Annotated in this window: 49 protein-coding genes, 1 pseudogene and 1 riboswitch (1 of these 51 running past the window's edge); of the genes and pseudogenes, 42 read left to right on the plus strand and 8 right to left on the minus strand. The window is 58.6% G+C overall.

Features of this window, described 5'->3' with window-relative positions; genetic code table 11:
- The first annotated feature begins 129 nt into the window (after positions 1-129).
- The 20 genes from B0G52_RS31120 to B0G52_RS36020 all read left to right on the plus strand — a co-directional run bounded on the left by B0G52_RS31120 (position 130) and on the right by B0G52_RS36020 (position 23,576).
- Complete coding sequence (locus B0G52_RS31120; RefSeq protein ID WP_094050332.1) at positions 130-636, plus strand: helix-turn-helix transcriptional regulator; 507 nt, start codon at positions 130-132, stop codon at positions 634-636.
- A 132-nt stretch (positions 637-768) separates the two neighbouring features.
- Positions 769-2,496: an extracellular solute-binding protein gene (locus tag B0G52_RS31125; protein ID WP_094050333.1), complete on the plus strand. Its 1,728-nt coding sequence runs from the start codon at positions 769-771 to the stop codon at positions 2,494-2,496.
- A gap of 82 nt (positions 2,497-2,578) precedes the next feature.
- Positions 2,579-3,481 carry an ABC transporter permease gene (locus B0G52_RS31130; RefSeq protein WP_094050334.1) on the plus strand — a complete coding sequence of 301 codons (903 nt, stop codon included), beginning with the start codon at positions 2,579-2,581 and terminating at the stop codon, positions 3,479-3,481.
- A 13-nt stretch (positions 3,482-3,494) separates the two neighbouring features.
- Positions 3,495-4,379 (plus strand): carbohydrate ABC transporter permease, encoded by an 885-nt coding sequence (locus B0G52_RS31135; RefSeq protein ID WP_094050335.1) that lies wholly within the window; start codon positions 3,495-3,497, stop codon positions 4,377-4,379.
- Positions 4,380-4,654: 275 nt separating this feature from the next.
- A complete protein-coding gene (locus B0G52_RS31140; RefSeq protein WP_094050336.1) occupies positions 4,655-6,277 on the plus strand; it encodes a response regulator in 1,623 nt (540 codons plus the stop codon).
- The gene (locus tag B0G52_RS31145) at positions 6,274-8,040 is read left to right on the plus strand and encodes a cache domain-containing sensor histidine kinase (RefSeq protein ID WP_094050337.1); all 1,767 of its coding nucleotides are present in this window, start codon (positions 6,274-6,276) and stop codon (positions 8,038-8,040) included. Before B0G52_RS31140 ends, B0G52_RS31145 begins: the two co-directional genes overlap by 4 nt.
- Before the next feature lie 16 nt (positions 8,041-8,056).
- Complete coding sequence (locus B0G52_RS31150) at positions 8,057-9,043, plus strand: substrate-binding domain-containing protein (protein WP_094050338.1); 987 nt, start codon at positions 8,057-8,059, stop codon at positions 9,041-9,043.
- Positions 9,044-9,072: 29 nt separating this feature from the next.
- On the plus strand, positions 9,073-10,347 hold the full coding sequence (locus B0G52_RS31155; protein ID WP_094050339.1) for an extracellular solute-binding protein: 1,275 nt from the start codon (positions 9,073-9,075) through the stop codon (positions 10,345-10,347).
- 113 nt (positions 10,348-10,460) lie between these two features.
- Positions 10,461-11,852 (plus strand): ABC transporter substrate-binding protein, encoded by a 1,392-nt coding sequence (locus tag B0G52_RS31160; RefSeq protein WP_369827175.1) that lies wholly within the window; start codon positions 10,461-10,463, stop codon positions 11,850-11,852.
- 77 nt (positions 11,853-11,929) lie between these two features.
- Entirely contained in the window at positions 11,930-12,844 is a 915-nt protein-coding gene (locus B0G52_RS31165) for a carbohydrate ABC transporter permease (protein ID WP_094050341.1), read from the plus strand.
- A 13-nt stretch (positions 12,845-12,857) separates the two neighbouring features.
- Positions 12,858-13,706: a carbohydrate ABC transporter permease gene (locus B0G52_RS31170; protein ID WP_094050342.1), complete on the plus strand. Its 849-nt coding sequence runs from the start codon at positions 12,858-12,860 to the stop codon at positions 13,704-13,706.
- An 80-nt stretch (positions 13,707-13,786) separates the two neighbouring features.
- Positions 13,787-14,014 (plus strand): hypothetical protein, encoded by a 228-nt coding sequence (locus B0G52_RS31175; protein WP_094050343.1) that lies wholly within the window; start codon positions 13,787-13,789, stop codon positions 14,012-14,014.
- Between the two features lie 185 nt (positions 14,015-14,199).
- A complete protein-coding gene (locus B0G52_RS31180; RefSeq protein WP_094050344.1) occupies positions 14,200-15,318 on the plus strand; it encodes a GntR family transcriptional regulator in 1,119 nt (372 codons plus the stop codon).
- A gap of 440 nt (positions 15,319-15,758) precedes the next feature.
- Entirely contained in the window at positions 15,759-17,078 is a 1,320-nt protein-coding gene (locus tag B0G52_RS31185) for an ABC transporter substrate-binding protein (RefSeq protein WP_094050345.1), read from the plus strand.
- Positions 17,079-17,162: 84 nt separating this feature from the next.
- Positions 17,163-18,455 (plus strand): glycoside hydrolase family 125 protein, encoded by a 1,293-nt coding sequence (locus tag B0G52_RS31190; RefSeq protein WP_094050346.1) that lies wholly within the window; start codon positions 17,163-17,165, stop codon positions 18,453-18,455.
- Between the two features lie 25 nt (positions 18,456-18,480).
- Complete coding sequence (locus B0G52_RS31195; RefSeq protein WP_094050347.1) at positions 18,481-19,368, plus strand: carbohydrate ABC transporter permease; 888 nt, start codon at positions 18,481-18,483, stop codon at positions 19,366-19,368.
- Positions 19,369-19,383: 15 nt separating this feature from the next.
- Positions 19,384-20,286 (plus strand): carbohydrate ABC transporter permease, encoded by a 903-nt coding sequence (locus B0G52_RS31200; RefSeq protein ID WP_094050348.1) that lies wholly within the window; start codon positions 19,384-19,386, stop codon positions 20,284-20,286.
- A gap of 72 nt (positions 20,287-20,358) precedes the next feature.
- Positions 20,359-21,450, plus strand: a complete 1,092-nt coding sequence (locus B0G52_RS35425) for a glycoside hydrolase family 76 protein (RefSeq protein WP_369827176.1) — start codon at positions 20,359-20,361, stop codon at positions 21,448-21,450.
- A 24-nt stretch (positions 21,451-21,474) separates the two neighbouring features.
- On the plus strand, positions 21,475-22,554 hold the full coding sequence (locus B0G52_RS36015; protein WP_198960765.1) for a glycoside hydrolase family 76 protein: 1,080 nt from the start codon (positions 21,475-21,477) through the stop codon (positions 22,552-22,554).
- Positions 22,551-23,576 (plus strand): glycoside hydrolase family 76 protein, encoded by a 1,026-nt coding sequence (locus B0G52_RS36020; RefSeq protein ID WP_106359419.1) that lies wholly within the window; start codon positions 22,551-22,553, stop codon positions 23,574-23,576. The genes B0G52_RS36015 and B0G52_RS36020 overlap by 4 nt, the downstream gene beginning before the upstream one ends.
- Here the strand turns inward: B0G52_RS36020 and B0G52_RS31215 are convergent.
- The 4 genes and pseudogenes from B0G52_RS31215 to yxaF form a co-directional block, all read right to left on the minus strand.
- Positions 23,573-24,433: an SDR family oxidoreductase gene (locus B0G52_RS31215; protein WP_094050350.1), complete on the minus strand. Its 861-nt coding sequence runs from the start codon at positions 24,431-24,433 to the stop codon at positions 23,573-23,575. The two genes, B0G52_RS36020 and B0G52_RS31215, sit on opposite strands and share 4 nt — an antisense overlap.
- A gap of 26 nt (positions 24,434-24,459) precedes the next feature.
- On the minus strand, positions 24,460-24,849 hold the full coding sequence (locus B0G52_RS31220; RefSeq protein ID WP_094050351.1) for a DUF6069 family protein: 390 nt from the start codon (positions 24,847-24,849) through the stop codon (positions 24,460-24,462).
- A gap of 74 nt (positions 24,850-24,923) precedes the next feature.
- Positions 24,924-25,271, minus strand: a complete 348-nt coding sequence (locus tag B0G52_RS36860) for an LmrA/YxaF family transcription factor (RefSeq protein WP_483296169.1) — start codon at positions 25,269-25,271, stop codon at positions 24,924-24,926.
- A gap of 44 nt (positions 25,272-25,315) precedes the next feature.
- Positions 25,316-25,481: pseudogene (gene yxaF / locus B0G52_RS36800) on the minus strand (transcriptional regulator YxaF); the annotation flags it as partial.
- Between the two features lie 227 nt (positions 25,482-25,708).
- Between yxaF and B0G52_RS31230 the strand changes: the two are divergent.
- Together B0G52_RS31230 and B0G52_RS31235 are read left to right on the plus strand one after the other, a co-directional pair.
- Entirely contained in the window at positions 25,709-26,089 is a 381-nt protein-coding gene (locus B0G52_RS31230; protein WP_094050353.1) for a GntR family transcriptional regulator, read from the plus strand.
- A 42-nt stretch (positions 26,090-26,131) separates the two neighbouring features.
- A complete protein-coding gene (locus B0G52_RS31235; protein ID WP_233163239.1) occupies positions 26,132-27,526 on the plus strand; it encodes a DUF5808 domain-containing protein in 1,395 nt (464 codons plus the stop codon).
- Positions 27,527-27,622: 96 nt separating this feature from the next.
- On the opposite strand, the gene B0G52_RS31240 is transcribed toward B0G52_RS31235, so the two are convergent.
- Together B0G52_RS31240 and B0G52_RS31245 are read right to left on the minus strand one after the other, a co-directional pair.
- Positions 27,623-28,522 (minus strand): Rpn family recombination-promoting nuclease/putative transposase, encoded by a 900-nt coding sequence (locus tag B0G52_RS31240; RefSeq protein ID WP_094050354.1) that lies wholly within the window; start codon positions 28,520-28,522, stop codon positions 27,623-27,625.
- Between the two features lie 142 nt (positions 28,523-28,664).
- Positions 28,665-29,564 carry an ArsR/SmtB family transcription factor gene (locus B0G52_RS31245; RefSeq protein WP_094050355.1) on the minus strand — a complete coding sequence of 300 codons (900 nt, stop codon included), beginning with the start codon at positions 29,562-29,564 and terminating at the stop codon, positions 28,665-28,667.
- Positions 29,565-29,709: 145 nt separating this feature from the next.
- On the opposite strand from B0G52_RS31245, the gene B0G52_RS31250 reads away from it, so the two are divergent.
- The 4 genes from B0G52_RS31250 to B0G52_RS31265 all read left to right on the plus strand — a co-directional run bounded on the left by B0G52_RS31250 (position 29,710) and on the right by B0G52_RS31265 (position 35,337).
- Positions 29,710-31,485, plus strand: a complete 1,776-nt coding sequence (locus tag B0G52_RS31250; protein ID WP_094050356.1) for a glycoside hydrolase family 2 protein — start codon at positions 29,710-29,712, stop codon at positions 31,483-31,485.
- Positions 31,486-31,642: 157 nt separating this feature from the next.
- Entirely contained in the window at positions 31,643-33,085 is a 1,443-nt protein-coding gene (locus B0G52_RS31255; protein WP_094050357.1) for a spore germination protein, read from the plus strand.
- 24 nt (positions 33,086-33,109) lie between these two features.
- A complete protein-coding gene (locus B0G52_RS31260) occupies positions 33,110-34,207 on the plus strand; it encodes a GerAB/ArcD/ProY family transporter (RefSeq protein WP_094050358.1) in 1,098 nt (365 codons plus the stop codon).
- Positions 34,204-35,337, plus strand: a complete 1,134-nt coding sequence (locus tag B0G52_RS31265; protein ID WP_094050359.1) for a Ger(x)C family spore germination protein — start codon at positions 34,204-34,206, stop codon at positions 35,335-35,337. The genes B0G52_RS31260 and B0G52_RS31265 overlap by 4 nt, the downstream gene beginning before the upstream one ends.
- Before the next feature lie 46 nt (positions 35,338-35,383).
- On the opposite strand, the gene B0G52_RS31270 is transcribed toward B0G52_RS31265, so the two are convergent.
- Positions 35,384-36,235, minus strand: a complete 852-nt coding sequence (locus B0G52_RS31270; protein WP_233163252.1) for a metal-dependent hydrolase — start codon at positions 36,233-36,235, stop codon at positions 35,384-35,386.
- 181 nt (positions 36,236-36,416) lie between these two features.
- On the opposite strand from B0G52_RS31270, the gene B0G52_RS31275 reads away from it, so the two are divergent.
- Positions 36,417-37,118 (plus strand): TerC family protein, encoded by a 702-nt coding sequence (locus tag B0G52_RS31275; RefSeq protein WP_094050361.1) that lies wholly within the window; start codon positions 36,417-36,419, stop codon positions 37,116-37,118.
- A gap of 7 nt (positions 37,119-37,125) precedes the next feature.
- On the opposite strand, the gene B0G52_RS31280 is transcribed toward B0G52_RS31275, so the two are convergent.
- Positions 37,126-37,983 carry a metallophosphoesterase gene (locus B0G52_RS31280; protein WP_094050362.1) on the minus strand — a complete coding sequence of 286 codons (858 nt, stop codon included), beginning with the start codon at positions 37,981-37,983 and terminating at the stop codon, positions 37,126-37,128.
- 95 nt (positions 37,984-38,078) lie between these two features.
- Here B0G52_RS31280 and B0G52_RS31285 point away from each other — a divergent pair, with 95 nt between their 5' ends.
- The 15 genes from B0G52_RS31285 to cobD all read left to right on the plus strand — a co-directional run.
- Complete coding sequence (locus B0G52_RS31285; RefSeq protein ID WP_094050363.1) at positions 38,079-39,353, plus strand: methyl-accepting chemotaxis protein; 1,275 nt, start codon at positions 38,079-38,081, stop codon at positions 39,351-39,353.
- 487 nt (positions 39,354-39,840) lie between these two features.
- Positions 39,841-41,652 (plus strand): cache domain-containing sensor histidine kinase, encoded by a 1,812-nt coding sequence (locus B0G52_RS31290; RefSeq protein WP_094050364.1) that lies wholly within the window; start codon positions 39,841-39,843, stop codon positions 41,650-41,652.
- Positions 41,645-43,240 carry a response regulator gene (locus tag B0G52_RS31295; protein ID WP_094050365.1) on the plus strand — a complete coding sequence of 532 codons (1,596 nt, stop codon included), beginning with the start codon at positions 41,645-41,647 and terminating at the stop codon, positions 43,238-43,240. The genes B0G52_RS31290 and B0G52_RS31295 overlap by 8 nt, the downstream gene beginning before the upstream one ends.
- Before the next feature lie 125 nt (positions 43,241-43,365).
- Positions 43,366-44,673: an ABC transporter substrate-binding protein gene (locus B0G52_RS31300; RefSeq protein ID WP_198960766.1), complete on the plus strand. Its 1,308-nt coding sequence runs from the start codon at positions 43,366-43,368 to the stop codon at positions 44,671-44,673.
- Positions 44,674-44,769: 96 nt separating this feature from the next.
- Positions 44,770-45,651, plus strand: coding sequence for a carbohydrate ABC transporter permease (locus B0G52_RS31305; protein WP_094050366.1), 882 nt, complete (start codon positions 44,770-44,772; stop codon positions 45,649-45,651).
- A 29-nt stretch (positions 45,652-45,680) separates the two neighbouring features.
- The gene (locus B0G52_RS31310; RefSeq protein WP_094050367.1) at positions 45,681-46,517 is read left to right on the plus strand and encodes a carbohydrate ABC transporter permease; all 837 of its coding nucleotides are present in this window, start codon (positions 45,681-45,683) and stop codon (positions 46,515-46,517) included.
- 159 nt (positions 46,518-46,676) lie between these two features.
- Positions 46,677-47,222 (plus strand): cysteine hydrolase family protein, encoded by a 546-nt coding sequence (locus B0G52_RS31315; protein WP_094050368.1) that lies wholly within the window; start codon positions 46,677-46,679, stop codon positions 47,220-47,222.
- 27 nt (positions 47,223-47,249) lie between these two features.
- The gene (locus B0G52_RS31320; RefSeq protein WP_094050369.1) at positions 47,250-48,695 is read left to right on the plus strand and encodes a nicotinate phosphoribosyltransferase; all 1,446 of its coding nucleotides are present in this window, start codon (positions 47,250-47,252) and stop codon (positions 48,693-48,695) included.
- A gap of 145 nt (positions 48,696-48,840) precedes the next feature.
- Complete coding sequence (locus tag B0G52_RS31325; RefSeq protein WP_094050370.1) at positions 48,841-49,683, plus strand: DegV family protein; 843 nt, start codon at positions 48,841-48,843, stop codon at positions 49,681-49,683.
- A 1,146-nt stretch (positions 49,684-50,829) separates the two neighbouring features.
- Positions 50,830-51,022: riboswitch (cobalamin riboswitch) on the plus strand.
- A 175-nt stretch (positions 51,023-51,197) separates the two neighbouring features.
- Entirely contained in the window at positions 51,198-52,232 is a 1,035-nt protein-coding gene (locus B0G52_RS31335; protein ID WP_094050372.1) for an ABC transporter substrate-binding protein, read from the plus strand.
- 1 nt (position 52,233) lies between these two features.
- Positions 52,234-53,292 (plus strand): FecCD family ABC transporter permease, encoded by a 1,059-nt coding sequence (locus B0G52_RS31340; RefSeq protein ID WP_094050373.1) that lies wholly within the window; start codon positions 52,234-52,236, stop codon positions 53,290-53,292.
- Positions 53,289-54,062 (plus strand): heme ABC transporter ATP-binding protein, encoded by a 774-nt coding sequence (locus B0G52_RS31345; protein ID WP_094050374.1) that lies wholly within the window; start codon positions 53,289-53,291, stop codon positions 54,060-54,062. The genes B0G52_RS31340 and B0G52_RS31345 overlap by 4 nt, the downstream gene beginning before the upstream one ends.
- A gap of 4 nt (positions 54,063-54,066) precedes the next feature.
- Positions 54,067-55,131, plus strand: coding sequence for a nicotinate-nucleotide--dimethylbenzimidazole phosphoribosyltransferase (gene cobT / locus B0G52_RS31350; protein WP_094050375.1), 1,065 nt, complete (start codon positions 54,067-54,069; stop codon positions 55,129-55,131).
- Positions 55,128-56,741 carry a cobyric acid synthase gene (locus tag B0G52_RS31355; protein ID WP_094050376.1) on the plus strand — a complete coding sequence of 538 codons (1,614 nt, stop codon included), beginning with the start codon at positions 55,128-55,130 and terminating at the stop codon, positions 56,739-56,741. Before cobT ends, B0G52_RS31355 begins: the two co-directional genes overlap by 4 nt.
- On the plus strand, positions 56,738-57,671 hold the 5' portion of the coding sequence (cobD, locus tag B0G52_RS31360) for a threonine-phosphate decarboxylase CobD (RefSeq protein WP_094050377.1). It continues 188 nt past the right edge of the window; 934 of the gene's 1,122 nt are visible here — the first part of the coding sequence; the start codon lies at positions 56,738-56,740; its stop codon lies beyond the right edge, outside the window. The genes B0G52_RS31355 and cobD overlap by 4 nt, the downstream gene beginning before the upstream one ends.

The raw sequence follows: 57,671 nt of genomic DNA on the forward strand, positions 1-57,671 counted from the left end.
AGCTTGAGTGGCTAGAATGGAACTGTAAATATATGAAATCAAAGTAATAGGAATACAATCCAGTTCACTATGTGAGCATTTATGCAACGCTAGTGGGAATACGCGCATTATTTGGAGGCCTACTATACGGTGGCCAATCTGATGATCGGACTCGTCAATCGCTCCGGCTGGGACAGCTTGCTGGCGGAAGACAACCGGATGGAGCGGCTGATGGACGCGAAGAGCCATCCGACCCGGGAGCAGGCGGTCTCCTACTTGCAGGAGACGGCCGAGCGTCTGATCGCCTTCAAACGGGACGTCCAGGAGGAGCGCACCGTACGGATCGTCGACAGGGTGAACCTGCATATCCGCGAGAACATCGGGGGCGACTTGTCGCTAACCGCTCTGGCGGAGCTGGTCTACCTGAATCCCGCATACTTGTCCGTACTGTACAAGCAGACGACGGGGCAAAATCTGTCGGATTACATCGCGGGCGTACGTCTGGAAAAAGCGAAGGAGCTGCTGCAGCATTCGCCCCTCAAGATCCACGAGCTGGCGGCGGCCGTCGGCTTCGATAACGCCGGCTATTTTACCCGGTTCTTCCGCAAGCGGACCGGTCTTGGACCGCTCGAGTATCGCGAGCAGGCGGGGCGCTGAACGATCGGCGTCCCTTCCGCGGAAATCTCCAAACAAAAGAGAACGAATCTATAAGTTGTTCCATATCGTGGCCTGTCGCTCCGTCCTATACTGGATTCAAGCAATCAACAACCGTTAACGAGGAGGAGTAGTATGAAGCTGTGGAAAAGCAGATCGGGGGTCGCGGCATGGCTGGTTGCGTCATTGGTTTTTGTAAGCGCTTGCTCTGGGTCGGGCGGCGGAGGGAAGGCAAGCGGAGGAGCGGAATCGCCGCCGGCGTCCAGCGCAGGCAGCGCAAGCCAGGAGAAGCAAAGCCAGGAAGCGGCACCGGCCGATCCTCTGGGCAAATACGATCCGCCGATCGAGATCACGACGGTGCGAATCGTCAACGATACGTATAAATACGCCGAAGGGGACACGATCGACAACAACGTCTGGACCCGGTCGATCCAGGAGAAGCTGGGCATCACCGTGAAAAACAACTGGGTCGTCAGCGGCGACGCGCCGGGCGGCCAAGGCGAGCAAAAGATGAACGTCTCGATCGCGTCCGGGGACTTGCCCGACTTCATCCCGGTCAATTCGCGGCAGCTCAAGCAGCTCGTCGAAGCCGACTTGCTGATGGACCTGACGGACGTCTATGAGCAGTACGCCTCCCCGTTCACGAAGGAAATCATGAACCAGGACGGGCCCAACGCGCTCGCTTCGGCGACGTTCGACGGCAAGCTGATGGCGATTCCGAATACCGGCTCTTCGATGGACGGCACGTTCATGATCTGGGTGCGCAGCGACTGGCTGCAGAAGCTGAACCTGCCCGAGCCGAAAACGATGGACGACGTGTTCGCAATCTCCGAGGCGTTCACGACGCGGGATCCGGACGGCAACGGCAAGCCGGATACGATCGGCATTTCGCTGAACAAGGACCTGTACGGCGGGTACGCGGGGCTGGAAGGCTTCATGAACGGGTTCCATGCGTATCCTCGCCAATGGATCAAGGACGAGTCGGGCCAGCTCGTATTCGGCAGCATTCAGCCGGAGATGAAGCAGGCGCTGGCCAAGCTGCAGGAGATGTACAAGAAGGGCGAGATCGACCGCGAATTCGGCGTCAAGGATCAAGGCAAGGCCGCGGAATTCGCGGCAGCGGGACGCGTCGGAATGCACTTCGGACAGATGTGGAATCCTCTCTGGCCGCTCGTGGACAACAAGAAAAACGACGGCAGCGCCCAGTGGCAGTCGTATCCGCTCGTATCCGTGGACGACAAGACGGCGCAGCCGCGGGTCAACCTGGCGGTCGGCACCTATTACGCGGTGCTGAAGAAAGCGAACAATCCGGAAGCGCTGCTCAAAATCATCAATCTGTTCGTCGAAACCGGGTGGGGCGAATCGACGACCCCGGACAATTACGCGGAGCACTTCACGAAGGACGGCGTCGAGCGGCATAAGTACATTCCGTTCCAGGCTTGGCCGGCGCGCAAAAATCTCGACATCCACCTGCACTTGCTCGAAGCGGCCAATACCGGGGACAAGAGCAAGCTGAATCCGGAGGAGCAGGACAACGAGCGGCAGATCAGCGAGTATTTGTCCGGCAAGGAAGGCGCCGAGCTGGGCTGGGCGTACGAGCGCGTATTCGGCAAGGACGGCTCGTTCAAGGTCGTCGACAAGTACGTGTCGGACAATCTCATTCTGCCCAACGAGTTCTACGGCGCTCCCACGCCGACGATGGTCGAGAAGGATGCGACGCTGCAGAAAATGGAGCTTGAAGTGTTCTCGAAGATCATTATGGGAGACCCGATCGACAACTTCGACAAGTTCGTCAGCGACTGGAAAAAGCTTGGCGGCGACGCGATCACGGCGGAAGTGAACGAATGGCATGCGTCCAAGTAGCAAGCGGGTGCAGGAGAGGGAAGCGGGATGCCGCTTCCCTCTCCCGGACCGGACACGATAACGAAGGCAGGTGGAGGCAGCGATGCTGCGCAACTTAAAGTCGCCCTATTGGCCGCTGCATCTGATGCTGCTGCCGGGCTTGATTCTGGTGCTGATCTACAGCTACGGGCCGATGGTCGGAATCGTCATCGCGTTCCAGAAGTTCATGCCGGCCAAGGGGGGATTGTTCGCCTCCGATTGGACGGGGCTCGCTAATTTCCGTTATGTGCTCGACATGCCCGACTCGATGCGGGTGCTGAACAACACGATCATCATCGCGCTGTTCAAAATCGTCGTCGGCCTGATCATACCGATTACCGTCTCGCTGCTTCTGAACGAAGTGCGCAAGGAGCTGTTCAAGCGAGGCGTCCAGACGCTGATCTATTTGCCCCATTTCCTGTCGTGGATCATTCTCGGCGGCATTCTGATCGACATCCTGTCGCCTTCCAGCGGCATCGTTAATCAGTTTCTAGGCCTGTTCGGCGTAAAATCGATTTATTTCCTCGGCGACAATTCCTGGTTTCGGCCGGTTCTCGTCCTATCGGACGTATGGAAGGAGTTCGGCTTTAATACGATCGTCTACCTGGCCGCCTTGACGGGCATCAATCCTTCGCTGTACGAAGCGGCCATCGTGGACGGGGCGGGGCGCTGGAAGCAGACGCTGAACGTGACGCTGCCCGGCATGATGCCGATCATCGTGCTGACGATGACGCTGGCGCTCGGCAACGTCCTTAACGCGGGGTTCGACCAAGTGTTCAACCTGTACAGTCCGCAAGTGTACGAAACCGGAGACATCATCGACACGTTCGTCTACCGGATCGGACTCGTCGACGCGCAGTACGGCGTGGCGACGGCGGTCGGCCTGTTCAAGTCCGTCGTATCGTTCACGTTCATCTCCGTATCGTATTATTTGGCCTACCGCTTCGCGAATTACCGGATTTTCTGAGAGGAGGGGCAAGATGGTCGAACATTACACCCTGGGAAGAAAAATATTCGTCGGCGCGAACTATACGGTGTTGGCCGTGCTTTCCCTGCTCTGTCTGGTGCCGCTGGTTCACGTGCTGGCCGTCTCGTTCAGCTCCAGCCAAGCGGCTACCGCCGGTCTCGTGAAGCTGTGGCCCGTCGACTTTACGATCAGCTCGTACAAGTTCGTGCTCGCCAAGCCCGCCTTCCTGACCTCGATCGGCGTGACGCTGACGCGGGTCGCGATCGGACTGACGATCAATATGGCGCTGACCGTTCTCGTCGCATATCCGCTGTCCAAGGAAGTCGGCAAGTTTCCTTACCGGACGCTGTACGTATGGATTTTCGTCGTGACGATGCTGTTCTACGGCGGGCTCATCCCGCAATACATGATCGTCAAGTATACGGGCATCATGGATTCGATCTGGGCGCTCGTGCTGCCGGGCGCGGTTCCCGTGTTCAACGTCGTGCTGCTGCTGAACTTTTTCCGGGGCTTGCCCAAGGAACTGGAGGAGGCCGCATTCATCGACGGGGCCGGTCATTGGACGACGCTATGGCGCATTATGGTGCCGTTGTCCGCTCCGGCTCTCGCCACGCTGACGCTGTTCGCGACGGTCGGCCACTGGAACGCCTGGTTCGACGGCCTCATCTTCATGAACTCGCCGGACCATTATCCGCTCCAGAGCTACCTGCAGACGGTCGTCATCAACCGCGACCTCAGCCTCGTCTCGTCCGCAGACATGAAGTCGCTCGCCGAAGTGAGCGATCGAACGGCGAAGGCGGCGCAGATTTTCCTCGGCGCGCTGCCGATTCTGCTCGTCTATCCGTTCCTGCAGCGCTTCTTCATGAAGGGTATCGTGCTCGGCAGCGTGAAGGGGTGACTTGAGTTCGCAAGTCGGGTAAGGCCGGTTGAGGTTGGGCAAGGCCCGGCAACGACCGGCAATATCCATGATCTGGAACAGGAGAGAAGCTGTCCCGTCGGCGGGATGGCTTCTTTGGCGTTGATCCGTTCATCCATAGTACGATTTTCAACCCTTTTAAGAAATTTAGCACATTGTCCGCCCCGGAGACCGTCGTGTAGAGTTAACATCAAAGGCTTATTTTGCGGCATTGCGTTACGGCCGGGCCTGACCGTTAGCGAAGGGGGCGAGCAGCCATGTACAAAATCATGCTGGTGGACGACGAAGCCGAAGTCAGGGAAGCGATTCGCGAGAGCATCGACTGGCCGCGCCATGGCTACGAATTCGCCGGAAGCTGCGCGAACGGCGCGGAGGCGCTGGGCGCCATACTGGATATTCGACCCGATCTCGTCCTGTCGGATATTTGCATGCCGCTGATGGACGGCATCGAGATGACGAAGCACGTCTCGCGCGCGGCTCCCGATACGAAGGTCGTCATTCTGACCGGCCACGACGAATTCGATTACGCCCAGCAGGCGCTGCGGCTGAAGGTGCACGACTTCGTCGTTAAGCCGATTACGCCGCGAGAGCTGCGGGCTTTGCTCGATCGGATCAAGCTGGAGCTGGACCGGGAGGCGGAGGAGCGCGAGAGTATGGCGCGGCTGCGGGAGCAGCTTCAGGAAAGCTTGCCGCTGCTCAAGGAGCGCTTCCTCGAATGCCTCGTGCAAGGCTCGATCGGCGAAGAGGAGGCGGAGCGCAAATTCGCCTACTTCGGTCTGGCCAAGCCGGTTCCGCCGCTCGTCGCGATTTCCGTCGATATCGACCAACTGGACGACCATTCCCGTGAGCGTTGGGAGAACAATCCCGAGCTTCAGCGCTACGCGGCCTATAAGATAGCCCTTGAGGCGACCGAGCACCGCAGCGCGCTCGTGTTCCGGACGAAGGAGGAACGGGTCGTCGCGCTTCTGTCCGGCATCGCCGAGGACAGCGACGACGACATCGTCCAGCTCTCGGAGACGATCCGCCGCAGCGTGGAGAAATATATGAAGTTTACGGTGACGGTCGGAGTCGGCACGCGCTGCGCGTCGCTCGGCGAGCTGCCCTGCTCGTACGAAGCGTCGTTGTCCGCTCTGGATTACCGCTTCCTGCTCGGCAACAACCGGGTTATTCGCCTGCAGGATCTGGAACGGCCGGCGTCGTTCTCCTGTCCGCCCGATTACGAATGGAACCGCAAGTTCGCCAGCGCGCTGAAGACGGGAACGCATCGGGAGACGCACCAGCTGATCGAACAGTTTATCGGCCAGCTCAAGTCGTCGTCGCTGCCGCTCGAGGTGTGCTACGTGCGTACCCAGTCGATGATGATCGACACCGTCAATTCGATTCGCGAGCTGCTCGGAGACGGCGGAGATTGGCTGCGCCAGCTCGGGGCCGCGCTCCAGAACATCGACGGGTTCCATCGGCTGGAGGACGTCGAAGCGTGGCTGAAGAATATATCGGGCGAAGCGATTCGGCTGATCGCTGAGCGCCGCAGCGATCTGTCGCAGCTCCAGGTGCGCAGCGCGATCGAATATATCGAGCAGCGCTATCAGGAAGAGAGCTTGTCGCTGATGGACATCTGCAATCACGTGCATATGAGCAAGAGCTATTTCAGCACGCTGTTTAAGCAGCACACGGGACAGACGATGATGGAGTACGTCACGCGCATCCGCCTGGAGACGGCGAAGACGCTGCTGCAGGCCGATCCGCCGATCAAGACGTACGATATCGCGGCGAGCGTCGGATACGGCGACCCGCAATATTTCAGCGTGCTGTTCAAGAAGCATGTCGGCGTCACTCCGACCGAATTCCGCGACGCCGCGACGAAGGAGCCGAAGGCATGATCAAGGGCTGGACCGCCGACGCCTTCAAATTCAGAAGCATCCAGATCAGTCTCTCCGTCGCTTTCCTGTGCCTGATTTTATTTTCCATTCTGGTCACGAGCCTGATTTCCTACCGTCTGTCCGCGCAATCGGTCGAACGGAACTCGGAGCATTACATCTCCGAAATCGTCCAGCAAGTCAATCTCAATCTTCAATCTTACATTAATAATATGGAGAACATCGGCATTCTCGCGCTGACGAACAAAGACTTGAAATACTACATCGAGAGCACGAGCTTCCTGCTGGAGGAGGACGTCAGGCCGTACGAGAAAAAAATATCCGACCTGTTCCAGTCCATCCTCGTTACCCGCAAGGACATCGCGTCGATCATGGTATTCGGCTACAACGGCCGCATCGTCTCCGACCGGCGTATCACGAGCCTGAATCCCAACAGCCGGATTGAGGAGCAGCCGTGGTACAAGAACGCGAAGAAGGAAGGCGGCAGATCGGTCATCTCGTCTCCCCACGTGCAGAACATCATCCAGAACGAATACCGCTGGGTCGTCTCGCTCAGCCGCGAGCTGAAGAGCGCGGACGGCATTACGGGGGAGGGCATTTTTCTCGTCGACTTGAACCTGAGCGTGATCAAGGAAATTTGCAGTCAGATCAATCTGGGCAAAAGGGGGTACGTGTTCATCCTCGACTCCGAGGGCAGCATCGTCCACCATCCGCAGCAGAAGCTGATCGCCAGCAACCTGAAGAGCGAGCTCATCGACGAGGTGATGACGACCGGAACGGGCAGCTTCACGGCCGGAGCGGGCGGGGGTAAACGAATTTACACGATTCAGGAAACCCACTTCGGGTGGAAAATCGTCGGCGTCGCCTACGCGAACGAGCTGATCGTCAACCAGCAGCAGATCCGGATGTCGTATTTGCTGTGGACCGTGCTCGCCCTCGTTATCGCGCTTATTCTGTCCTTCTACTTGTCCCGTCGTCTGTCCAGTCCGATCAAGCGGCTGCAGCTTCAGATGAAGAAGGTGGAGAAAGGGGATTTCGACGTCCGCACGGAGGCGCTGCCGGAGAACGAGATCGGTCAGCTTGGCCGAACGTTTAACGTGATGGTCGGCCGAATCAAGGAACTGATGGAGCAGATCATCCAGAACGAGCACTTCAAGCGGAAAAGCGAACTAAAGGTGCTTCAGTCGCAGATCAATCCCCATTTTCTGTACAATACGCTCGACTCGATCATCTGGATGGCGGAACGCCGCAAGCATGAAGAAGTGGTGGAGATGACTTCTTCGCTGGCCAAGCTGTTCCGGGCCATCATCAACCGCAACGACGAGACGGTGCCGGTGCGCGTCGAGCTGGAGCATATTACGCACTACTTGTCGATCCAGAAGATGAGATACAAGGACAAGCTCGATTTTCGGATCGAGGCGGACCCGGCGATGATGGACTATAAGCTGCCGAAAATCATTTTGCAGCCGATCGTCGAGAACGCGATCTATCACGGCATCAAGAACAAGCCCGGACTTGGCATGATCCGCATCTCCGGCAGCGTTCACGAGCAGCATCTCGAATTCGTGATCGCGGACAACGGCATCGGCATGGAGCCGGAGCGTCTGGAGCATATTTTGAAGCCGTCAGAAGGGCCGACGGCGAGCATCGGCATCAGCAACGTCAACGAGCGAATCAGGCTGTTCGGCGGCGAATACGGCATCCGCATCAAGAGCGCGCCGGGGGACGGCACCGAGGTGACGGTCTTGCTGCCCAAGCTGACGTAGAGGGAGGGGAAGCGTCATGAGTTCGGGAAAAAGATCGTTAACGGCGCTGCTTCTGCTCGCGCTGACGGCTCTGCTCGTCGTCTACGGCGTGGACACGCTGCGGCTGGCGGGCGATCGGGACAAAAAAATCGCCGTCGTGCTGAAGACGACGGATATCCGCTCCGAATACTGGCGCACGGTGCGCGAGGGGATGGAGCTGGCCGCGAAGGAGCTCGACGTCGATATCGAGATTACGGGGCCGCTGTCCGATACGGACGCGGACGGTCAAATCCGGATGATCGGGGAAGCGTTGGCGAAGAAGCCCGACGCCTTCGTGCTCGGCGCGACCGATCCGCTCAGGCTCGAAGACGCGGTGCGCGACGTGAAGCGTTCGGGAGCGAAGCTGATTCTGATCGACGCGGACGTGCCGGGCGGCCAGCCGGCGAGCCTGGTCGCGACCGATCATGCGGAAGCGGGCCGCATCGCGGGGAAGAGCATGGTTTCGCCGCTGGAGAAGGCGACGTTCCAGGTCGCCGTGCTGGGCGACCGCACCCGAACGCCTGCCCAGCATGAGCGGCTGAGAGGGCTGGAGGAGGCGTTCGCGGAGACGCCGGTCGTCGATTATGTCGGCATGCACGAATTCGGGGGGCAGGAGGACGATGCTTACGTGAGGACGGGAATGCTGCTCGACCAATTCCCCGATCTGCGGGGCATCGTCGGCTTGAACGAACAGGCGACGGTTGGAGCGGCCAAGGCGATCAAGGAGCGCGGACTCTCGGGCCGCGTCAAGCTGGTCAGCTTCGACAGCTCGATCTACGAGATCAAGCTGCTGGAGGAAGGGACGCTGCAGGCGACGGTCGTCCAGAAGCCGTTCAATATGGGTTATCTGGCGATCGAGTCGGCCGCCCGGGCGCTGCGGGGCGTTAAGCTCGATCCGCGGCTGAACATCGAAGCGCACGTCATTACGAAGGATAATTTGTATACGCAGGGCAACCAGGAGCTGCTCTTTCCGTTAGTGGATTAAGTCAATCGAGAGGGGGCCAGGTCGACCGGATGAACAAATCGTCGATAGCGACAATCGGACTGGCGCTGCTGCTCATATCGCTGGCAACGGTGCTGATCGTCCGATACGCGGGCATGGGAAGCGCACCGCCGGCCGCGCCGAAAATCGAGAAGAAGTCGCTCATTAAATTCGTCGTCGCCGACTACAGCAGCGCGACCAAGCCGTATTTCGAAAATCTGGTGAACGAGTTCGAATCCGAGTACCCGCACATCGACATCGAGCTGCAGGTGATCAACTGGGACATTATCGACAGCGTCTACAAGACGATGATCAGCCGGGATCAGCCTCCCGATCTGCTGCTGTCGAACCTGTACGCGCATTTCGTCCAGGACGGGCTGCTCAACCGCATGGACGAGCTGCTGTCTCCCGCGTTGGAGGAGAAGCTGTATCCTTTTCTGGCGGACCCGCACCGAGTGGGCGGCGTGCAGTATTCGATTCCGTACGTATCCACCGTCAGGGAACTGTATTACAACAAGGACTTGTTCGAGGAAGCCGGTCTGACAGAGCCTCCGGGCACTTGGCCGGAGCTGGAGCAGGCGGCGCGGCAGATCAAGGACAAGCTGCGCGTCGAAGGCTTCGGCGTCGACTTGACCGACAACGAGATCTGGGCTTATTTGACGTATTTCTTCATCGGGGCGGGCGGAGGCTGGATGCAGGACGGCAAGTGGGCGATCAATTCCGAGGCCAACGTCGAAGGGCTGTCGTTCCTGAAGCAGCTGTACGAGCAAGGCTTGACGGACGCCGAGCCGACAGTGACGACGAGGGACGAGAAGCAGCGCATTCTCGGCAACGGGAAGCTGGGGATGATGATCTCCGGCAACTATTTCGAAGCGGTCGTGCCGTACGAGTACAGAGGCTTGAGATGGGGCAAAGGGCCGATTCCCGTCCGCGAAGGCGCCGCGCCGTTCGTGTTCGGCGTGCAGGACGTGCTGATCTCGTTCAAGACGGATCATACCGATCGCGAGGCGCTGTCCCTGTTTCTCGATTTTCTCTATGACGACGATCGGTACGAGGAACTGATCTTGCGCGAAGGCTTCTTGCCGGTTACCCGGACGGTCGGGGACAATCTCAGTCTGAACAACCCGGCGATGACGCAAAATCTGGAGGCCCTGCAACGGGCGCGCTTCTACCCGATTCACGAGCCTGCATGGTCCACCGTGCTGGATGCGACGAGAAACATGGGGCAGGCCGTGCTGTCCGGTCCGATGAGCCCGCGCCAGGCGCTGGACCGGCTGCAGGAAATCGCGCTCAGCCGCAAGCCGTAACGCAGTACTTTTTTCTACGCGTTGCAGGACGATATTCGATTCGGATCCTCCTGGATAACGATTATGATGAACTTGCAAGCCATCATACATCGATATCAAGGAGGTCTTTTTTCGTGTCGAGATTGTTTAGAAAAACGATGACGTGGGGTTCCGTTCTGCTGATGCTTACCCTTGTCCTGTCCGCATGCGGAGGCAGCAAGGAGAAAGGAAGCGAATCCTCGCCGGCGGCGAGCCCGAAGGCGTCCGAAAGCGCGAAGCCCTCTGAAAGCGCTTCAGCCCCGGAGGACGTCAAGCTGACCGGAGATTTCGAAATCCAGTACTTCGTCGGCGGTTACGGCGACGCCTGGTGGAAGGAAGTCATCGGGGAATTCCAGCAGCTTCACCCGGATCTGAAAATCAAGGAATCGGCCGGACCGAAAATCAACGACCAGATGAAGCCGCGCTGGATTCAGGGCAGCCCTCCGGACTTCGTCTACATCGACGGCGCCGGCTCCAACACGAGACAGATGGTGACCGACGATCAACTGCTCGACATTACGGACTGGTTCAAGACGGCGCAAAACTCCGACGGCAAGCTGCTCAGCGACATGCTGATCGCGCAGCCGGAAGAGTATCAGGCCGGCAAGGTTCATGCAGTTCCGCTCGTATTCGGCTCGTGGGGCACGTTCTACGACAAAGCGCTCTTTAAGGACAAAGGCTGGGAAGCGCCGAAGGATTTCGAAAGCTTCCTGGCGCTCGGAGACAAGATCAAGGCGGACGGCCAGATGAGCGTCTACATCCATACCGGCGTCTATCCGTACTACATCAACGGCGGCTTGCTCGATCCGGCGATCGTCGCGATGAACGGCTACGACACTTCCATCGTGAAGAAAATCAATTCGCTCGAAGCGGGCGTATGGAGCAGCGAGCCGGTCAAGAAGGCGCTGGACAAAATCGTGCAAATGCGCGACAAAGGCTTCTTCGACAAAGGCTCGCCGGCGCTTAACCATACCGATTCCCAGTCGCAATGGCTGCAGCATAAAGCGGCATTCATCCCGAACGGGCTGTGGGTGGAGAGCGAAATGGCGAACGACACCCCTGCCGGCTTCGACTTCGGCTTCCTGCCTTCGATTACGCAGGACAACGGCGGCAAGTACGTAGCCAACCCTTACGTCGCTACGGTGGCGATCGCCAAGAAGGCGAAAAATCCGGACGCGGCCAAGGCGTTCCTGCAATTCCTGTACACCGAAGCGCACGGCAAGTCGTGGGCGGAGCTGTCCAAGGCGCCGTCGAACATCAAGGCGGATCTGGAAGCGACGAATGCGCCTGCGCTCACGAAGGAAGCTTCGAGATTTTATAACTCGGACAGCACGGTCGTCTCGCCGGAGGTCGTCATTCCGGAAGAGCTCGTCACGGAGCGCAACAACGCGACGCTGGCGCTGACGAAGGGCGATATTACGCCGGAAGAGTGGATCGACCGGATGGAGAAAGCGACGGAGAAGATCCGTTCCAAGGAAAATAAATAGGAAACCGGTTCGCGGAAACGATAATCGGGGCGGCTTCGCCCCGGCTATCGTTCCGCCGGTCATCAACGGAGGTCCCTATGAACAACGCCAAACGTGCCGGTTCCGCGAGAATGAAGCGCAATGTGTTCATTCTGTCGTTTATTTTGCCGACGCTGCTGCTGTATCTCGTCTTCGGCATCTATCCGCTGTTTAAGGGCATCTATCTCAGTCTGTTCGACTGGTCCGGAGGCTCCGAGACATACAATTTTATCGGACTGGACAACTTCAAGGAAATGATGAACGACGACGTCATCCCGAAGACGATCCGCAACGACTACATTCTCGTGTTCGGCAAAATTATCGGCTTTATGCTGATTTCCGTCTTTTTCGCCGTGGCGCTGACCCGCTTCAATATTAAGGGCTCGGGCTTCTACCGGACGATCTTCTTCATTCCGAACGTGCTGTCCGTCGTTGTCGTCGGCGTGCTGTGGCGTTATGTGTACAATCCGAACGTCGGCTTCCTGAATTCGGCGATTTCCGCGATTACGGGGAAGACGTACGACTTCGCCTGGCTGGGAGACAAATGGTCGATCTTCGCGCTGCTGCCGCCTTCGATCTGGGCCGGCGTCGGCTTCACGATCATTCTGATGATCGCCGGCATTCTCGCGATTCCGTCGTCCCTGTACGAAGCGGCCGAGATCGACGGCGCCTCGCAATGGCGGCAGTTCCGGCTCATTACGCTTCCGCTGTCCTGGGAGCAGATCAAGACGTCCGTGCTCTGGATCGTCATGACGACGCTGAGCGGCTCGTTCGTCATCGTCACGATCATGACATTCGAAGGCGGAGTCGACAACGCTACGCAAGTGATGGGCTCGTACTTGTACATGAATGCGTTCAAATTCGGCAAGTTCAGCTACGGTTCGGCGATCGGCGTCCTGATTCTCATTCTGTCGTTCATCACGACCGTCGCGCTGCAGAAGCTCATGAACCGGGAAAACATAGAACTGACATAGAGGGGTTATGCCGATGAAGAGGCGAACGAAATTCAGCGGGTCCCGCTGGCTGATGCAGAGCAGCCTGTTCCTCTGGGCGCTGGGCGTATTGTATCCGGTCGTCTGGACGGTTCTGAGCGCGCTGAAGGACAATCCGCAATTTCTGCTCGGCCGGCCGTGGAACCTGCCCGACCTGCCGCTGATCTGGTCCAACTTCTCCTACGTATGGGAGAAATACAGCTTCGGACATTATTTCGTCAACTCGCTGATCATTACGATCGTAAGCACGCTGCTGGGCGCCTTGTTGTCCGCTACGACCGCTTACGTGATCGCCAGGTACGCCTTCCGGGGAAGCGGCCTGCTGTACTACTCGTATCTTTCTTATATGATGATTCCGGCATTCCTCGGGATGATCCCGCTGTTTTTCCTGATGGACGATCTGTACCTGACCAACCGGGCGCTGGGCCTCATTATCATCTACACGGTGACGGCCGTTCCGTTCGCGGTGTTCGTGCTGGTCGGATTCTTCAAGCAGCTGCCGAAGGAGCTGGAGGAATCGGCTGCCATCGACGGCGCTTCCCATTACGGAACATTCTTCCGGATTATGCTGCCGCTTGTGAAGCCGGGACTGGTCTCGGTCTCGATCATCACCGTCCTGAACATCTGGAATGAATATATATTCGCGCTTGTTCTCGTGAACGACCCTACGAAGTATACGATTCCGGTCGCCATCGCCGTCATGCAGAGCGAGATGCAATACCGGACGGAGTGGGGCCCGCTGTTCGCCGCCCTGCTTGTCTCGATGGGCCCCGTGCTGCTCTTCTATATGATCTTCCAGCGGAAAATTACCGGCGGAATTACGGCTGGTGCGGTTAAGGGGTAGGGTTCAAGAATCATTCAAGGGCATTTTCAAAATGTGGTAAAATAGATGCAGGAAATCCAGCGGGGGAGGATGGCTTGGCGATGAAATGGCAGGAAGTTCGAGAATTGTTTCCGGATCAGTTTGTTTTGCTTCGCATCCTGGATTATACCGAGCGGGAAGATAAAAAAATCGTCACCGAGGTTGCGCCGGTGCGGACAGTTCCGGCTGCCGAAGCGAATAAGGAATTTTTCAGCGCGGAGCCAGGCCATCTTGTTTATCATACCGGCAATGAGGATTGCATCATTCATTTGCGCAATTACAGATTATGATAGATGTTCATACTTTGGAAGATAGGGTATGTCAGAAAAGTAAATACATTGTTTTCAGCAAGAGCGGGGCGGCCCGCTCTTTTTCGTTTCGTCTATAACGCCGCATCGACCTGAGATTTTCAACTTGATAGGTTTCATGATTTTAGGTATAGTTGATATATCATGATACATCAAGGGATGGTTGAATGGACGGACCACTGTACGAGCAAATCTACCACTATCTGCTGGAGAAGATCAAAAGCGGCGAGCTGCCCAGAGGAGGGCGAGTTCCTTCGGAGAAGGAGCTGGCCGATCAGTTCAACGTCAGCCGCATTACGTCGAAGAAGGCGCTCGAAATGCTGTCCGCGGACGGCCTAATCGAGCGCGTGCAGGGCAAGGGCTCCTTCGTCGCCGATACGCTGCCGGAGCCGGAGCAGATCCAGGGGGCGCGGAAGTCGTATCCGCAGAGCTGGAGGCTGGTCGGCCTAATCCTGCCCGACTTCGCCGATTCGTATGGTCTGCGGATGATCCACGGCGTCGAGGAGCGGCTGTCCGAGCTGGGCTGCCGGATGCTGATGAAGATTACGTACGACAAGGGCGAAGAGGAGGAAGAGGCGATTCGCTCGTTCCTTCAGCTTGGCGTCGACGGATTTATCATTTTCCCGGTGCATGGGGAACACTACAATTCGGAGCTGCTGCGCCTCGTACTCGACAAGCATCCGCTCGTGTTCGTCGATCGGTACTTAAAGGGGCTGGCCGCCTGCTCCGTATATACGGACAACCGTCTGGCGGCGTTCGAGCTGACGAAGCATCTGCTTGACCGCGGTCATACGGAGATCGGCTTTATTACGCTGCCCGCAGAAAATACGTCGACGATCGAGGACCGCATCCAAGGCTACACGGACGCGCTGATCCAGCACGGACTGCGGATGAATCCGCAGCATCTGATGACGAATCTGTTCAGCTCCGTGCCTCGTTCGTTCGAGGAACGCAATGTGCAGGTCGACTTCGCCAACGTGAAGAAATTCGTCGAGATGAACCCGGATTTGACCGCGTTCGTCGCCGTCGAATACAATCTGGCGCTCATCTTGCGAGAGGTGCTGCTGTCCATGGGCAAGCGCATTCCCGAGGACTGCAGCATCGTCTGCTTCGATTCCCCGCACAGTCCGTTCAACAAATATTTGTTCACGCACGTCAGCCAGGACGAATTCGCGATGGGACGCCGGGCCGCTGATCTGCTGCAGATGCTGTGGGACATGAAGGAGATTTCCTTCAACAACACCGTTCCGTTCTCCATTGTTCAGGGGGATTCCACGAAAGCGTAATCCGGCACGCATTCTTGTTCCATACCGTACCTTTAAAGCCGAATAGTCCGTTGTCGAGAGAAGGGACTGTCCCCTAAGTAAAAAGAGACGTACCAAACAATTATCGATAGGTGAATGGTAATGGGCATCTATCTCCTTCCGCTGCTATACGATCCTGAAATGGGAACGGTAAACCCGTTAAGCGGTAATTTCAGGACCGTATGAGGCAGTCTCCAGGAGATAGATGTCCTCTTTTTTTCATCGATAATTTTGTATGTCCCTACTTATGGGTCAGCCCCTCTCTTATTCGTTTTCCCATTTTGTCGTCGAACGGCGAATCAGATTAGAAAATCATTATGTTGATATATAAATTATCTACAAATTTTATGTTGACATATTATCTTATTCGAATTAATATACTATGTGTAAGCGCTTAATAACTTGATAAGGGGCTGTCGAAAATGAAAAAGTGGATAGGCATCCTATTGACCTGCGCCATGGTGCTTGCGGTACTGGCCGGGTGCAGCGGCAACAACGGCGGCAATGGAGGAGGCGGGGCGGCTTCGCCGTCGAGCGGCGACCAATCGAACTCCGGCGGAGGCGGAGTCGTCGAGCTTACGTTCTGGGGCGATTGGGGCGGCGAAGGGCAGAAGCAGTTCGAGACGATGGTCGACGCGTTCAACAAGTCGCAGGACAAAATCCGCGTGAAATACGTGCTGCAGCAGGATATGATCACGAAGTTCCTGACGGCGGCTACGTCCGGCGGCTCGCCGGATGTCATGTTCTGGGACCGCTGGCGGACGAACCTGTACGCGCCGAAGAACGTGCTGCACCCGATCGACGACTACATGGCCAGAGACGGAATCTCCACGGCCGACTATTACGACGAAGCGCTCAAAGAGCTTTCCCATGACGGCAAGCTGTACGGTCTTCCGCTGACGGTCGACGCGCGGGCGCTGTTCTACAACAAGAAAATGTTCGCGGACGCCGGTCTGCAGCCTCCGACCAATTGGGAAGAGCTCGCCACCGCCGCGAAAGCGCTGACAAAATGGAACGGCGACAAGCTGGAAGTAGCCGGCTTCTCGCTCGGCGACGCCGGATTGTTCAACATGTATAACCAACAAGCGGGCGGGCAAATGCTGAACGCGAGCAATGACGCCACCGATTTCAACAACGATAAAGGACTGTCCGTCCTGAATCTCTGGGATCGGCTGCTGAACCAGGACAAAGTGTACAAAATCGGCTTCGAGCAAGGCTTGGGCGAAGGCACCGACGCATTCGTCACCGGCAAGCTGGCGATGAACTATACGGGTCCGTGGATGTTAAGCACTTATAAGAAATATGGTCAAGATCTCGATTTCGGCATCGTTCCACCTCCTGCGGGTCCGAACGGCGACAAGGGAAGCGTCATGGGCGGCTTCGGTCTCGTCATCGGCGAAGGCTCCAAGCATAAGGAAGAGGCGTGGGAATTCGTCAAGTGGTGGCTCGCTAACAAGGACAACGTACTGCTGTGGGCCAAGACGAGCTTGAACATCCCGGGATACAAGCCGGCGCTCGACGATCCGTTCTTCAAGGACGATCCTTCGTGGCAGCCGTTCCTGGATACGCTCGAGTTCGCGAAAATCCGGCCGCAGCATCCGGGCTACTCGATCATGGAGGGCGACGGTCTCGTGCCGAACCTGCAGCTGTTCCTGGAAGGCAAGCAGGATGCGGCGACGACGCTCAAGAAGGCGCAGGAGCAGGGAGACCGGCTGCTGAAGGACAACGCGGACGTGAAGTAGGCGAAACACGCAGCCGCTAAGAGGGAGAGGGAGGTTCGCCCCCCTCTTCTCTATAGAGAGACGACATAGGGAGTGTGGGAGACGATGGTTCAATCGACCGACATGCTGGCATCGCTGCAGCAATGGATCGCTTCGGTGCAGCGGCAATTGCCGCATCGCCCCAAGACGCAGGAGATGTTCGACGCCTGCATGCGCAATACGATAGAGACGACGTTCCGACGGCTGCAGGACGGCACGACGTTTGTCATTACCGGAGACATTCCGGCGATGTGGCTTAGAGATTCGGCGGCACAGGCGAGACCTTATCTGTTGTTGGCCAAGAGCGAGCCGGAATTCGAACGGCTGCTGCTCGGAGTCGTAGAGAGACAGCTCCGTTATGTCATCCACGATCCTTACGCCAACGCGTTTAACGAAACCGCTAACGGCCAAGGCCATCAGAACGACGAGACGGACATGAGTGCGCTCGTGTGGGAGCGCAAGTACGAGATCGATTCGCTGTGCTATCCGCTTCATCTGGCCTACCTGCTCTGGCAGAACGCCGGAACGACGGCGCAGTTCAACGAGACGTTCAGGAAGGCGGCGGCTCTCATCCTGGAGCTGTGGAGGAAGGAACAAAACCACGAACAACATTCGGACTACCGCTTCGTCAGAAGAAACTGTCCGGTTACCGATACGCTTTCCCGCGACGGCAAAGGCTCGGTTACGGGGCCGACGGGCATGACCTGGTCCGGCTTCCGGCCGAGCGACGACGCCTGCGAATATGGTTATCTCATTCCGTCCAATATGTTCGCGGTCGTGGCGCTGCGCGAGCTGGCCGAGATCGCGGAGCGGGTGCTGGGAGACGGCGAACTGAAGGCCGAGGCCGAGCGGCTGGCGTCCGAAATCGATGCCGGCATTCGCAGCCACGGTATCGTGAACCATCCGCAATTCGGCGATATTTACGCCTACGAGACGGACGGGCTGGGCGGCTATACGCTGATGGACGACGCCAACGTGCCGAGCCTGCTGTCGATTCCGTATCTCGGCTATGCGGGCAGCGACGACCCGACTTACGCTCGAACGCGTGCGTTCATTCTCAGCGAGCACAATCCGTACTTTTTCTCCGGGAAGGAAGCATCGGGCATTGGAAGCCCGCATACGCCGCACCGCTACATCTGGCCGATCGCGCTGGCGATGCAGGGGCTCACGGCGCGGGAGCCCGAGGAGAAGCTGCGGCTGCTCGATCTGCTGGAGCGCACCGACGGAGGCGCCGGCATGATGCACGAAGGCTTCGACGCGGACGATGCGTCCAAGTACACGAGGCCGTGGTTCTCGTGGGCGAACATGATGTACTGCGAGCTCGTGCTCGACGTATGCGGCATTCGGGTAGCCGGATGAATTCGAGGAGAAAGGAAGAGCGCACATGATTCGATCCCGCAAGCTGCACGCCCATCAGGCGCGCATGGCGTACCTGTTCATCTCGCCGGCCATTTTGCTGTTCTCCGTTTTTACCGTCGTACCGGTATTCATGGCATTCTATTTGAGCTTTACGAATTACGACGTGCTGAGCAGGATGGACTGGGTCGGTCTGTCCAATTACCGGAAGCTGTACACGGACACGCTGTTGTGGCAGACGTTTCGCAACGTGCTGTTTTACACCGTCATATTCGTGCCGCTGAACATTTTGACTTCGCTGCTGATCGCGCTGCTGCTGAACAAGGCGATCCGGGGCGTCAAGGTGTTCCGCACGCTGAACTACTTGCCGACGCTGACTTCGGCGGTGGCCGCAGCGACGGTGTGGCTGTGGGTGCTGCACCCGGAGTTCGGCCTGCTGAACGGCTTCCTGTCCTACTTCGGCGTTACCGGACCGGCCTGGCTGTCGGAGACGAGAACGGCGATGGCTTCCGTCATTATGGTGACGCTGTGGCAGGCGGTCGGATCCAACATGGTCATCTATTTGGCCGGACTTCAGGGCGTGCCCGACTATCTGTACGAGTCGGCCAAGCTGGACGGCGCGAACGCGGTTCAGCGGTTCCGTTACATTACGTGGCCGCAGCTCAGGCCGACGACGTTCCTCGTCAGCACGATGTCGATCATCGGGGCGCTGCAGCTGTTCGACCAGGCGTTCGTACTGACCCAAGGCGGACCGGCGAACGCGACGAAGACGCCCGTGTACCTCATCTACCAGCAGGGCTTTAACCAGCTTCAGATGGGTTACGCGTCGGCTCAGGCGTTCGTGCTCGCGCTGGCGATCCTTATTTTCTCGCTAATCAACATGCGGCTGTCCAAAGCGGAAGAGCCGATCGTATAAGGGGGATGAATGGTGATGAAAACGACATCCGCCGCAGGCGGCTACAGTCCCGGCGCCGGCCGGGCGCTGCGTCTGACCGTATTTTACGTCACGGCTACGACCGTATCGCTCGTCATGTTCCTTCCTTTCTTATGGAGCGTGCTCACTTCGTTTAAGCCGGACAACGAAATTTTCGCGTTCCCGATCCGGTGGCTGCCTTCGCATTTTACGCTGGATCATTACAGGGATGCGTTTACGACCGTTCCGTTTCTGAGGTATTTCGGCAACTCCTTTTATCTGGCGATCATGGGCGTGCTGTCCAACCTGTTCCTCGGTTCGCTGGCCGGCTATGCGTTCGCCAAGCTGACGTTCCGCCTCAACAAGCCGCTGTTTCGCGTGCTGCTGATGGCGATGATGATTCCGGGCGTCGTCACGATGATCCCGAGCTTCTACGTACTGATGCATCTGCCGTTCGTCGGCGGCAACGACTGGACGGGCTCGGGCGGCCATGGCTTGCTGAATTCGTTCTGGGCAATCATCCTTCCCGGAGCTGCGGGTTCGTTCGCGGTGTTCTTCATGCGGCAGTTTTTCCTGACGCTGCCCAGCGACATGATGGAGGTGGCGCGGATCGAAGGGGCGGGGGAGTTCCGGATTTTCTGGCAAATCTACCTTCCGCTGACGAAGCCGGCGCTGGCGACGCTCGGAATTTTCACCTTCCAGGCAGGGTGGAACTCGTTCCTCTGGCCGATGATCGTGCTGAACGATCCGCTGAAGCATACGATCCAGATGGGCTTGCAGGCGTTCTCGTACAACCATCAGACCGATTTCGGACCGATGATGGCGGGGGCGCTCGTGGCGACGCTGCCGATTCTCGTGTTGTTTATTTTGCTGCAAAAGTATTTTGTGCAAGGGATCGCGTTCAGCGGCGTAAAAGGATAGGAGGCGGCGAACATCTCAACGAAGCGTATCGTATGGTCGGGAGGCGCCGTTCTCGCGCTCGCGCTGGCTGCGGTGATCATCTGGATCTCGACGGGCTGGCCGGGAGGCGGTGCGCGTCGGGAGTTGTGGGCCGAGAGGGCCGACGAGGCGGGCGTGGATCTGGAGCATTCATTCTGGGACGGCAAGCGAGGCATGTTCAACAATGCGTCTCCTTGCATTTTGCAGGCGTGCACCGATCCGTTTAATTACTGGTGGCTGGCGCATGCGGCCGACGCCCTGCTCGATCGCTACGAACGGACGAAGGACGACGGCTTGCGCGAGAGGATCGGCGAGCTGTTCACAGGCATTCAGAACCGCAACGCCGGCGTATGGACGAACGGCTATTACGACGATATGGAATGGATGGCGCTCGCCTGGCTGAGAGCTTATGAGCTGCTGGGCGACGACAAATACAGGGACGCCGCGCTTGAACTGTGGACGGATATCAAGGGCGGTTGGAACGAGGAGATGGGCGGAGGCATCGCCTGGCGCAAGGAGCAGCTCGATTACAAGAATACGCCCGCCAACGCGCCGGCCGTTATTCTCGCAGCCCGACTCTATCGGGTGTTCGGCGCGGACGAGGATCTTCAATGGGCGCTGAAAATTTACGATTGGCAGAAGCGGACGCTGGTCGATCCGGAATCCGGTCTCGTGTGGGACGGAATCAATCGGACGGGAGACGGCGCGATCGACAAGGACTGGAAGTTTACTTACGGACAGGGCGTATTTATCGGCGCGGCGATGGAGCTGTACGAAGTGACCAGCGAGAAGAAATATCGGGACGATGCGAACAAGACAGCCGACTACGTGCTCGGTACGATGGCAAGTCCGGCAACCGGGCTGCTTCCGAACGAAGGCGACGGCGACGGCGGCCTGTTCAAGGGCGTGCTCGTCCGCTATTTGACCGAATGGGCGGTTCGCGAGCCGGAGCGGGGCGGCCAATACGGCAGCCTGATTCTGACGAACGCGGCCAGCCTGTGGGATTACGGCCGGACCGGCGACGCGGCAAGGTTCGGCACGTCGTGGGCGCAGCCTCCAGAGACGGTCGTGCAGCTCAGCTCGCAGCTTAGCGGAGTGATACTGATCGAGCAGGCGGCCAAGCTGGAGAGATTGGGTTTTAAATAAAGAAACGGAGCGGTGATCCTACCTATGAGAGAGCAGACGAAAGCATGGGCCGCTCGGGCCGATCTGGCGCAGCAGGCGCTGGCAGAACGTTACTGGAATGCCGGAATCGGCATGTTCGACATCGAGACGCCGTGTCCGAACGGCGAATGCAATACGATTTTCCATTACTGGTGGATGGCGCACGCGGTTGAGGCATTGACGGACGGCTTGGAGCGCACCGGGGATTCCCGCTACTCCGGGCTGCTGGACGACTTGTACGAAGGGCTGCTCAGGCGCAACGGCGGCGCATGGCCGAACGCGCTGTACGACGACATGGAGTGGATGGCGATCGCCTGGCTCAGAGCCTATAACGCGACCGGCACGGAGAAGTACAAGGGTGCGGCGCTCTTGCTCTGGGAAGACATCAAGACCGGCTGGAACGAGCATATGGGCGGAGGCATCGCCTGGCAGAAGAGTCAGCTCGACTACAAGAATACGCCGGCCAACGCGCCGGCCGTCATTCTGGCCGCGCGGCTGCACGCGCGGTTCGGGGATCAAGCCGATCTGGATTGGGCGCTTAAAATTTACGAGTGGCAGAAAAACAATCTGGTAGATCCCGACAGCGGATTCGTCTGGGACGGCATGAACCGCCAAGGCGACGGAGCAATCGACAAGGATTGGGCGTTCACGTACTGCCAAGGCGTGTATATCGGCGCGGCGCTTGAGCTGCATCGGGCGACCGGGAACGAGGCTTACATGCAGGACGCCCTGCGAACGGCAGGCGCGGCTGCCCGTAGATTGGCCGACCCGGAGACAGGGCTGCTGCCGAACGAAGGAAATGGCGACGGCGGACTGTTCAAAGGCATTTTCGTCCGCTATCTGGCGCAGCTGGCGCTCGCCGACCCGTCCCGCAGCGGGGAGCCTGAGAAGCTGGTTGCCGGCAACGCCGATATTTTATGGTCGAAGGGAAGGGACGCCGAGCGGACGCTGTTCGGTCCGAACTGGAACGAGCCCCCGGGCGGCACGGTCGAGCTGGGGACGCAGATCAGCGGGATCCTATTGCTGGAGGCGGCCGCGCGGCTTGAAGCTGCGGAGCTTGCCGGTCGGACGGAGGCGACGGTATGAGCGGCTGGACGGAGAGGGCCGAGGAGCTTCAGGAGTTTTTCTACCGGCATTACTGGAACGAGCGGACGGCTATCATGAATCAATGGTATCCGCTCAAGGAAGGCACGGAGGGCGAGAACTATTACTACTGGTGGCAAGCCCATGCGATCGACGTACTGGTCGACGGATGGGAACGGAGCCGGGACGAGAAGTATTTGGAGCGCGCGCGGGAATTGGCCCGCGGCCTCAAGGCGTCCAACGGCGGCACGTATCGCCACGATTATTACGACGATATGGAATGGACGGCGCTGGCGCTGCTGAGAATGTACGATCATACCGGCGAAGAGGAATACAAGCTGGCCGTGCTCGACCTGTGGACGGACATCCAAACTGCCTGGAACGGACATATGGGCGGCGGGCTGGCGTGGAACAAAAATCAACTGGACTACAAAAACACGCCGGCCAACGCGCCGGCCGCCATTCTCGCAGCCCGGCTTCACGCCCGCTTCGGAGCGGAGGAAGATTTGGCTTGGGCGAAACGAATTTATGAGTGGAATCTGGAGAATCTGGTCGACCCGGAGACGGGTTTCGTGTGGGACGGCATGAACCGGATCGGCGACGGTCGCATCGATTACGACTGGGCGTTCACTTACTGTCAAGGCGTCATGATCGGAGCGGGGCTCGAACTTCATGCCCTTACGGGCGAAAGTCGGTACTTGCGGGAGGCGGAGAGGACGGCGCAGGCGACGATCGACCGCCTGGTCGACCCGGAGACGGGCATGCTGCCGGACGAAGGCATCGACGACACCGGCTTGTTCAAAGGCATTCTCGTCCGCTATGTCAAGCTGCTGATCGCAAGCGGAGCGGAGGGGGCTGGGGCGTGGGCGAACATTTTGCGCCGCAACGGGGAGACCCTGCGGGAACGCGGAATCGATCGCGCTTCCGGCGCGATCGGTCCGTCGTGGTCGAAGCCTCCGGCCGGCCCGGTCCAGCTCAGCGTTCGTCTGAGCGGCGTCATGCTGGCGGAGGCGTTGGCGACTTAGAGCGGCTCGGGGAAAAACTCTGCTCGATAATCTCGAACGTATTGACTGACGGACAGCGGCTTCCGGCCCAGAAGCCGTTCGAGATCGGGCGTTACTTTTTTAGCAAAACCGATTTTGGCGGTGAGGTAGATGCCGGCCATAACGTTGATCTGATCCGCCGGCAAGCCTCTGCTATGCCAATAGGCTTTGAATTCGCCCATGCTCGGATTGGCGTACGAGATCGGGATTCCCCATTCTTCCGTCATCCGGGCGGCGACCTCCTCGTAGGTGAGCGCTTCGCTTCCGGTCAAATCATAGGCGCGGTTCTCGAAGCCGTTTTCCGTTAAAGCCCGAACCGCCACCTCGGCAATATCGCGAACATCGATAAAGCTTGTTCTTCCTTTGCCCGCGGGTACGTAGATCCGGCGGTCCTCCCGAATTTCCTCCAAATGTGTCGTATTCAAATTTTGCGTAAAAAAGCTGGGACGCAGAAAGGTGTAGGGGAGGGCCGACTTCAGAATACGTTTCTCGATTTTGCGATGCGGGACGAAGAAAAGCGTCTGCGCCCCCAGCAAGCTCAAAAAGACGATATGCTTGACTCCTTGCCGCCGCGCTTCTTCCAGCAAAGGTTCGAAATACTTCGGATCCGCGATGGCGGGCGGACGAATGAGAAACAGGCGTTCGACTCCGGCAAGCGCCGGAGCGAACGTTGCCGGACGGAGCAGATCGAATTCGGTCCGTTGCGCGTATTCAAGTTCGGGGCCGCCGCCGGTCGAGCGTACAGCGGATTTGAAAGGAATGCGTTTCTCGTTCAACAGCTTTGCGATTTCTCCTCCCACATTACCTGTAACCCCGGTAACCAGAACGGATGGATTCATGGCATTGGTTCCTCTTTTCGGCAGCGTTATTTCCGTCCGCGCAATCCCGCCCGGCCCATCGTCCAGATCGAAACGGCGGCCGCGACGAGATGGGTGACATGGGAGAGAAGCCGATAGGACTCGGAGAGCATCGTTTCTCCCGCGATGGAATTCAGGACGACCATGACGACGACAAGAACAATATAATTGCGGAATCCGTTCGCCTGCTTGCGGAACAGGGAACCGGCCAACAGTCCTCCGATCAAGGAGGCGACCAGGGACACGGCGAAGACGACGACCGGATACAGCGTATCTTTATTTTGGCCGGCCCAGACGATTTCATCACCCTTCGCGACGAGAAATAGCAGAACGATTCCCGTGTTCAGGAGGGCGCTTAGCAATCCGCCCCATAATCCGTATTTCAGAAATTTGGACATGTCCGACACCTCTATCCATATTAGTTAGACCAGTCTATATAATGTATCCGATAAAAAACCGTTTTGCAATAGCCTCATGCGAGCAAAACGGGAATTCGTTGGGCGATCAACCGAAAGATTGCCGTGTCTCTATGAACGATGGCATGAATAAAGGCGCCTTCTATCCAAGCGTGCAGCAGGAGGGCGCTCTCGCTGGCGCGGTCGGCCGGATGCCCGTCGTCCACCAGCTTCTCGCGCAGGAGCATGATCCATTCGTCGTAAGCCTCCGAGCAGGCTTGCCGAATCGCTTCGCTGGAATGCGCGGTATCCAAGGCAAGATTGGCGACGGACAGTCCGGCGGTAAAGTCAGAGCCGTCGAGGGCGGAAGCGAACGATTGCACGAGACCCTGAAACGCCTGGACGGCATTGTCGGACTTGGCCAAATTGTTTTCCAGTCGATCGGTGATGAACCTTCGGCTGCGCGCGAGGGCAGCGACCGCAAGCTCTTCCTTGCCTCCCGGGAAGTAATGGTACAAGGAGCCCTTGGGCGCTTCGCTCTCTTTTACGATCTGATTCAAGCCTGTCGCATGATAGCCCTGGATCTGGAAAAGCCGGGCAGCCGTGGACAATATTCGATCGCGCGGCGAAAGCATGGGACAATCGCTCCTTTCGAATGAGATGAGAGAGAGAATCTGCCTATCAGAGTAGCGGAAAAAAGATACGATGTCAAAAGCAGGATTGCTGTCCGAAGCAGCCCTTCGTTGCACCCTCCTCTTCCTCAGGAACGCGGCGGCATCCCGCAAAATGATCTCCGCTTGCTCCTTAAGTATTATTTGTATTATAATAAATAATACTTAAGTGTTTTGGAGGTGTAAGCGCTATGGTCATCACGCTGCAATTGGATAGCGAGACGCCGCTTTACGAGCAGCTTCGCAACCAGATCGTCATCGGCATCGCGACCGGCCGATTGGAGGAGCAGGAGAGGCTGCCGACCGTTCGCCAGCTTGCCGAGGATCTGGGCATCAACACGATGACGGTGAACAAAGCTTACGCGCTTCTGAAGCAAGAAGGGTACATCGTCATCGATCGGAGACACGGGGCGAAGGTAAGCCCGCGAGCGCAGAACGCCGACGTACACGTCCAGCAACTGGAGGAACAGCTTCAGTTGATTATCGCTCAGGCTACGATCAAGGGTGTCGACCAATCCGCGTTCCAGTCGCTATGCTCCCGAATTTTCTCCAGAATGACCTATCAGCACTAGGGCGTGTATGCATACACGCCCTAGCCATCATAAGGAAGAGAGTTGATTGCTATACTTACCGCCGTCTATCTGCTAACGGCCGCTATCGGCTATATCGTCATCATTGCCACTTACAATCCCCAGTCCCGCTATAAAAAAGGGATGCTGTTCGCCGTGACGCTGCCGGAACATGCCGCCGAGGACGAGAAGATTCTCGACATACGGACCGGATTCCGCAAGCGATTTGCCCGATCTCAGCTGACAACGCTCGCGCTGTTCGTTCCGGTCGTCGCGCTGTATGCATGGCCGGCCTATCAAACGATCTATTATCTTCTCTGGATGTGCGGTTATTTCGTCGTCTCGGTTTTTCCGTTTCGACACGCGTTCCGCGAAACGTTGGCTCTTAAGCGGAAGAACGATTGGTTCGTCGGAGCGAAACGGGTCGTTCGCAGCGATCTGCGGGTCGCCCAATTGAAGAACAAGCGCTCCGCCCCTCTATGGTTGTTCGCCGTTCCTCTGGCGATATCCGCAGGGCTGGCGATGTGGACTTTTCGTGACGACACCGCCTATCTCGGGATCGGCATCGCGGGCATGGCCATAACCGTAATGTTCTTGTTCATCTCGCTTGGAATGAGAAGGGCGAAGGCCAAAGTCTACAGCATGAACAGCGAAGCGAATTTGAGCCTCAATCAAGCGCGGCGACGCGCCTGGTCTTATTTGTGGGTAGTTATGGCGATTGTCGAGAACGTCCATTTTGCGCTCATCTATTTGGCCGCGACCGGCGAGCAAGGGGACGCCTTCGGCGCCTGGGCAGCGCTTACGATAGCGTTCACGATGATTCCGATTGGTTTGATCCTGTACGTGCACCGCAAAATCCACGCCCTCGAGCAAGAGCTGCTGGAGCAGAACGACCAAGTCGTTTACACGGACGACGACGAATATTGGGCGAACGGGTTCACCTACCATAATCCTAACGACAAGAGCTTGATGGTTACGAAAAGGATCGGCATAGGGGAAACGATCAATACGGGCACGCTGGCCGGCAAGGTGATTATGGGAGGGGCGTTGGCACTTATGGCTGCCGTTATCGTCGGCGTATCGTTCCTGCTCATCCGTTCGGAGCTGACCTCGCCAACGTTGACATTGTCGCCGGACAGCACGGTAAGCATCGATTATCCGATGTATTCCTACGACTTCAGCCTGTCCGACATCGAGGAGTTAACGCTGGTTGACGACATTCCATCAGGCACCAAACTTAACGGAGAGGCGACGGGCACGCATGCGCGCGGACATTTTCGGCTGAAAGGGCTGGGCAAGACGCGACTGTACGTGTTCAAAAAAAATCCGCCCTACATCCGCATCAAGCTGGACGACGTCTACATTTTCTACAATGACAAGGACCCGGTTCTCACGACGGAGCTGTTCGAGCAGCTGAAGGAACGGACTTCACGGGAATGAGATATTTTGTAAGGCAAAGAACCTTCAAGCCACCCTTTAAGTGGAATTGAAGGTTCTCTTTACGAAATCATGCATGGAACGAACGAGTTCCCATGTTTAATACTTTTCGAGTTGTTCCACTTCGCTTAACGGAATTTCGAGGGTATCCGCCACTTGCTGCGGGGTAAACCCTTTGGCGAGCATTCGACGGACAAGCGCGGCCCGCTCTTCTGCCTTCCCCTTTTCCAAGCCTTCCTTGATTCCGTCTTCGTATCCCCAGCGCCTCCATGCAGGCATCAGTTCCATCAATTTCACCCTTTCCTTCGGATGGTCTTTCAAGATTTCGTTCAAATGCTTCTCGTCTTCGTCCTGGTCGGGCTCGAAGTACAGATCGGCCACCGACACCAACAGCGCTATTCTCGCATCGTCCAGCTTGTAACTAAGCCGTAAAAGCATTCGCAAATACGCCGAACGCATTTCTCTTCTCTCCTTCTCATTGTATCCCATTTTGACCAAGAGCGCAGCAGCCACCGGATTCTCCGAAGCGATAAACCGTCTCCAATCCAACGTTCTCAGCTCGACTTTCAGAAACTTGAAACGGACGATCTCGTGATCGGGAATGCCCATGACGAACGTATCCGGGTCCTCCGCCCCTTCATCCGCCGTGAAAATGGCAATCGGAATAATGAGCCGGTGCTGATTGCGATGGCGCTCGAACAAGCGGCTGAAGTAAATAAACATTCGTTCATGAAAGTCCTTCTGACGATACGACTGCGGTTCCATATGCACGAGGATGTATGCGTCGAGCGCTTTGCAGCGGGTTTCCAGCAGCAAGTCCAGCGTTTTGGCTTCTTCGCCGACGACGTCCACGAGCAGCTCCTGCATCAGAAATCGGGTATGGCGATGATCCAGCAACGAGCTTAGCTCTGGAAAAAAGAGCTCGATAAACTCCGCGAAAAACGTCTGAAGCAACTTCTTGAGCGCTTCGTCGTGCGGTTTGGCTTTTTTCTCGCCCATCCGTATTCCTCACCTTCTTCGTGGTCCGCTCAAAACAAAACGCCGCTCGCTCCCTCGTCAGAGGGAACAAGCGGCGTGTGCTTCACGGCCGGAATTTTATATTGACTTCATTTTACCCGATAGCGCGGTCCGTGAACAGGGGTTAATAATGAACCGTCACTTCGATCTCCTGATCGTAGTTGCCGAAATGGCGGCCGAACAGGCTGACGCCGCCCGGGTGCTCGGCGTCTTCTCGGCTGGCGATGCGGAAGCGGATGTCTTCTCCGTAGCGTATGCCAAGGCGGGAGATGTCCGTATCCGACAGACGGATTCCGTCCAGATAGGTGCCGTCGGATCGGACCGTCAGCGTCTTCAGCAGCCCGTGCTGCGTGCCCATGTTCCACCATGCCGGGGTGTGCGCGCCGCGCTGGCTTCCGTAGTCGCCGGGGCATGTCCAGACGCCGATCTCGACTCCGTTAAACGAGAACGTAATGTCGGAGGGCCAGTTCTCGTTGTAGCCTGGAGCTTCGGAGCACAGCTCAAGCGACAGGCTGAGGCTTTGCGCGCTCTGGCTGCCGACGAGGTAATTGGGAATCCGATACTCGACGAAGCCGCTGGCGAACCAGAGATGCTTGGCTTTCACATGCTCCGGATCCGAGAAGTAGCGGGGGTCGTCGACCATTCCGATCAGGGCGTGCTCGGACGTCAGGCCGCACGTCGGCTTGACCTGGAAGTCGGAGAACTGGCCGATCGGCACGGACACCGAATATTGCCGGACGTCCTTCTCCTCCGGCGTCCTGAACTGCAGCGTTACGTTGTCGGGCAGCAGTCGGCACACCTTCTGTCTCCCTCGCAGTCCCGACACGCTTTCCGTTCCGACGATTCCCGATTCTTCAAGCTTCTGTATATGCTTCGTCACGATGGCCGAGGATAGTTGCAGCTCGGACGCGAGCTCCTTGATGTTCATGGGCCGGACGTTCAGCAATTCGATCATTCGCAGCCGGGTCTCGGAAGCGAAGCATTCGAAATAGGCCGCGTTGCGGGAATGGACTTGTATAATCATGACAATCTCCTCGCCGTTTAATCCTTTCATTATATAATTCAAAAGTTAATTAAACAATCAAGTATTGACTTAAATAGATGGTTATTCGATAATATGAGCTGTAAAGTGAATTTATAAGTTATTAAGTTAATCAATAAGTTAACTTATGGAGGCTGCGAATATGGCGACAAAATTTCGGCAGGAGCATCCGCGCCCGCAATTCGAGCGCGCGGATTGGATTAATCTGAACGGAGAATGGGAATTCGAGTTCGACGACGCCGGAGCCGGCGACAAGGAGCAGTGGCAGACGGGAGGGAAGGAGCTGTCCCGGCGCATTCAGGTGCCGTTCGCGTTCCAGAGCCGGCTGAGCGGCATCGGCGATCCCGGCTTTCACGACGTCGTCTGGTACAGAACCGCATTCGAAGCTCCTGCGTCCTTCTCCGGCAAGCGCACGCTTCTACACTTCGGCGCGGTCGACTACGAGGCGACGGTATGGGTGAACGGCAAGCTGGCGGCAAGGCATGAAGGCGGCCACACGCCGTTCAGCGCCGACATTACGGATGTCGTTAACCCGAGCGGCGCCAATACGCTCGTCGTCAAAGCCGTCGATTACAGCAGGGACGTTACGCTGCCGCGGGGCAAGCAGTATTGGCTGGCGGATTCGGCCAGCATCTTCTATACCCGCACGACCGGCATATGGCAGACGGTGTGGCTGGAAGCGGTCGGACAGACTTATGTGGACAAAGTCCGCTTCACGCCGGACATCGATCGCAACGACATCGAGATGCGGATCTTTTTCGGAGGGTTGAACGGCCAGCCGAACGAGTTGACGCTGGAGATCGACATCTCCTATCAAGGAGCTCCCGTCACCCGCGATATCGTACGGGTGAACAACGAAGAGGAGACGAGAACGATCCGCCTGACGGACTTCAACGATCATTCCCAAGGACGCTGGTGGTCCCCGGAGAAGCCGAACCTGTACGACGTACGCCTCACGCTGCGAAGCGGCGGCGTCGCGATCGACGAAGCTTCCAGCTATTTCGGCATGCGCAAGGTGTCTATCGAAGACGGCAAGTTCTGTTTGAACAACCGGCCGTATTTTCAGAAGCTCGTGCTCGACCAAGGGTATTTCCCGGACGGCAATCTGACGCCGCCGAGCGACGAGGCGATCAGACGGGACGTGGAACTGACGAAGGCGATGGGCTTCAACGGAGCGCGCAAGCACCAGAAGCTGGAGGACCCTCGCTATCTCTACTGGTGCGACAAGCTCGGCCTGCTCGTCTGGAGCGAAGCGGCCAACGCGTATCAATATTCAGAGAAGTACGTACGCCGTTTCGTGAACGAATGGCAGGAGTCGATGGAGCGCGATTACAACCATCCGTCCATCGTCGCCTGGGTGCCGCTCAACGAAAGCTGGGGCGTGCCGAACATTCAGATCGACAAGCGGCAGCAGCAGCACGCGTTGACGATGTACCATTTGACGAAGTCGCTTGACCCGATGCGGCCGGTCGTCTCCAACGACGGTTGGGAGATGGTCGCGACGGACCTGTTCAACATTCACGACTACGAATGGCGCAGGGAAGTTCTGGAGGAGCGGTACAGCACCCCGGAGAAGGCCGCGGAAGCGATGCCGGCCAAGCGCAGGCTGTCCGTCGGCGGCCATTCCTATGCGGGGCAGCCGATTCTCGTCACCGAGTTCGGAGGAATCGGCTACAAGAAGAGCGAATGGGAAGGATGGGGCTACTCCGGAGCCGAGAACGACGAGGACTACGCCGAACGGCTGCGCGCGGTCATCCAGCCGCTGCTGCAATCGGGCGTCGTGCAGGGCTTCTGCTATACGCAGTTGACCGACGTCGAGCAAGAGATCAACGGTCTCCTGACGTATGACCGCGTAGCCAAGCTGCCCCTGGAAACGATCAAATCAATTATAGAAGGCGCCTGACCGAGCAGAGTCCGGCGCATCCCCGACAGCCTCCGAAGCCGTGCGTCAGCGCGCCGCTTCGGAGGCTGTCTCCTTTCCAGGGCCGGTCGCGCGTCCGTATGCAAATCTTCCCAACTGCTTATACTATGCGTGCCCAATACATCCCTCGGAGGTCGGTATGGAGACGCTCGAACGCATTCGGCGATTATTCGCTCACCATAGCGAATTTAAGTGCAGAGTATTGGATGCGGACGACGGCGGGAAAATCAGCGTGGTTTATCTCGATCCGCTGACGGACGGCAAGCTGCTTACCGAAGCGGTGCTGCTGGAAATTCAGCGAATCGTTCACGAGACTTCGCCGGAGACGCTGGCACCGGAGCAGCTGGTTAATCGCCTGCCGGTCAAGGAAGCGCAGCCCGCAAGCGAAGTCGGGCTGATCCGCGATAAGCTGCTGTCCGGCTGGAGCTTCGTTCACGTTGCCGGCTTCGACCAAGGCGTGCTGCTCAATACCGCGTCCCTTCCCCGCCGCGCGATCTCCAAGCCGGAGATCGAATCGGACATTTTCGGCTCGCAAGCTTCGTTCGTCGAGCATATGGCGACCAATCGGGCGTTGATCTATCAACTGCTCCCGGACGCCAAGCTGTACTCGGAGGACATTCAGCTCGGGGCGGCGACCAAGACGACCGTCTCGCTCCTTCACCTGGAAGGAACGGCGGATCCGCGGACCGTCAACCGGCTGCGGGAGCGGCTCCGCGGGCTCGAGCAGGTGAACGGCATCTTCGACACGCTTAAGCTGGCTCAGCTGCTCGACGATCATGCCGGAACCTTGTTTCCGACGATGCTTCATACGGAGCGTCCCGATCGTGTGTGCAAGAAGCTGCTGGAAGGCAAAGTCGCGCTGCTGATGGACGGCAGCCCGTTCGCCGTCGTGTGTCCCGTAACCCTGTTCGAGTTTCTGCACGTGTTCTCCGATATTAACGCGCGCTGGAGCATAGGGGTCATGCTGCGCGTACTGCGTTTGACCGCAATGTTTTTTTCGATCTTCGGCACGGCGTTCTACGTGGCCGCCATTACGTTCCACTATCAAATTTTGCCTCCCGAGCTGCTGAAGACGCTGATTCGTTCCCATTCCAAAGTGCCGTTCCCGCCGCTGTTCGAAGCGCTGCTGCTGGAAATCATCGTCGAACTGCTGCGCGAGGCCGGAGTCCGCCTGCCTACCAAGGTCGGCCAGACGATGGGTATCGTTGGCGGTATCGTTATCGGACAGGCGGCGGTGGAAGCCGGCTTCGTAAGCAACGTACTGCTGATGATCGTGGCGATGGGAGCGTTGGCTTCGTTCACGATTCCCAACTTCGCCATGAGCAACACCCAACAGATTATCCGGTTTCCGATGATTGTGCTGGCCGGAATGTGGGGCGGCATCGGCATCGTGATCGGCTTCAGCTTCCTGACGATCCATCTGGCCAAGCAGACGAGCGTCGGAATGCCGTATTTGCAGCCGCAGAATCTGCTGCTGAGCCGCAGCGAAGAGAAGACGACGATGCCTGTATGGAAGAGCCTGCTCAGCCGGGATGCGAACTCCCGTCGGCCGGGACGGCGGAGCAAAGACTTCCTGGAATAGCGGCATACGAAGGAGGCGGCGCCGATGCAGGCGAAAGGACTTATCCATCCTGCGTTTACGATCTCCATCATGATGACCTCCCAGATTACGGTCGGAATGCTGGCGTTTCAGAAGTATCTGTACAAGGCGGCGGAACATGACGCCTGGATCTCGGTGCTGGCGACAGGCCTGTGCGCGCATTTCGTCATTTTCCTGATCTTCCGGACGCTGGCGAAGTTCGAGTACAAGAGTCTGTACGATATCCATCGCCAGCTGTTCGGAAAATGGTTCGGATCGTTGCTGAACGCAGTGCTCATCTGCTATTGGATACTCGTGTCCATGTACGTTCTGCGCAATTATATCGAAGTGCTGCTCATCTGGATCTTTCCCGAAATCCACGTATGGGTGTTTGAAATTATGTTTTTCGTGCTGATTGCCTACGGTCTGTCGGGGGGCATCCGGGTGATCTCCACCGTTTCCGTCATCCATCTCCTGCTGCTCAGTTGGCTCGTGCTGCTGTTGTACTACCCGCTCAAGGAAGCGGATTTCCGGGAGCTGCTTCCGGTGATGCAGGCGGGGGCTGATCAGATTTTCGGAGGAATGCTGGCGATGGGAGCGACGATCGGCGGCTTCGACGTCGTTTTTTTCACCAGCTCGCGCATGAGCAAGCCGCATCGCATTCACCGATACGCGCAGTTCGCCCTGCTGTCCGTTAATCTGCTCTATCTCGCGATGATGCTGCTGTCTCTCGGCTATTACAGCGGCAAGCAAATCGAGAACAACTCCTGGGGAACGCTGACGATGCTGAAGGTGATCGAGTTTACTTTCCTGGAGCGGTTCGAGTATATCGTGATCATGATGTGGTTTATTCTCGTATTGGCCAATCTGATGATTTCGAGCTGGGTGATCATTCAAGGGGTAACGAGGATTGTCCCGCTCAAGCGGAAGTACGTGTTCGCTTTGCTGTGCGCGCTGCTGCTCGTCGTGACGCAAGCGATCCGGACGGGCGATCAACTGGCGGTTCTGTCCAAGCTGATCAGCGACTGCGCGATCGTATTCTCGTTCGCGTATCCGTTCCTGCTGTCGGTTATCGTCTTGTTGTTGTCAGGCGTTCGACGTCGCCGGAAGGGGGCGGCGGCATGATCCGCGGGCATTCGTGGGCGGGCAAGGCGGCGGTTCTCTTGTGCTGCTTGGCCGTCGCAGCCGGCTGCGCCAGGCAGAAAATCATCGACAATCTGGGCATCGTCATCGCGCTCGGATACGACGAGGTCAAGGAGGGCAACGATCGCATTCGCACGACGATTATCGCCTACCAGGAGACCGACGGCAGAGCGAACCCCGTCCGTACGAGCGCGGCCAACAATACGAGCAAAGGCGTCCGCACGAAGCTGAACTTGAAGATGCCGTCGCAGGACGTGATCGGGCAGGTTCGGGTCGTTGTATACGGCGAGTCGCTGGCCAAAAAGGGGATCATCAACCTGACCGACACGCTGCAGCGGGATTCGGAGATCGGCACCAACGTCTACCTGGCCATCGCCAGCGGCTCCGCCAAAAGCATCATGTCGGCGAGCAACAAGCAGGATATGAGCATGGGGGAGTTCCTGTTCGAGCTGATTCGCAAAAACGAGAAGTACGGCGTCGTTCCGTCACCGAGCCTGCACTACTTTCTGAATTCCTACTATCGGGTCGGCAAGGACCCCGTCCTGCCTTTCCTGAAGCGCGGCAATCGCGAAGTGTCCATCTCGAGTCTCGCCCTGATGAAGGAAGACCGAATGGTCGGCAAGCTGAACGAGGACGAATGCTTCCTGCTCAAGTCGACGATGGGCAATTACCATTTCGATTCCCTGGAGCTCGCGCTGTCGCTGAAGCACGATAAGCCCGAATTGCCCGCGGTCTCGCCGCTGTTCATTACGCTGACGAATATTCGCACTTCCTCAAGAATCAGACTCGTCGGCCAGGACGATCCGGTCTTTGAGGTGCGTATTCGCGTGAACGGCCAGCTCAAGGAAATCAGCGAGCAGATCAATCTGGAGAAAGGAGCGGAGATTAACGCGCTGGAGCGGGAGGCAAGCGCCAAAATTACGGAGCTGTACGAGGAACTGTACGGGAGGCTGCAGAGGCTGGGAACGGACCCCGTCGGCTTCGGAAGCATCTACCGTTCCTCCGTCCGGATCAAAGGCTTGACCTCCAAGCAATGGGAGGAGATGTACAAGAGGGCGCGGTTTCGCACCGACATCAAGGTCGAATTCACGAATGTGGGAATTACGAGTTGAGGGGCCGGACCTGCGGAAATAAAGCCGCTCGGGCCGGCCTCTTGGGCTACGCTTTCGGAATGTTGACGCTGAGCATCGAGACTCTGCCCGAGAAGCGAGGATCGAATACGCGGATCTCGTCTCCCAGATCCTGCGTGACCACGAAGGGAGCGAACAGAAGCAGGCTTCTGGCCGAAGGGTCCAGCATTAAAGCCTCGACGTCCACCGGATCGATCCGATGTTCCCGCACGACCCCGTTTGCGCCTCCGACCTCGTGTCGTCCTTCGACGACTTCGAGGTCTTTTTTCGCGTAATACGAAAGGCCTCCCGGATACCGGTCCGCGCGGATCGCTACCCGATCGAAGCCGTCGTTCTTCAGATCCGCGTAGACGTAAGCGGAATGGGCGATTTGAAATCCTGCATAGAGCGCCGCCAGACCCCAGAAGACGCGAAATAGCCGGGTTCGCTGCTTCTCGCCGCGAAAGAGCAGCAAGAAGGGGACGATTGCGGCCGCCATTGCCCAGAATACGTAGCCTTTGTTGGGAATGATGCCGATGGCGTACCTGCGCGAGGTGAACGGCTCAAGCAGTCCCGTCCCCCAGGCGTTCGTCCAGTCGCTGACGATATGCAGCAGCACTCCGGCGAAGGCGGTCCAGAACAGTCGCCGGTCCTTCACGCGGAAGAAGAGCCAGGCCAGCAAGGAGAACATGCCTGCCCAGACGGGGACCATCAAGAAAGAATGGGTGATCCCCCGGTGCGACATCAAGTAATCCGCTCCGGCCCGAGCCCATTGAATATCGATGTCCGGGATGACGCTCGAGCCGACGGAAGCCCCGAAGAACGCCCATTTCGTTTTGACGTCCATGTCTGTCTTTTTCAACGCTCCGTAGATGGCGACTCCGAACAAAGTATGGGTCATATAATCCACTTTGCCGACCTCCTTTCCATTCTCCGTTTCTTCTACTATCATCGCGCATTCGCCGGGCTCATTCAATCCCCATACGATCATAGACTATGAATATGGCCGATTTGGGCAATAATGATTCCGTTGTACCCGGCAATCGTCGAACTTGCCGCAAATCGAAGACGAGGAGAACGACATGTGGGATAAGTTGTTGCTGTTGTTGGAAATTTTGCTGGTCAATATCGTGCTTAGCGGGGACAATGCGGTCGTGATCGCCATGGCCAGCCGGAGCTTGCCCGAGCGTCTGCGCAAGAGGGCGATCTGGGCGGGAGCGCTGGGTGCCGTGCTGCTGCGCATCGTCTTGTCGATCGCCGCGATCGCGCTGCTCGACATTCCGGCCGTGCGGTTGATAGGATCGCTTCTACTTCTATATATCGCGATTCACCTGCTGCTGGACGACGGGGAGGAGAAGCAGGTAGCCGGAAGCTCGTCTCTCGGCAAGGCGGTAGCCATCATCCTGCTGTCGGATCTGATCATGAGCCTCGACAACGTGCTGGCGATCGCCGCCATCGCGGACAACGACCTGTGGCTGATGTCGGCGGGCATCGCGCTGAGCATTCCGCTCATTATATGGGGCAGCCAATTGATACTTAGGGCGCTGACCCGTTATCCGTTCATCGTCTGGGTCGGCTCGGCCATACTCGGCTTCACGGCCGGGCAGATGCTCGGGGACGTCGAGCTTATCCGCGAGCGTCTGCCTGCTCTGGGAGCCTTGGGCAGAGGTTGGTTCCCCGCGGCGTCGGCCCTGTTCGTCGTCGCGGTCGCTTTCCTGTGGCGCAGACGGGAAGCAACTCCGTCCGCAAGCAGGGAAGAGAGGGCGCGAACGGGGCACAAGTAGATCGTCTTCAATCGTCCGCCCGGAGCAAAGTAAACACGGTCAGCTCCGGGACGCAGCGGAATCGGACCGGAATGCGCGTCGTTCCGATTCCGCGGTTGACGTACAGCAGGTAAGGCCGCTTGTCGCGGAATCGGCCGCCGATCCGGTACAGCCCGCCGACGTACTTGCTGCCGAGCTGCGTACGCACGATCGGGCCGAGAAGCGGCAGCGCCACTTGTCCGCCGTGGCTATGTCCGGACAGCTGCAGGTCGATCGGGTAACGGATCAGCCGATCCGCCACGTCCGGCTCGTGGACGAGCAGCAGGTTAAAGCGCTCGTTGTCCAGCCGGGACACGGCCTTGGTCGCGTTCGGCTTGCCCAGCACGTAATCGTCCAATCCCGAGACCGTGATGAACTCCCCTCCTGGAAGCGTTATGCGCCGCGTCGCGTTGATCAGAACGGAGAAGCCGCCGCGGCTCAAGAAGGCGCCCGACGAGCGAAGGTTCCGCTCGTAACCGAAGTCGTGGTTGCCGTATACGGCAAACTTGCCGAGTCGCGCCTCGATCCGTGCTAGCTGAGGCGACGGGTCGTATTTGGCGATGTTGTCTCTTCGGCGCGCGTCGTGCAAATCCCCGGTGAATACGACAAGATCGGGGCGAAGCGAGTTGACGGCGTCCGCGAGCTTGCCCAGCCGTTCGACAGAATAACCCGGACCGAGGTGCGTGTCGCTGAATTGAACGATCGTTACCCCGTCGAAGCCCGGCGGAATGCGGGAGGAACGAATCGTCTGATGAACGATGCGCAGTCGGCCGCGCTCGCCTGCGACGCCATATATGCCTAACGCCGTAACAATCAACAGCAGAGCCGCGATGGTTGCTAGGATCATGCCGCCTTCCTCCTTAAAATGTGAAGTATATCACAGTATCCTTGTCGAATGCATGCTTCAATGGAAGAATATTCAGGCAACGAGGGGGAAGCTTCATGAAAACGAAATTCGGAATCGTCAAGAAGATGGTTATCGGAATTACGGCGGCATCGGCCGTTACTTACGCGACCAGCGCCTTCTTTCTCTTAGTACTTAAAGATATGTTCGATTTCATGTCCGGATGGCTGTTTGTTCTGCTGACGCTGCTGTTCGGCATTTTCTGGACCGGCCTGTTCGGTTTTTTCGCGGCGAAGTGGCTGCTTCGGCCGCTTCTGTCGCTCACTACGGCGGCAAGAGAGGCGGCCAAAGGGAATTTGCGGGCCAACGTGGCTCCCCCGTCCTCCGGCGACGAGATGCAGGAGCTTGGCGAAGCTTTCGAAACGATGCTGAAGCAGCTCAGGACGATGATCGACGGCATCAAGGAAAATACGAGGCTTACCGATTCGCACGTCAAGGAGCTGCAGGAAGCGATCGGACAAGCGGCCGGGCAGATCGAGCAGATGACAAGCGAGTCGGAAGCGATTACTTCCGGCACGCAGACGCAGGCCGAATCGGCGGATCGGCTGCACCTGGACGCGGAGACGCTGGCTGCGGCCGCGGGCCGGATGAGCGAAGAAGCGGCCGTCGCCCGCGAGCGGGTCGGCCAGATGAATCACGCCGCCGCGCAGAGCGAGGAAGTGTTCCGGTCGCTGATCGGCGGCATGCGGCAGTTGTCCGAGCTGAACAAGGAAGCGATGGACGTCGTCGAGAAGCTGAGCGATTACGCTCAGCAGATTGGCACAATCTCCAACGTCGTCGGAGAGATCGCGGACCAGACGCATCTGCTGGCGCTGAACGCCTCGATCGAAGCGGCGAGGGCGGGGGAAGAGGGCCGAGGCTTCGAAGTCGTCGCCCATGCGGTGAAGTCGCTCGCCGACGAGAGCGCCGGTTCGGTTAAAAATATCCGCACGCTCATTCGTCATATTCAGGAAGAGGTAGGCAGGGCGGTCGGCCACATTCGTTCCCAGTACGAGCTGTCCGAGCGCGAAGCGGAGAACGGCCAGCAGTTCGCCGCCGCTTTCCGCGAAGTGAACGAGGAAGCCCAGCGCGTCGTCGACCTCGTCGAATCGATGGCCGCGGACATCTCCCGCCAAGCCGAGCAGGCGACCGTGCAGTTGAACGAGGCGCGCCGCGTGGCGCAAGTGGCCGATCGGATACGGCTCGGGGCGCAGCAAGTATTCTCCGCCTCCCAGGAGCAGACGGCCGTCATGGAAGAGATCGCCGCTTCTACGGACTCTCTGCGGGCCAAATCCGCCGAGCTGAGAACGAAGACGGAGTTTTTCCGCTCCTGAGTCGTCATTGTAACGAAATAGTGAGGGCAGGAGCCGTCCTATAAGTAAGTCGTACAAGATTATCGATGAAAAAAGAAGGGCATCTATCTCCTGGAGACTGCCTCATACGGTCCTGAAATGACCCTGTAACGGGTCTACCTATTCAAAATTTCAGGATCACGCTCTTGGGGCCCCCGCAAAGTAATCGGAGTAAGCTTCGAAGCTTAACGTCACTTTGTGGGGTATCTCGCATCGGAAGGAGATAGATGCCCATTACCCTGCATCCATCGATAATCGTCCAGTACGCCTTATTTTACTTATAGGACGGCTCCTTCGCATGCTCGAAAAGACCGATTCGCCCCCCGGTTCCCCCCTGCCAAAAGTTCGACCTCCGACTAAGCTGCTCGGTTGCAAAAGCCGAGTCCGTATCGGTATGATTATTCGATAGCAGGAGCAAAGCCCGGACAAGCAGCGAGTTTCGTTGCCAGGAAGGGGGAGGAGAGTTCGGATGAACGAACAACGCACGCGTACGATCGGCGGATGGTTCAGGGATCGCAGAATCCGCACGAAAATTTGGCTCGTCTACATGCCGCTGCTGCTGATTCCGTTCCTGATTCTCGGGTATGCGGGCAACGCGGTCTACTCCAACGCGATCGTCGACAAGACGGCCAAGAGCTTCGCCGACAATTCCGGACTGATCATCAGCCGTCTGAACGGCATGCTCGGCAACGTGGAGAGCAGCGCGAACATGCTCAGCTTAAACCTGAACCGCGCGATCTCCGCCCATCCCGATTCTTCCGCGGATTTCAACCTGGCCCGCTATACCGCGATCACCACCCAGATCAGCCTCGCGCTGCTCGTCTTCCCCGACGTCGATTCCGCGGTTTTTATCGATACGTCCGGCAGAGTGTACGCCTCCCATCCGAAGCTGGAGGAGAAGCGGCCCCCCGATTCCGACGCCATTTATGCCGAGCTCGACGCGACGAACGGGATCAATCTGTGGCTGCCGATGCAGCGCAGGGATTATTGGGTGACGGACGAACAGACGCCCGTGCTTACCGCGGGCAAGAAGATCATCGACATCCAGACGGGGCGCACGCTCGGCGTGCTGCTGCTGAACTTGAAGGAAAGCCGGCTGTCCGCCGTGCTGCGGACGATGAACGCGGAGCCTTCCGCCCGGTATTTGATCGTGGACGAAGGCGGCAGCGTCGTATCCGCGAGCAGGGACGACGCGCTGCTCCGGTCCGTCGAAGACGCCGAGCTGGCGTCCTGGATCAAGGAGCACGATGACGCGACGTCGATCCGTTCCATTCAGCGCGAGCAGATGCTGCTCACGATCCGAAGCTTCCCGATGCTCGGCTGGAAGCTGGCGAGCGTTACGCCGCTCAGCGCCTTGACGACCGACCTGACCCAGATCAAGCTTACGCTGGCGATCGTGGCCGGCTTGTGCCTGCTGCTGGCGACGATCGGCGTCACGTATTTGTCCCAGTGGATCGCCCGGCCGATCATCCGTCTGGCCAAGAGCATGAAAGGCTTCCAGGAAGGCGATCTGGACGAACGGCTCGTCATCGACTCCAAGGACGAATTGGGCTTGTTTGCGGCGGGCTTTAACGAGATGATCCGGAGAATGAAGGGGCTGCTCGCCAACATCAAGGTCGAGCAGAAGCAGAAGCGGGAGTATGAGCTCGCGTTGATTCAATCGCAGATCAAGCCTCATTTTTTGTACAACACGCTGGACGTCATCTACGCACTGTCCGAAATGGGAAGAATCAAGGATGTCCAGCGCACGACGAAAGCGTTGGCCGACTTCTACAGGCTGACCCTGAATCAGGGAAGAGAGATGATCACGATCGAGCAAGAAGTGCGGCTTGTCCAGGATTACTTGGCGATCCAGCACATTCGCTATTCGGACGTGTTCACTTATTCGATCGACGTCGATCCGGGCATCATGCCTCATCCTATTCTGAAGCTGACACTGCAGCCTCTGATTGAGAACGCGATCTATCACGGCTTGAAGCTGAAGCGCGAGCCGGGACGCCTGCTGATTCGCGGTTATCGAAGCAGGGGGTTGATTGTCCTCGAAGTGACGGACGACGGGGTCGGCATACCGGGAGAGAAGCTTCCTGCGCTGCTGCGGCCGCCGGCGGACCCCTCCGAGGAGAAGGAGGGATCGTTCGGTCTGCGCAACGTGAACGAGCGCATTCGGCTATCCTTCGGCGAGCAGTACGGATTGGCGATTGCCAGCGAACCCGGACGGGGAACGACGGTAACGGTGACGCTGCCGTCCGTCGAGAAGAACGGAGTGACGACAGATGATTAAAGTGCTTATAGCGGACGATGAATCGATTTTTCGGGATTTTTTAAAAATAGTACTGCCTTGGGAGAAGTACGGGTTCCAAATTTGCGGAGAAGCCCGCAATGGAGTCGAGGCGCTGGAGCTCGCTGACGGTCAACGTCCGGACATCGCGCTGGTCGATATCAATATGCCGTTCATGGACGGACTGGAGCTCTCGCAAGAGCTGAAGCGGCGTTATCCGGCGATCGGCGTCGTCATCATTACCGGGCATAACGAATTCGAATACGCGAGGAAGGCGATTCGAATCGGCGTCGAGGACTATTTGCTGAAGCCGTTCACCAAGGAGGAACTGCTGCTCACGCTCTCCAAGCTCCAGACCGAAATTCGGGAAACGAAGGATCGCGAGCTGACGCTCAAGGCGAACGAAGCGATGTGGAAGGAAGGCTTTCTCAATCGTCTGCTCGAGAGCGAGGAACAGAAGCCGGAAGAAATCCGCGCCCGTCTGGCCGAGCTCGGCTATCCGGAGGCTTCGAACCTTTTTCAGGCAGCCTGCATCGAGATCGACCCCAAGGACGCGAAATGGAGCAACGTCGGAGATCGGGAGCTATGGAAATTCGCGGTGGCGAACATTATGGCGGAGGCGCTCGAAGGCGAAGGGAACCGGCTTATTTTCAATGGACCGGAAGGCCGGACGATCTGCGTCTACGAACCGGCAAGCGGCGACGGGAGCGACCCGGATGCGGTCAGGGCAAGCTACGAAAGGCTGTGCGCCTCCATCCGGAAATATTTGAAGCTGTCGATCGCGATCGGCCTGGGCACGTTCCAACCGGACATCGCGGGCATCCGGCAATCTTACAAGGAAGCGCTTCGGGCATTGCAATACAAATTCGTCGTCGGCAACGGACGAGTGATCGAATACGACTCGCGCAGCCAAGGCGTCAAAGGGTTTGCCAGCGGGTTTATTCCGTCCCAGACGAACGAAGATTTGCTGATCGCGCTTCGGATGGGGGACGGGCCTGGCGCGGAGCGGACGCTTCGGGCGGTTTTCAAGGGCATTCGCGAGGATCGGCTCTCTCTCGACTACGTCTACACGATCTGCATGGGTCTCGTCTCGGTCTGCTTGTCGTGCGTGTCAGAGAAAGGCCATCCGATCGAAGATTGCTTCGGGGAAGACTTCTTCCCGTACAGCGACGTTATGACGCTGCATTCCTTCGAAGCGGCGGAAAGCTGGATTGTCGACCTTTATTTGAAGGCGATCGAATACATGGCGCTGCACAGGCAGACCAAATCGGGCAAAATCGCGCAGACTGCCAAGGAACTGATCGACGAGCAGTACCGCGATCCGGAGCTGAAGGTCGAGACGCTGGCGCAGCAGGTGTACATTAATCCGAGTTACCTTAGAGGCGTATTCAAAAAAACGCACGGCATTACCGTGACCGATTACATTACGCAGAAGCGGATGGAAGAGGCGAAAGCGCTGCTGCTCGAAGGCCGGATCAAGCTCGCGGATATTGCCGAACAGGTCGGATACAACGATCCGGCCTATTTCAGCCGGGCGTTCAAGAAGTATTACGGAGCCTCTCCGAGAGATTTCGAAAAGATGCGCGGATAGTCCAATTCAGCCGCACATAGTCCATTCTGGTGAAAGTTCTCCCCCGGTATACTTGAGTTGTTCCCACACTGAATCGATTATTTCTTTCCATGAAGTACGACCAATTAAGCGGGGGGTTCAACGAAATGAAGAAAATCAATAAGGTTTTATCTCTGGGACTGGCTCTGTCTTTGACGGCCGCAGCCTTGTCGGCTTGCGGTTCGAACTCCGGCAACAAAGAGGCGGAAAGCACCGCCGGCGGTTCGGCCGAAGGCAAGACGAAGCTGCGGATCTACGCGCAGTATTCGGACGAGGACACGAAGGGCTACTACGATTACGCCGTCGCCGAATTGGCGAAGGAGATGCCTAACGTCGAGCTGGAGCTCGAGATTCAGGCTCAAGACGACGGGCAGAAGCTGAAGACGTACGCGGCTACGGGCAACTTGCCGGACATCTTCAACACGGGACTCGACTTGATCAACGTATTCAGGGAATCGAACAATATTTTGCAGCTGGACGAATACGTCGACAAGTTCGGTTTCAAGGACAAGATGCTGCCGAGCGCCTTGAACACGCTCTATACGGAAGACGAGCACGTATACGCATTCCCGTACGCGGGCAACGAAGTCATTCTTCTGTACTACAACAAAGAATTGTTCGAACAAAACGGCGTGAAAGTGCCGACGACGCTCGAAGAGATGCATGCTGCGATCGACGCGTTCAAGGCGAAAGGCATTACGCCGCTGTCCATCTTCGCCAAGGAGAAGTGGCCGGACGTCGCCTTCTACGACATCTTCGCGACGCGCTACAATCCGGCCGGCATCAGCGCGCTGGACAAAGGCCAAGCCAAGCCGTCGGACCCGGGATACAAGCAAGCCGCGCAAGACATCGTCGATCTCGTCAAAGCCGGACTGCTGCCTAAGGGCGCTACGAACCTGAACTACGACCAGGCCGCGGCGCTGTTCCACGAAGGCAAGGCCGCGATGTTCGTCAACGGCCAGTGGGAGATCGAAGCTTCCACGAAAGCGCTCGGAGACAAAGTCGGTTACATGTACTATCCGGCTCCGGACGCCGCTTCCTACGAAGCGAACAAAATGGCGTTCAGCGGCGGCGGCAACCCGGGTGGATACGCGGTATCGGCCAACACGAAGCACAAGGAGCTCGCTGCCGAAGTGGCCAGCTTCATGGCGCTCAAATACGCCGAGTTCAAGGTGACGAAGAAAGGCAGTCCGATCGTATCGACGAAAGTCGAGAAGGCGGTCGAGAAAGCTTACGATCCGCTCATGGAGCGGCTGGCCCAAGACCTGCCGAACATTACGAGCACGACCGCGTTCGCTTGGGGGTTGTCGAACACCAAATTCAAAGCCGCGATCGAGGATGCTTCCCAAGCGCTGCTTAGCGGTTCCTACACGGCGGACCAATTCATCGCCGATCTGGAGAACGGCATGAAATAAGGAAGACCGCGTACACGATAAATCGCAAAATAAAGCCATTTATACGCCCACGGTATAAGTGGCTTTATTTTGCGGACATGCAAGGAGCGAGAGAACATGAACAAGTTTCTGGGAAACAAGACGGCGATTCTGTTGTTTACGTTGCCGACGATATTGCTGTTTAGCGTGATCGTCATGTGGCCGACGCTGCAAGTGTTCTATCGCAGCCTGTACGACTGGAACGGTCTTACGGAAGGCACGTTCATTGGATTGGACAACTACAAGCGGCTGTTCGAAGACCGCTTGTTCTATACATCGCTGAAGAACGGGATCATTTTCGCCGCCGTCATTGCGGTGCTGCAGATCGGCATCGGCACAGTGCTGGCGCTGACGATCTCCAATAAGATGGTGCGCGGCAGGAAGTTTCTGCGGATCAGCTACTTCATCCCGGTCGTGCTGTCCGTTACGGTCGTCTGTCAGCTCTGGCTGGCGATGTACAACGGGGAATACGGATTGATCAACAAAGTGTTCGAGGCGCTGGGCATTTCGTATCGCCAGGACTGGCTGTCCAACGGCGATACGGCGATCTACGCCGTCGCCGTCGTGAACGCCTGGCAGAACATGGGCTATCACTTCGCGCTGCTGCTCGCCGCGGCGAACTCGATTCCCGAGCAGTATCTCGAGGCCGCGAAGATCGACGGCGCCGAGAAATGGAAAGCCCACTGGAAAGTGACGATTCCGCTCATGTCCGAGACGTACAAGTTCTGCCTCGTGCTGGCGATCACCGGCGGTCTTAACGCCTTCGCCAACATGCAGATCATGACGGGCGGCGGACCGGGCACAGACACCTACACGCTAACGTACATGATGTATCGTTCCGCGTTCCGCGTCGGCGAATACGGCTACGGCACGACGGCCGCCGCGTTCCTGATTATCGAATGCCTGATCGTGACGTTCGCGATTAACCGCCTCGTCGCGCGCGAACGGATCGTGTACTAGACCAAGCCGTACAGAAAGGAGGCTGCCCCATGCTCTCGAAGTTGCGCAAAAGCAATCCGCTGTTTCAAATTTTCCTGTGGGGATACGCGATCGTTTCCGTTTATCCTCTTATATGGATGGTTTTCTATTCGCTTAAGGACAATAACGAGATTTTCGTGACGAATCCGTTCGGGTTCCCGACGCAGCTCCGTTTCGAAAACTACGTTTCGGCGATATCCGAATTCAACGTGCCGCAGTATTTCCTGAACAGCGTGCTCGTAACGGTCGTGACGATCGTCGGCACGATCAGCCTCGCCGTCATGTTCGCCTACTCGGCGGCAAGATTGCGCTGGAAGGGAAAGACATTCGCGCAGATGTACGTCGTCATCGGGATGTTCGTGCCGGTTCAGGTGGTTATGATTCCGCTGGCCATTCTCGTTCGCGATTTTAATCTGACGAACACCTACGCGTCGCTGATCATTCCGTATATCGCGTTTAACCTCTCATTCTCGACGATGGTGTTTTTCGGATTTTTCCGGACGATACCGAACGAATTGGAGGAGTCCGCCTGTCTGGACGGGGCGAATATTTATCAGACGTTCTTCAAAATCATGCTGCCGCTCGTGAAGCCTTCAATCGCCACGATGGTCATCTTCGTCTTCCTGGCTGCGTGGAACGAATATCCGATCGCGCTTATGCTGATCTCGGACGAAGCGCTGAAGACGCTGCCGCTCGGCTTACAGTTTTTCCAGGGGCAATTCACGACCGATTGGGGCGCGATGGGCGCCGCGATGACGATTGCCTCGCTGCCGACGGTGCTGATCTACATTTTGTTCAGCGAACAGGTCGAGAAGGCGATGACGGTCGGTTCCGCTGTAAAAGGATAGTCGAACTCTCTAACGGAGCATTCCCGGACGCGCGCGTCTAACGGGGGTGCTCCGTTTTGTCGATCGTTCGGATCGGTTCGACAGGAGCGCGCCGCTTTGATTTTTTCCTCCGGCTGTACGACAATAGGGGGGATGAAGACTAAGGAGGGGATGCGAGCTATGAAAGCTTTGATCGTGATCGATTATACGGTTGACTTCGTCGTCGGGAAGCTGCCGGTCGGAGAGCCGGGAATCGCCATCGAGGATAGAGTGTGCGAGATCGCGCGGCGTTTTGCGGAGCAGGGAGATTGGGTTGTCATGGCGGTCGACTTGCACGAGGAAGGGGACGCGTTCCATCCGGAAACGAAGCTGTTCCCTCCTCACAACATTCGGGGCACGGACGGCCGGAAGCTGTACGGCAAGCTGGATGAATGGTACGCGGAGGCCGGGGACAGCGTCTACTGGATGGACAAAACGAGATACAGCGCCTTCTGCGGAACCGATCTGGAGCTGAAGCTGCGCGAACGGGACGTCCGGGAGGTTCATCTCGTCGGCGTCTGCACCGACATCTGCGTGCTGCACACCGCCGTGGACGCCTACAATAAGGGCTTCCGTACGGTCGTACACGCCGACGCGGTCGCCAGCTTTAACCCACAAGGCCACGAATGGGCGCTCGGTCACTTCGAAGGCGTGCTGGGCGCCGAGGTCGTCCGGGATTATCGGTAACCGCGAGAGAAAAGGGGAACTGCCGCCATGAGCGAAGCGAACTTGACGCTTCATACGGATAAATATCAGATCAACATGATGTACGCGCATTGGAAGCGCGGAACGAACAACGAACGGGCCGTATTCGAAGCGTATTTCCGCAAGCTGCCGTTCGGCAACGGCTACGCGGTGTTCGCCGGGCTGGAGCGTCTGGTCGACTACGTGCGCAAGCTGTCGTTCGGCGAGGAAGAGATTCGCTACTTGCGGACGCAGGAGGAGCGCTATGACGAGGCTTTCCTCGACGAGCTGCGCGGCTTCAAGTTCGGGGGCAGCATTTATGCGGTACCGGAGGGGACTCCCGTATTTCCGAACGTGCCTCTCGTGCGCGTGGAAGCGAGAGTGTTCGAGGCTCAGCTGATCGAGACGGCGCTGCTCAACTTCGTCAACTACCAGACGCTGCTCGCGACGAAGGCTTCGAGAATTAAGCAGGTCGCTCCCGAAGAGCTGCTGCTCGAATTCGGCACGAGGCGCGCGCAGGAAGCGGATGCCGCGATCTGGGGGGCGAGAGCCGCCTATATCGCCGGCTTCCATGCGACGTCGAACCTGCTCGCCGGCATGAAGTTCGGCATTCCGACCGCGGGCACGCACGCGCATGCCTGGGTTCAAGGCCATGACAGCGAAGAGGCGGCGTTCCGCGAGTACGCCGAGGCGCTTCCCGACCATGTCACGTTGCTGGTCGATACGTACGATACGCTGAAGAGCGGCGTTCCGAACGCGATCCGCATCGCGCGCGAACTGGAGCGGCAGGGCAAGCGGCTGAAGGGGATCCGCCTGGACAGCGGCGACTTGGCCTACTTGTCCAAACGCGCCCGGGCGATGCTGGACGAAGCGGGCTTCGCCGACGCGAAGATCGTCGCTTCCAACGATCTGGACGAGAACCTGATCGCCGAATTGAAAGCCCAGGGCGCGAAGATCGACAGCTGGGGAGTGGGGACCCAACTCATTACCGCGTTCGATCAGCCCGCGCTCGGCGGCGTCTACAAGCTGGTGGCCAGGGAGAAAGCGGGAGAACTGGAACCGGTCATCAAAATCTCGGGAAATCCCGAGAAAATCTCCAATCCCGGCGTGAAGGAAGCTTATCGCATCGTGAACGCGGACAACGGCATGGCGGAAGCCGATTACGTGACGCTGCCCGGGGACGCCGACATTGCCGAAGGCAGGCCGCTTACGCTGTTCGATCCGCTCCACCCCCACCGGTTCAAGCGGGTCGACCGTTACCGGGCGATTCCGCTGTTGCAGGCCGTGTTCGCGGAGGGAGAGCCGGTCTATCGCCTGCCTGCGCTGGACGACATTCGCGACGAGCACGCCAAGCAGCTTGCGCTGTTCTGGCCGGAGCATCTGCGCAAGCTGAATCCGGAGCCGTATCGCGTCAACTACAGTCCTGCCGTGCTCAAGCTCAAGGCCGAGCTGATCCGCAAGCATCTTTCGGAATAAACGGGAATATCCCTTTCGGAATGCAATGGGCATCCCTTTAATTGGTTCAGCATGATATAGACCAACAAAGTTGCGATAGACGGAGCCGGAATGATAGACTACATGGAAAGCTGCGGCTAAGTCTATCACGAAAGCAGGAAGTCCAATGAGCAAAATCAAGATAGTTACGGATTCGACCGTCGATCTGTCGGACGAGGAATTACGCCAGCACGAGATCGAGGTCGTTCCGCTATCGATCAGCATCGGGAGCGACACTTATTTGGACCGGGTGGACATTACGCCGACCGAGTTTATCGAGAAAATGCAGGCGTCCCCCGAGCTTCCGAAGAGCTCCCAGCCGCCGGCGGGAGTTTTCCTGGAAGCCTACGACCGCCTTGGCAGCGACGGGAGCGACATTCTGTCGATCCATATGACGGGGGGGATGAGCGGGACGGTGCGTTCGGCCGAGATGGGCGCGGGAATGTCGGAGGCGAGCGTCACCGTGGTCGATTCCCGCTATATTTCGAAAGCGCTTAGCTTTCAAGTCGTCGAAGCCGCGGAGATGGCCAAAGCCGGCAAGAGCGTAAGCGAGATCGTCGAGCGGCTGGATCGGATTCGCAAGAACACGCGGCTGTTCGTCGTCGTCGATACGCTCGACAACCTGGTCAAGGGCGGCCGCATCGGCAAGGGCAAAGCGTGGATCGGCTCGCTGCTGAAGATCAAGATCATCGCCAGCCTGGACGGAGGCGAATATACGCCGGTCGCCAAAGTGCGGAGCAAGGCGCAGATCGTCGAGTACTTGGCGAAGCAGTTCGCCGAGGACGTCAAGGGCAAGGTCGTCCGGGGCGTCGGCCTCGTTCATGCCGCCGGACACGAGCTCGCGTCGAAGCTGAAAGAGACGATCGTCGAGCGGACGGGCTACGACAAGATCAGAATCGAGGATACGACGCCGATCATCAGCACGCACACGGGCGTCGGCGCGATCGGCTTCATGTATTATTGCGAATAGCTGTGTATGCGTTCTGCAGGCTAACACATTAGATAAATTACGCTGCAGTTCAACAAGTCTAAAGCACGTCACACGGTTCGCGCACTCTAAGCCGCCACGATCGGGCTGCAGCTCCGCGATCCGGGAATGGCGCGCTGTAAGCCGCCGAGGTCGGGCTGCAGCCCCGCGATCCGGGAATGGCGCGCTCTAAGCCGCCGAGGTCGGGCTGCAGCTCCGCAATCCGGGAATGGCTCGCTGTAAGCCGCCGAGGTCGGGTTGCAGCTCCGCGATCCGGGAATGGCGCGCTGTAAGCCGCCGAGGTCGGGCTGCAGCTCCGAAATCCGGGATTGGCTCGCTGTAAGCCGCCGAGGTCGGGTTGCAGCCCCGCAATCCGGGAATGGCGCGCTGTAAGCCGCCGAGGTCGGGCTGCAGCTCCGAAATCCGGGATTGACTCGCTGTAAGCCGCCACCGTCGGGTTGCAGCTCCGAAATCCGGGAATGGCTCGCTGTAAGCCGCCACCGTCGGGCTGCAGCCCCGCCATCCGGGAATGGCGCGCTGTAAGCCGCCGCGATCGGGCTGCAGCTCCGCGATCCGGGATTGACTCGCTGTAAGCCGCCACCGTCGGGTTGCAGCTCCGAAATCCGGGAATGGCTCGCTGTAAGCCGCCACCGTCGGGCTGCAGCCCCGCAATCCGGGATTGGCTCGCTGTAAGCCGCCGCGATCGGGCTGCAGCTCCGCAATCCGGGAATGGCTCGCTGTAAGCCGCCGAGGTCGGGCTGCAGCTCCGCTCTGGGAATGGCTCGCTGTAAGCCGCCGAGGTCGGGCTGCAGCTCCGCCATCGCATCGTGCGTGTGCTCTATGGTTTTCGTTCGCCAATTCTAATGCGTTAGCCCTGACTCGTTCCGCATTAACTGTTGCAATCCCCTGCCTCCCGGGCTATAATTCCAAGTGATTGGTAGCTTGCGGCAATTGAATAGACTCTAAATCTTAAGGTGCCCGCTGCGTTGTTGCCAGATAAGTTGAACTCAAGATACGTCGAAGAGATGACCCAATGAAATGGTTTTGCCGCGAGTTTTGGCTTTGAGTTGCTGTCCTATGCAGATCTTATCGATCCAAGCAACTCAAACAACCTCTCTGAAGTCGGCAAAACCATCCCTTTCGGAATGCAATGGGCTTCCTCTTCAACGGTTCAACTTGGATGGCAGACGCAACGGGTTAAAAGGGAAGCCGGTGCAAGTCCGGCACGGTCCCGCCACTGTGAAATAGGGACGGCCTCACATGCCACTGTCCGAACGGACGGGAAGGCGAGGCGCGTCGCGAACCTATAAGTCAGGAGACCTGCCTTAAGATGCAGCAGACGAAATCCTTCGCGGATAAGGATACGGCTCACTCGGGAATGCTTCACGTTCTATTGCGTATCGGTTTCCCTGTTTGCTGACCCTCTCTCCGGTTCCAACTCGCAGAGAGGGTTTTTCGTGTCAGTCGTTCAATCGGTCAAGCTCCTCTTAATAGAAACCGAGGAGAGATGGATTGTGATGGAGAACAAACACAGACGGATATGGAGTAAAATGGGATTGTGGCTGGCCGCCGCCCTGATGGCGCTTAGCCTTGCCGCGTGCGGCAGCAATGAGGACAAGGCAAGCCCTTCGCCATCCGCTTCGGAATCGGCCTCGCCGAGCGTTTCCGCCTCGCAGGAACCGTCGCCTTCCGCTTCCGCGACAAGCTCCGAAGAAGCGGCGGCTCCGTCCGAGACGGTCTATCCGCTGACGCTGAAGGACAGCACGGGTACGGACGTCGTGTTCGAGCAAGCGCCCGAGAGAATCGTTACTCTCGCTCCGTCCGAGACGGAAGTGATGTTCGCGATCGGAGCCGGCTCGAAGGTCGTCGCGGTCGACAATTACAGCGATTACCCGGAAGAGGCGCAGTCGATCGAGAAGGTCGGCGACATGAATACGAACCTGGAAGCTTTGCTGGCCGCGAAACCTGACGTTGTGTTGGCGCACAGCGGCATGCAGGCGAGCGTGATCGAAGAGCTGCGCAAGCTGAACGTGAAAGTGTTCGCTTCCGATCCGAAGACGCTGGAGCAAGTCATGGAGAAGATCGAGACGATCGGACAAATCGTGAACGCGCAGGGAGGCGCGGCCCAAGTGACCGCCACGATGCAGGAAGAGCTGAAGCGGGTAACGGACGCGCTGCAAGGCGTCGCTCCGAAGAAGGTGTACATGGAGTTCTCTCCCGGCTGGACGGTAGGCAGCGGCGAGTATATGGACGAAGTGCTGACGCTTGCCGGCGGCGACAACGTGTCGAAGGAGAAGAGCGGCTGGTTCGAAGTCGATCCGGAAGCGGTTATTCAATCGAATCCGGAAGTCATTATCTACTCGCATAACACGAACTTCGATCTCGGCATCCCGCAGGCGATCAAGGAGCGTCCGGGCTTCGAGGCCATCGATGCGGTGAAGAACGACCGGTTGTTCGCGGTGGACGACAATTCGATCAGCCGCGTCGGACCGCGTTTGACGAAAGTGCTGTACGAAATGGCGAAAGCGATCCATCCCGACAAGGTGAAATAGGATGCGCGGAAAATTGACGATCTATATGGGAGGAGCCTCTGCGCTCCTCCTTTGTTCGATTATATTGAGCCTCTCCCTCGGCGGCGCGAACGTGCCGATCGGCAAAGTGTGGAGCATTCTGATCCATCACATTCCGTACGCGAGCGAGCTGCTGGGTGTTGGCCCCGTCTCGGAAGGCGCGGCCGATCCGGACGAGACGATCATCATGAAGGTGCGTCTGTCCCGGGTTGTGTTGGCGGTGCTCGTCGGCGCTGCTCTCGCGCTCGCGGGAGCCGGCTTCCAGGGCGTGCTGCGCAACCCGCTGGCCGACCCGTACACGCTTGGCGTGGCGACGGGCTCGTCGGTCGGGGCGGCGTTCCTCATTTTGTTCGGTTTGCAGCTGTGGATCGGCCAATGGACGATTCCCGCGGTCTCGTTCCTGACCGGACTATGCACGCTGTTTATCGTGCTGCGTCTGGCTTACCATCGGGGCAGGATGGAGCTGGAGACGCTGATTTTGTCCGGGGTCGTCGTTCAGGCCTTCTTCGGCTCGATGGTGTCGTTCATGGTGTCGCTCTCCAAGAGCGTCGTGAACGAGATCGTCTTCTGGATGATGGGCAGCTTGTCGATGCGCGGCTGGAATCATTCCTTGCTTATTCTTCCTTATGTCGTGCTTGGCGCCGTCGTGTTGATCGCGCTGAGCCGGCAGCTTAATCTGTTCGCGCTCGGGGAGCGGCAGGCGATGCATCTGGGCGTCAACGTGCAGCGGACGAAGCTGATCGTGCTCGTCGTCTCCACGTTGATGACGGCGGCGGCCGTATCGGTGTCCGGCGTCATCGGTTTCGTCGGCCTGGTCGTGCCCCATCTCGTACGGCTCGTCGTCGGGCCGGACAACCGGATCGTTGTGCCGTTGTCGGCGGTCATGGGCGGCGTGTACGTGCTCATGTCGGATACGATCGCCCGCATGGCGCTTAGTCCGAAGGAAATTCCGCTCGGCGTCGTGACGGCGTTTATCGGGGCTCCGTTTTTCGCCTATTTGCTGTGGAAGAGAAAAACGAAAGGCGGGGAGGCGAGAGGATGATCGAAGCGAATGCGCTCGACTATCGGATCGGCGAGGCGGACATCTTGCGCGGGGTGGACGTCCGGGTAGACACGGGAGAGTTCTTCGGCATTATCGGCCCGAACGGAAGCGGCAAGTCGACGCTGCTGAAGCTGCTGTCCGGGATCGAGCGGGCGCAGAGCGGAGACGTCTCGCTCGGAGGCCGGGAACTGGGCGGTTACGCCCGCAAGGAGTTGGCCCGGCTGCTGGCCGTCCTGCAGCAGGACGCGCTTCCTCCGCTTGGCTATACCGTGCGGGAGGTCGTCGAGATGGGACGGTACCCGTATCAGAGCTGGCTGGGCGGGGAGAAGGAAGATCCGGAGGAACTGATCGGCAAGGTGATGGAGAAGCTCGACTTGACGCGGCTGTCCGACCGGCCGGTGAGCGAGCTGAGCGGCGGCGAGAGGCAGAGGGCCGCATTGGCGAAGACGCTCGTTCAGGAGCCGAACGTGCTGATGCTCGACGAGCCGACGACGTTCCTCGATATCGGCTTCCAGCTGCAGATGATGGATTATATTCGCGACTGGCAGCGGGACAACGGGCTGACCGTCGTCGCGGTGCTGCACGATCTGAACTTGGCCGCGCAATATTGCGACAGGCTGCTCGTGCTTCACGGCGGCCGGGTGGCCGCGGTAGGCAAGCCCGAGGAAGTGCTCGTTCCCGAGCTGGTGAACGAAGTGTACGGGACGGAGCCGATCGTGCTCCGACACCCGGACAGCGGCGTGCCGCAAATTTTGTTGAGAGGAAGGTAGACGGATGACGACGAACATTCCGAACGAAATCCAGGAGATTGCGGAACGCATCCGCCCGCTCGATGACGAAGCGATCCGGGCGGCGCAAGCGCGGTTGGACAGCCTGACCAAGCCGCCGGGCAGTCTGGGCAAGCTGGAGGCGGCGGCGCGGCAGGCGGCCGGCGTCACGGGAGAGGCGATGCCGGATCTGTCGCGCAAGGCGGTTATCGTGATGGCGGGCGACCATGGCGTATGCGAGGAAGGCGTCAGCGCTTTCCCGGCGGAGGTGACGCCGCAGATGGTGCTGAATTTCCTGAGCGGAGGCGCGGCGGTTAACGTGCTCGCGCGCCAAGCCGGAGCGGACGTCGTCTGCGTGGACATCGGCGTTAACGCCGATCTGTCGCATCCCCGGCTCGTCTCGCGCAAAATTCGTCCGGGTACGGCGAACATCGCCCGCGGTCCGGCGATGACCCGGGACGAGGCGGTCGCGGCAATTAAGGTCGGATACGACGTCGTCGCGGAGTTGGCCGAAGCCGGCACGCGCGTGTTCGCGACCGGGGAGATGGGCATCGGCAACACGACGCCGAGTGCGGCCATCCTGATCGCGCTCGGAGGGTTGACGCCCGAGCAGGCGGTCGGCCGCGGCACCGGCCTTGACGACGACAGGCTGCTGCACAAGCGGCGCGTCGTCGAGCGGGCGCTGGAGGTGAACGCCGCCGATCCGAATGACCCGCTGGACGTGCTCGCCAGGCTGGGCGGCCTCGAGATCGCCGGCCTCGTCGGCGTCATTTTCGGCGCGGCGGCCCATCGCTCGCTCGTCGTGATCGACGGCTTCATCTCGTCGGCCGCCGCCTTGATCGCCAGCCGTCTCGTTCCGGCCTGCGCGCCTTATATGCTGGCCTCGCACCTCTCGCTGGAGCAGGGTCACAAGAGCATGCTGGAGACGATCGGGCTGTCGCCGATGATCCATATGGACATGAGGCTGGGCGAAGGCACCGGCGCGGTGCTCGCCTTTCATTTCCTGGACGCTGCTGCCCGCATCATGCGCGAGATGGCGACGTTCGAGAGCGCGGGAGTGTCGCAAGGATGACGCAGGAGAAGAACGCTGCGGCGGGAAGCAAGGGTAAGCGGGACAAAGCCATTTCCCGGGTGCTGATGGTGCAGGGCACGGCGTCGGACGTGGGCAAGAGCGTGCTCGCCGCCGCCCTGTGCCGGATATTCGCGCAGGACGGATGGACGGTCGCGCCGTTCAAGTCGCAGAACATGAGCTTGAACAGCTACGTAACGCCGGACGGCAAGGAGATCGGCCGGGCGCAGGGTATGCAGGCCGACGCCTGCGGCATCGCGGCCACGACGGACATGAACCCGATTCTGCTCAAGCCTTCGTCCGACCGGACGTCGCAGGTCGTCGTCCACGGCAAGCCTTATAAGACGATGGATGCGTTCAGCTATCGCAGCGAGTATTTGACCGAAGCGGGGCAGATTGTCCGCACGGCGCTGGAGCGGCTGCGCGCGAAATACGAGATCGTCGTCCTGGAGGGAGCGGGCAGCCCGGCGGAGATCAACCTGAAGGACCGGGATATCGTCAACATGCGGATGGCCGCCTGGGCGGACGCTCCGGTTCTGCTCGCGGCGGACATCGACCGAGGCGGCGTCTTCGCATCCATCGTCGGCACGCTGGAGCTGCTGGAACCGGAAGAACGGGACAGGGTCAAAGGCTTCGTCATCAACAAATTCAGAGGCGACGTCGAGCTGCTCAAGCCGGGGCTCGAATGGTTGGAACGGCGCACCGGCAAGCCGGTCGTCGGCGTTATCCCGTACCTTCCCGATCTGCGCCTGGAAACCGAGGATTCGCTCTCTTTCCGCCAGCCCGCGGGAGACGCCCAAGCGCGTCCAGATCGGCTGGACATCGTCGTCATTCGCCTGCCGCGCTGGTCGAACTTTACCGATATCGACCCGCTGCTCGCCGAGGAGGACGTCTCCGTCCGCTTCGCGGCGAGCAGGGAGGATTTCGGATTCCCTGACGCGGTCATCTTGCCGGGTAGCAAAAACACCGCGGAAGATTTGCTGTTTCTGCGGGAGACGGGGCTGGACCGTCTCATTCTCGATCATCGCTCCCGCGAAGGCTGGCTGACGGGCATCTGCGGAGGCTATCAGATGCTCGGAGAGCGGCTGAACGATCCGGAAGGCATCGAATCGGCGCATGCTTCGCTGCCGGGACTGGCGGTATTTCCGATGGAAACGACGTTCGGGCCGGACAAGAAAACCGAGCGCGTCACGGGGCAGGCGCAGGGCTGGAGCGAAGACGCGGACGCTGCCGCTCGGCAGACGGCGCATTACGACATCGAAGGCTACGAGATTCATATGGGCCGGACCTTCTTCACGGAGCCGGTCTCCCATCCGCTGCTGCTGGCTTCCGCCGAAAGCCGGGCTGCGTCTCCTTATTCGGAAGGAGCCCGCTCGCAAGACGGCAGGGCATGGGGGACGTACGTACACGGCATTTTGCATAACGACGGCTTCAGGCGCGATTGGCTGAACGCGATTCGCCGATCGAAGGGCTGGCCGCCGATCGCCGGCGAGCTGAACTACAACCGGCTGCGGGAAGCCGAGTTCGACCGGCTGGCCGGTCACGTTCGGCGGCATCTGGACATTCGCAAGCTGTACGAGATGATGAATGAAGGCATGGAGGGTTCTCGATGAAGACGACCGAAGGCGTATTGGAGCCGTACGGACACGGGGGAGACTTGTGGACCGCCTCGGCCAGGTTTGGGGTCGGGGCCGAAGAGTGGCTCGACTACAGCGCCAACATCAATCCGCTCGGCCCGCCGCCGCAAGTGCTGGAAGCGCTGCGGGACGGGCTGGCCGCGATCGTCAACTATCCCGATCCGGGCCACCGGGAGCTGAAGAAGCGGCTGTCCGCGAAGCTGGGCGTTGCCGAGGACGAGCTGCTGATCGGCAACGGAGCCGCCGAGTGCATCGCGCTGGCGCTGTCCGGGCTGGACGTTCGCTCGGTCGGAGTCGTCGCTCCGTGCTTCTCGGAATACGCCCAGCTTGCCGAAGCTTACGGAGCGGAGGTTCGGACGGTCGTCGGACGAGAGGAGAACGGATACCGGGCCGAGCCGTCCGAGTTGAAGTCCCTGCTTGAACAGGTCGACTTGCTGTTCCTCGGGCATCCGAACAACCCGACGGGACTGACGTATTCCTTGGAGCGGCTGCGAGAGATCGCCGATCTGGCTGCCGAGCGTTCGGCATACGTCGTCGTGGACGAAGCGTTCATCGACTTCATCGCCCCGGAGCAACGCACGACGCTGCTGCCGGAGCTGCGGAGCCATCCGCACGTGCTGCTGATGCATTCGATGACGAAGTTTTACGCCATTCCCGGCCTTCGGCTCGGCTATGCGATCGCCGCTCCCGAGCTGATCCGCAAAATGGCGCGCAAGCAGGTGACGTGGAGCGTCAACGGGCTGGCGCTGCTGGCCGGACAAGCTTGCCTGGAGCCGGAAACCGCGGCATACGAGCGGAGGACGAGAGAGCTGATCGCTTCCGAGCGGGCGTATTTGCGAACGGAGCTCGGCTCCCGGCTCGGCTGGCGGACGTGGCCCGGTGAAGCGAACTTCCTGCTGGTCGAGC

Origin of the sequence: Cohnella sp. SGD-V74 (assembly GCF_003001675.1) — a bacterium.
In the GTDB taxonomy this organism is placed as follows: domain Bacteria; phylum Bacillota; class Bacilli; order Paenibacillales; family Paenibacillaceae; genus Cohnella.

Excerpts from the sequence above, each read along its gene's own strand:
- B0G52_RS31155 (WP_094050339.1), top strand. The coding sequence starts at position 9,073 with ATGAACAAATCGTCGATAGCGACAATCGGACTGGCGCTGCTGCTCATA.
- B0G52_RS31355 (WP_094050376.1), top strand. The coding sequence starts at position 55,128 with ATGACGCAGGAGAAGAACGCTGCGGCGGGAAGCAAGGGTAAGCGGGAC.
- B0G52_RS31260 (WP_094050358.1), top strand. The coding sequence starts at position 33,110 with ATGCAGGCGAAAGGACTTATCCATCCTGCGTTTACGATCTCCATCATG.
- B0G52_RS31165 (WP_094050341.1), top strand. The coding sequence starts at position 11,930 with ATGAACAACGCCAAACGTGCCGGTTCCGCGAGAATGAAGCGCAATGTG.
- B0G52_RS31250 (WP_094050356.1), top strand. The coding sequence starts at position 29,710 with ATGGAGGCTGCGAATATGGCGACAAAATTTCGGCAGGAGCATCCGCGC.
- B0G52_RS31335 (WP_094050372.1), top strand. The coding sequence starts at position 51,198 with ATGGAGAACAAACACAGACGGATATGGAGTAAAATGGGATTGTGGCTG.
- B0G52_RS36015 (WP_198960765.1), top strand. The coding sequence starts at position 21,475 with ATGAGAGAGCAGACGAAAGCATGGGCCGCTCGGGCCGATCTGGCGCAG.
- B0G52_RS31135 (WP_094050335.1), top strand. The coding sequence starts at position 3,495 with ATGGTCGAACATTACACCCTGGGAAGAAAAATATTCGTCGGCGCGAAC.
- cobT (WP_094050375.1), top strand. The coding sequence starts at position 54,067 with ATGACGACGAACATTCCGAACGAAATCCAGGAGATTGCGGAACGCATC.
- B0G52_RS31285 (WP_094050363.1), top strand. The coding sequence starts at position 38,079 with ATGAAAACGAAATTCGGAATCGTCAAGAAGATGGTTATCGGAATTACG.
- B0G52_RS31305 (WP_094050366.1), top strand. The coding sequence starts at position 44,770 with ATGAACAAGTTTCTGGGAAACAAGACGGCGATTCTGTTGTTTACGTTG.
- B0G52_RS31255 (WP_094050357.1), top strand. The coding sequence starts at position 31,643 with ATGGAGACGCTCGAACGCATTCGGCGATTATTCGCTCACCATAGCGAA.
- B0G52_RS31200 (WP_094050348.1), top strand. The coding sequence starts at position 19,384 with ATGAAAACGACATCCGCCGCAGGCGGCTACAGTCCCGGCGCCGGCCGG.
- B0G52_RS31150 (WP_094050338.1), top strand. The coding sequence starts at position 8,057 with ATGAGTTCGGGAAAAAGATCGTTAACGGCGCTGCTTCTGCTCGCGCTG.
- B0G52_RS31145 (WP_094050337.1), top strand. The coding sequence starts at position 6,274 with ATGATCAAGGGCTGGACCGCCGACGCCTTCAAATTCAGAAGCATCCAG.
- B0G52_RS31140 (WP_094050336.1), top strand. The coding sequence starts at position 4,655 with ATGTACAAAATCATGCTGGTGGACGACGAAGCCGAAGTCAGGGAAGCG.
- B0G52_RS31300 (WP_198960766.1), top strand. The coding sequence starts at position 43,366 with ATGAAGAAAATCAATAAGGTTTTATCTCTGGGACTGGCTCTGTCTTTG.
- B0G52_RS31245 (WP_094050355.1), bottom strand. The coding sequence starts at position 29,564 with ATGATTATACAAGTCCATTCCCGCAACGCGGCCTATTTCGAATGCTTC.
- B0G52_RS31125 (WP_094050333.1), top strand. The coding sequence starts at position 769 with ATGAAGCTGTGGAAAAGCAGATCGGGGGTCGCGGCATGGCTGGTTGCG.
- B0G52_RS31220 (WP_094050351.1), bottom strand. The coding sequence starts at position 24,849 with ATGTCCAAATTTCTGAAATACGGATTATGGGGCGGATTGCTAAGCGCC.
- B0G52_RS31310 (WP_094050367.1), top strand. The coding sequence starts at position 45,681 with ATGCTCTCGAAGTTGCGCAAAAGCAATCCGCTGTTTCAAATTTTCCTG.
- B0G52_RS31290 (WP_094050364.1), top strand. The coding sequence starts at position 39,841 with ATGAACGAACAACGCACGCGTACGATCGGCGGATGGTTCAGGGATCGC.
- B0G52_RS31325 (WP_094050370.1), top strand. The coding sequence starts at position 48,841 with ATGAGCAAAATCAAGATAGTTACGGATTCGACCGTCGATCTGTCGGAC.
- B0G52_RS31270 (WP_233163252.1), bottom strand. The coding sequence starts at position 36,235 with ATGACCCATACTTTGTTCGGAGTCGCCATCTACGGAGCGTTGAAAAAG.
- B0G52_RS31320 (WP_094050369.1), top strand. The coding sequence starts at position 47,250 with ATGAGCGAAGCGAACTTGACGCTTCATACGGATAAATATCAGATCAAC.
- B0G52_RS31185 (WP_094050345.1), top strand. The coding sequence starts at position 15,759 with ATGAAAAAGTGGATAGGCATCCTATTGACCTGCGCCATGGTGCTTGCG.
- B0G52_RS31275 (WP_094050361.1), top strand. The coding sequence starts at position 36,417 with ATGTGGGATAAGTTGTTGCTGTTGTTGGAAATTTTGCTGGTCAATATC.
- B0G52_RS31265 (WP_094050359.1), top strand. The coding sequence starts at position 34,204 with ATGATCCGCGGGCATTCGTGGGCGGGCAAGGCGGCGGTTCTCTTGTGC.
- B0G52_RS31190 (WP_094050346.1), top strand. The coding sequence starts at position 17,163 with ATGGTTCAATCGACCGACATGCTGGCATCGCTGCAGCAATGGATCGCT.
- B0G52_RS31280 (WP_094050362.1), bottom strand. The coding sequence starts at position 37,983 with ATGATCCTAGCAACCATCGCGGCTCTGCTGTTGATTGTTACGGCGTTA.
- B0G52_RS31180 (WP_094050344.1), top strand. The coding sequence starts at position 14,200 with ATGGACGGACCACTGTACGAGCAAATCTACCACTATCTGCTGGAGAAG.
- B0G52_RS31340 (WP_094050373.1), top strand. The coding sequence starts at position 52,234 with ATGCGCGGAAAATTGACGATCTATATGGGAGGAGCCTCTGCGCTCCTC.
- B0G52_RS31295 (WP_094050365.1), top strand. The coding sequence starts at position 41,645 with ATGATTAAAGTGCTTATAGCGGACGATGAATCGATTTTTCGGGATTTT.
- B0G52_RS31215 (WP_094050350.1), bottom strand. The coding sequence starts at position 24,433 with ATGAATCCATCCGTTCTGGTTACCGGGGTTACAGGTAATGTGGGAGGA.
- B0G52_RS31195 (WP_094050347.1), top strand. The coding sequence starts at position 18,481 with ATGATTCGATCCCGCAAGCTGCACGCCCATCAGGCGCGCATGGCGTAC.
- B0G52_RS31230 (WP_094050353.1), top strand. The coding sequence starts at position 25,709 with ATGGTCATCACGCTGCAATTGGATAGCGAGACGCCGCTTTACGAGCAG.
- B0G52_RS31315 (WP_094050368.1), top strand. The coding sequence starts at position 46,677 with ATGAAAGCTTTGATCGTGATCGATTATACGGTTGACTTCGTCGTCGGG.
- B0G52_RS31240 (WP_094050354.1), bottom strand. The coding sequence starts at position 28,522 with ATGGGCGAGAAAAAAGCCAAACCGCACGACGAAGCGCTCAAGAAGTTG.
- B0G52_RS31130 (WP_094050334.1), top strand. The coding sequence starts at position 2,579 with ATGCTGCGCAACTTAAAGTCGCCCTATTGGCCGCTGCATCTGATGCTG.
- B0G52_RS31170 (WP_094050342.1), top strand. The coding sequence starts at position 12,858 with ATGAAGAGGCGAACGAAATTCAGCGGGTCCCGCTGGCTGATGCAGAGC.
- B0G52_RS31175 (WP_094050343.1), top strand. The coding sequence starts at position 13,787 with ATGAAATGGCAGGAAGTTCGAGAATTGTTTCCGGATCAGTTTGTTTTG.
- B0G52_RS36020 (WP_106359419.1), top strand. The coding sequence starts at position 22,551 with ATGAGCGGCTGGACGGAGAGGGCCGAGGAGCTTCAGGAGTTTTTCTAC.
- B0G52_RS31345 (WP_094050374.1), top strand. The coding sequence starts at position 53,289 with ATGATCGAAGCGAATGCGCTCGACTATCGGATCGGCGAGGCGGACATC.